42 protein-coding genes and 1 tRNA gene are annotated in these 41,786 nt (G+C 59.1%); 29 read left to right on the top strand and 14 right to left on the bottom strand.

The genetic code is table 11. The features are described from left to right. Nucleotides 1-431: 431 nt before the first annotated feature. Nucleotides 432-1,283, bottom strand: coding sequence for an aldo/keto reductase (locus WKS99_RS09450; protein WP_262670423.1), 852 nt, complete (start codon nt 1,281-1,283; stop codon nt 432-434). 127 nt (nt 1,284-1,410) lie between these two features. On the opposite strand from WKS99_RS09450, the gene WKS99_RS09445 reads away from it, so the two are divergent. From WKS99_RS09445 to WKS99_RS09395, 11 genes are all read left to right on the top strand, one after another. Then, complete coding sequence (locus tag WKS99_RS09445) at nt 1,411-1,812, top strand: MerR family transcriptional regulator (protein ID WP_262670424.1); 402 nt, start codon at nt 1,411-1,413, stop codon at nt 1,810-1,812. A gap of 134 nt (nt 1,813-1,946) precedes the next feature. Next, the gene (locus WKS99_RS09440; RefSeq protein WP_147572009.1) at nt 1,947-3,326 is read left to right on the top strand and encodes an MATE family efflux transporter; all 1,380 of its coding nucleotides are present in this window, start codon (nt 1,947-1,949) and stop codon (nt 3,324-3,326) included. A 381-nt stretch (nt 3,327-3,707) separates the two neighbouring features. After that, nucleotides 3,708-6,074 (top strand): endonuclease MutS2, encoded by a 2,367-nt coding sequence (locus tag WKS99_RS09435; RefSeq protein ID WP_340405802.1) that lies wholly within the window; start codon nt 3,708-3,710, stop codon nt 6,072-6,074. 276 nt (nt 6,075-6,350) lie between these two features. Further along, nucleotides 6,351-6,614 carry an HPr family phosphocarrier protein gene (locus tag WKS99_RS09430; RefSeq protein ID WP_023347782.1) on the top strand — a complete coding sequence of 88 codons (264 nt, stop codon included), beginning with the start codon at nt 6,351-6,353 and terminating at the stop codon, nt 6,612-6,614. A 71-nt stretch (nt 6,615-6,685) separates the two neighbouring features. Next, nucleotides 6,686-8,530 (top strand): excinuclease ABC subunit UvrC, encoded by a 1,845-nt coding sequence (gene uvrC / locus WKS99_RS09425; protein ID WP_340405801.1) that lies wholly within the window; start codon nt 6,686-6,688, stop codon nt 8,528-8,530. After that, nucleotides 8,511-8,960, top strand: a complete 450-nt coding sequence (locus WKS99_RS09420) for a GNAT family N-acetyltransferase (protein ID WP_262670421.1) — start codon at nt 8,511-8,513, stop codon at nt 8,958-8,960. Before uvrC ends, WKS99_RS09420 begins: the two co-directional genes overlap by 20 nt. Nucleotides 8,961-8,978: 18 nt before the next feature. After that, the gene (locus WKS99_RS09415; protein WP_262670420.1) at nt 8,979-9,596 is read left to right on the top strand and encodes an NUDIX hydrolase; all 618 of its coding nucleotides are present in this window, start codon (nt 8,979-8,981) and stop codon (nt 9,594-9,596) included. A 138-nt stretch (nt 9,597-9,734) separates the two neighbouring features. Then, a tRNA-Leu gene (locus WKS99_RS09410) sits at nt 9,735-9,821 on the top strand. A gap of 14 nt (nt 9,822-9,835) precedes the next feature. After that, nucleotides 9,836-10,240: a hypothetical protein gene (locus tag WKS99_RS09405; protein WP_340405800.1), complete on the top strand. Its 405-nt coding sequence runs from the start codon at nt 9,836-9,838 to the stop codon at nt 10,238-10,240. A gap of 93 nt (nt 10,241-10,333) precedes the next feature. After that, nucleotides 10,334-10,663 (top strand): helix-turn-helix domain-containing protein, encoded by a 330-nt coding sequence (locus tag WKS99_RS09400; RefSeq protein WP_147572003.1) that lies wholly within the window; start codon nt 10,334-10,336, stop codon nt 10,661-10,663. 1 nt (nt 10,664) lies between these two features. Further along, entirely contained in the window at nt 10,665-11,033 is a 369-nt protein-coding gene (locus tag WKS99_RS09395) for a sporulation initiation factor Spo0A C-terminal domain-containing protein (RefSeq protein WP_262670419.1), read from the top strand. Between the two features lie 118 nt (nt 11,034-11,151). Here the strand turns inward: WKS99_RS09395 and WKS99_RS09390 are convergent, their stop codons facing one another. Beyond that, nucleotides 11,152-11,319: a hypothetical protein gene (locus WKS99_RS09390; protein WP_186853235.1), complete on the bottom strand. Its 168-nt coding sequence runs from the start codon at nt 11,317-11,319 to the stop codon at nt 11,152-11,154. 176 nt (nt 11,320-11,495) lie between these two features. On the opposite strand from WKS99_RS09390, the gene WKS99_RS09385 reads away from it, so the two are divergent. Beyond that, a complete protein-coding gene (locus WKS99_RS09385) occupies nt 11,496-12,269 on the top strand; it encodes a helix-turn-helix domain-containing protein (RefSeq protein ID WP_147572002.1) in 774 nt (257 codons plus the stop codon). Nucleotides 12,270-12,308: 39 nt separating this feature from the next. Here WKS99_RS09385 and WKS99_RS09380 read toward each other — a convergent pair whose 3' ends face one another. From WKS99_RS09380 to ylxM, 6 genes are all read right to left on the bottom strand, one after another. Beyond that, nucleotides 12,309-13,457, bottom strand: coding sequence for an AI-2E family transporter (locus WKS99_RS09380; RefSeq protein ID WP_340405799.1), 1,149 nt, complete (start codon nt 13,455-13,457; stop codon nt 12,309-12,311). Next, nucleotides 13,457-13,954: a ribosome maturation factor RimM gene (gene rimM, locus WKS99_RS09375; RefSeq protein ID WP_186853237.1), complete on the bottom strand. Its 498-nt coding sequence runs from the start codon at nt 13,952-13,954 to the stop codon at nt 13,457-13,459. Before rimM ends, WKS99_RS09380 begins: the two co-directional genes overlap by 1 nt. Before the next feature lie 101 nt (nt 13,955-14,055). Next, nucleotides 14,056-14,286 (bottom strand): KH domain-containing protein, encoded by a 231-nt coding sequence (locus tag WKS99_RS09370; RefSeq protein WP_186853238.1) that lies wholly within the window; start codon nt 14,284-14,286, stop codon nt 14,056-14,058. A gap of 20 nt (nt 14,287-14,306) precedes the next feature. Then, nucleotides 14,307-14,546: a 30S ribosomal protein S16 gene (gene rpsP, locus WKS99_RS09365; protein WP_147571998.1), complete on the bottom strand. Its 240-nt coding sequence runs from the start codon at nt 14,544-14,546 to the stop codon at nt 14,307-14,309. Between the two features lie 147 nt (nt 14,547-14,693). Next, nucleotides 14,694-16,067, bottom strand: a complete 1,374-nt coding sequence (ffh, locus tag WKS99_RS09360; protein ID WP_340405798.1) for a signal recognition particle protein — start codon at nt 16,065-16,067, stop codon at nt 14,694-14,696. A 3-nt stretch (nt 16,068-16,070) separates the two neighbouring features. Continuing rightward, on the bottom strand, nt 16,071-16,436 hold the full coding sequence (gene ylxM / locus WKS99_RS09355) for a YlxM family DNA-binding protein (protein WP_147571996.1): 366 nt from the start codon (nt 16,434-16,436) through the stop codon (nt 16,071-16,073). 225 nt (nt 16,437-16,661) lie between these two features. Between ylxM and WKS99_RS09350 the strand changes: the two genes are divergently transcribed. The 7 genes from WKS99_RS09350 to WKS99_RS09320 all read left to right on the top strand — a co-directional run bounded on the left by WKS99_RS09350 (nt 16,662) and on the right by WKS99_RS09320 (nt 30,762). Then, complete coding sequence (locus WKS99_RS09350; protein WP_340405797.1) at nt 16,662-23,834, top strand: GH36-type glycosyl hydrolase domain-containing protein; 7,173 nt, start codon at nt 16,662-16,664, stop codon at nt 23,832-23,834. Between the two features lie 187 nt (nt 23,835-24,021). Continuing rightward, nucleotides 24,022-25,305, top strand: a complete 1,284-nt coding sequence (gene yfmF / locus WKS99_RS09345) for an EF-P 5-aminopentanol modification-associated protein YfmF (protein WP_340405796.1) — start codon at nt 24,022-24,024, stop codon at nt 25,303-25,305. A gap of 3 nt (nt 25,306-25,308) precedes the next feature. Next, entirely contained in the window at nt 25,309-26,592 is a 1,284-nt protein-coding gene (yfmH, locus tag WKS99_RS09340) for an EF-P 5-aminopentanol modification-associated protein YfmH (RefSeq protein WP_340405795.1), read from the top strand. Beyond that, the gene (lgt, locus tag WKS99_RS09335) at nt 26,589-27,626 is read left to right on the top strand and encodes a prolipoprotein diacylglyceryl transferase (protein ID WP_186853243.1); all 1,038 of its coding nucleotides are present in this window, start codon (nt 26,589-26,591) and stop codon (nt 27,624-27,626) included. The genes yfmH and lgt overlap by 4 nt, the downstream gene beginning before the upstream one ends. A gap of 3 nt (nt 27,627-27,629) precedes the next feature. Continuing rightward, a complete protein-coding gene (gene folD, locus WKS99_RS09330) occupies nt 27,630-28,472 on the top strand; it encodes a bifunctional methylenetetrahydrofolate dehydrogenase/methenyltetrahydrofolate cyclohydrolase FolD (protein WP_240287501.1) in 843 nt (280 codons plus the stop codon). Between the two features lie 501 nt (nt 28,473-28,973). Then, complete coding sequence (locus WKS99_RS09325) at nt 28,974-29,819, top strand: transketolase (protein ID WP_147571990.1); 846 nt, start codon at nt 28,974-28,976, stop codon at nt 29,817-29,819. A 1-nt stretch (nt 29,820) separates the two neighbouring features. Next, nucleotides 29,821-30,762 (top strand): transketolase family protein, encoded by a 942-nt coding sequence (locus WKS99_RS09320; protein ID WP_340405794.1) that lies wholly within the window; start codon nt 29,821-29,823, stop codon nt 30,760-30,762. 217 nt (nt 30,763-30,979) lie between these two features. On the opposite strand, the gene WKS99_RS09315 is transcribed toward WKS99_RS09320, so the two are convergent. Beyond that, the gene (locus WKS99_RS09315) at nt 30,980-31,192 is read right to left on the bottom strand and encodes a helix-turn-helix transcriptional regulator (protein WP_147571988.1); all 213 of its coding nucleotides are present in this window, start codon (nt 31,190-31,192) and stop codon (nt 30,980-30,982) included. Continuing rightward, on the bottom strand, nt 31,189-31,542 hold the full coding sequence (locus tag WKS99_RS09310) for a DUF3796 domain-containing protein (protein ID WP_147571987.1): 354 nt from the start codon (nt 31,540-31,542) through the stop codon (nt 31,189-31,191). Before WKS99_RS09310 ends, WKS99_RS09315 begins: the two co-directional genes overlap by 4 nt. A 214-nt stretch (nt 31,543-31,756) precedes the next feature. On the opposite strand from WKS99_RS09310, the gene WKS99_RS09305 reads away from it, so the two are divergent. From WKS99_RS09305 to WKS99_RS09265, 9 genes are all read left to right on the top strand, one after another. After that, nucleotides 31,757-32,668, top strand: a complete 912-nt coding sequence (locus WKS99_RS09305) for a stage III sporulation protein AB (RefSeq protein ID WP_147571986.1) — start codon at nt 31,757-31,759, stop codon at nt 32,666-32,668. After that, complete coding sequence (locus WKS99_RS09300) at nt 32,669-33,178, top strand: stage III sporulation protein AB (protein WP_147571985.1); 510 nt, start codon at nt 32,669-32,671, stop codon at nt 33,176-33,178. 25 nt (nt 33,179-33,203) lie between these two features. Further along, nucleotides 33,204-33,398, top strand: a complete 195-nt coding sequence (spoIIIAC, locus tag WKS99_RS09295; RefSeq protein WP_147571984.1) for a stage III sporulation protein AC — start codon at nt 33,204-33,206, stop codon at nt 33,396-33,398. 1 nt (nt 33,399) lies between these two features. Continuing rightward, nucleotides 33,400-33,789: a SpoIIIAC/SpoIIIAD family protein gene (locus WKS99_RS09290; protein ID WP_147571983.1), complete on the top strand. Its 390-nt coding sequence runs from the start codon at nt 33,400-33,402 to the stop codon at nt 33,787-33,789. Next, entirely contained in the window at nt 33,786-34,847 is a 1,062-nt protein-coding gene (locus tag WKS99_RS09285) for a stage III sporulation protein AE (protein WP_340405793.1), read from the top strand. The genes WKS99_RS09290 and WKS99_RS09285 overlap by 4 nt, the downstream gene beginning before the upstream one ends. Next, nucleotides 34,844-35,341, top strand: coding sequence for a stage III sporulation protein AF (locus tag WKS99_RS09280; protein WP_186853247.1), 498 nt, complete (start codon nt 34,844-34,846; stop codon nt 35,339-35,341). The genes WKS99_RS09285 and WKS99_RS09280 overlap by 4 nt, the downstream gene beginning before the upstream one ends. Beyond that, a complete protein-coding gene (locus WKS99_RS09275; RefSeq protein ID WP_147571980.1) occupies nt 35,338-35,850 on the top strand; it encodes a stage III sporulation protein AG in 513 nt (170 codons plus the stop codon). The genes WKS99_RS09280 and WKS99_RS09275 overlap by 4 nt, the downstream gene beginning before the upstream one ends. A 22-nt stretch (nt 35,851-35,872) precedes the next feature. After that, on the top strand, nt 35,873-36,478 hold the full coding sequence (locus WKS99_RS09270) for a SpoIIIAH-like family protein (RefSeq protein WP_147571979.1): 606 nt from the start codon (nt 35,873-35,875) through the stop codon (nt 36,476-36,478). A gap of 135 nt (nt 36,479-36,613) precedes the next feature. Then, entirely contained in the window at nt 36,614-36,988 is a 375-nt protein-coding gene (locus WKS99_RS09265; RefSeq protein WP_147571978.1) for an Asp23/Gls24 family envelope stress response protein, read from the top strand. Nucleotides 36,989-37,106: 118 nt separating this feature from the next. On the opposite strand, the gene tsf is transcribed toward WKS99_RS09265, so the two are convergent. The 4 genes from tsf to WKS99_RS09245 all read right to left on the bottom strand — a co-directional run bounded on the left by tsf (nt 37,107) and on the right by WKS99_RS09245 (nt 41,082). Beyond that, complete coding sequence (gene tsf / locus WKS99_RS09260) at nt 37,107-38,027, bottom strand: translation elongation factor Ts (protein WP_147571977.1); 921 nt, start codon at nt 38,025-38,027, stop codon at nt 37,107-37,109. Nucleotides 38,028-38,144: 117 nt separating this feature from the next. Then, nucleotides 38,145-38,873 (bottom strand): 30S ribosomal protein S2, encoded by a 729-nt coding sequence (rpsB, locus tag WKS99_RS09255; RefSeq protein WP_147571976.1) that lies wholly within the window; start codon nt 38,871-38,873, stop codon nt 38,145-38,147. A 178-nt stretch (nt 38,874-39,051) separates the two neighbouring features. Next, nucleotides 39,052-40,758: an FAD-dependent oxidoreductase gene (locus tag WKS99_RS09250; protein ID WP_340405792.1), complete on the bottom strand. Its 1,707-nt coding sequence runs from the start codon at nt 40,756-40,758 to the stop codon at nt 39,052-39,054. A 15-nt stretch (nt 40,759-40,773) separates the two neighbouring features. After that, the gene (locus WKS99_RS09245) at nt 40,774-41,082 is read right to left on the bottom strand and encodes a rhodanese-like domain-containing protein (protein ID WP_186853250.1); all 309 of its coding nucleotides are present in this window, start codon (nt 41,080-41,082) and stop codon (nt 40,774-40,776) included. Between the two features lie 159 nt (nt 41,083-41,241). On the opposite strand from WKS99_RS09245, the gene WKS99_RS09240 reads away from it, so the two are divergent. After that, a complete protein-coding gene (locus WKS99_RS09240) occupies nt 41,242-41,781 on the top strand; it encodes a hypothetical protein (RefSeq protein ID WP_147571973.1) in 540 nt (179 codons plus the stop codon). Nucleotides 41,782-41,786 lie beyond the last annotated feature (5 nt).

Below are 41,786 nucleotides of genomic sequence, written 5' to 3'. Positions count from 1 at the left end.
ACCATGGCCGCTATTGCTCACCCTGACTTCCGGGAGGAACTATATAAGTATGCTCAGGAAAACTTCTACTGAGGCAAAAGGGGCTCCTGTGAATTACAAACTATTTGAAACGGTCCGGCTGGGGTCATATGACGGTAGACCGTTCCCAGCGCGCCGACGAGGGGCAGGCGGTGTTGGACCGGCAGATCAGCCGTAGCCTATTGTAGCAAAACCGCGGAGAAGGTGATCTGCCCTCCACAGTGCTCCCGTTCATCGATTCCCTACAAACCTGTCTATATCACCTGTCTGCCCGGCCTGGATGATTGATATTTTTTGCTCAAAAGGAGTCGTCTGTCCTGATATCAGAATAGACGACTCCTTTCAATGCATTCCAAATGGTTGTTTCTGTATGAGGTGTCCTTATGTCTGGGATCCTTCTGCGCTTAGAAAGATTAGTCATGGATCTTCCAGCTGTTGAGCCATTTCGCTGTTTCTGGAGAAGAGTGATCTATGATCTCGCTGTGCCCCAGATCCATCTGAGTAATAGCGGCCATGTCCTCATCACCAAGAGCAAAATCCCAGATAGCCAGATTTTCCTCCATACGGTTCCGGTGGACAGATTTAGGAATAATGGACACACCACGCTGTACGTTCCAGCGCAGCACCACTTGGGCCACAGTTTTGTCGTATTTTTTTCCAATGGCAGACAATACCTCGTTTTGGAATATCCCATGGGTCCCTTCAGCCAGGGGACCCCATGCCTGGGGCTGGACTCCTAGCTCCCGCATAGCTTGAAGGGCGCCTGCCTGCTGGAAGAAGGGATGGAGTTCCACCTGGTCAACCGACGGGATCACACTGGCGTTGGCGCACAGGTCGGTCAGCCGGTCCGGATAGAAGTTGCATACGCCGATAGCGCGGATCCTGCCCTCCCGGTACAATTCTTCCATGGCCTTCCAGGAGCCGTAGTAATCTCCAAAGGGCTGATGGATCAGGTAAAGGTCCAAATAGTCTAGGCCTAGTCTATCGAGAGAGAGTTGGAACGCCTGCTTGGACTTTTCATACCCCGCATCCTGGACCCATAGCTTGGTAGTGATAAACAGTTGCTGTCTGGGGATGCTGCTCTTGCGGATGGCAGCGCCCACGGCCTCCTCGTTGCAATAGGCGGCGGCAGTGTCGATGAGCCGGTATCCGCAGGCCAGAGCCTGGGATACGGCCTGCTCACATTGAGCAAGGTCAGGAATCTGAAATACGCCAAAGCCCTCCAAGGGCATGGTCGATCCGTTATTTAGAGTAATATGATTCATAAGAGAGTCCTCCTTTTGAATAGAAGCGCTTTTCACCGGAGAATTTTTGTGCTATACTAAGACTACTGCCTTCGAGTTACTCGAAGTCAAGTGCCTTTTTAAAAGGAGGAGGGAAATTTTGTTTACGGTGAAAGAGGCAGCCAAACAGTTACATCTCTCTGAACATACGATCCGTTTTTATACAGACAGGGGGCTGATTCCTCATGTGTTTCGGGATAAAAACAACAATCGGCTGTTTGACGGAGAGGCTTTGAATTGGCTGACAGGAGTAAAATATCTCAGGGACAGCGGGATGTCACTAGATTCGATCAAAGAATATGTGGAACTATGCCTGGAGGGAGACTCCACCATTCCGAAGCGCTGTGATATTATCAGGACCCAGCGGGAAAAAGTGCGTGCCCAGTTGGAGGAGGCCAAGAGGCGGTTGCAGTATATGGATCACAAAATAGAGTTGTACCAAACAATTATGGAGAAGGGGACTCCCGACACTATGAATCCGGGAAAATGGCCTGCACGTTCTGTGGGGTAAGGGATCCATCTTCCATTTTTAAGAAACTTGTGTTAAACTCGACACTGATATCAGACCTGTCCCGAACCGCCGACAGCGCCGTTGTCGGCGGATTTTGTTTCAGAGACCATGGGCAGAGAGAGGAGGAAGCAAACTTGGCCCAGGTAAAAAACGACTTTTCTCAGGGGAGCATCCCCCGCAATATCCTGTCCCTGGCACTGCCTATGACGGCGGCTCAACTGGTGAATGTACTGTACAGCGTAGTAGACCGCATCTATCTAGGCCGCCTGCCCGGCAGCAGCCACCTGGCGCTCACCGGGCTGGGAGTTACTATCCCCATCGTGTCTATCATCATGGGGCTGGCCAATCTCTGCGGTACCGGAGGCGGTCCGCTGTGTTCCATCTATCGGGGAAAAGGAGATGAGGAAGAAGCGGAGAATGTGATGGGAAATTCCTTTACGCTTCTTCTGCTTCTTGGTGCGGCAGCTACGGCATTTTTCCTGGTGCTGAAGCGGCCCATCCTCTATCTATTTGGTGCCAGCGACGATACATTTCCCTACGCTGACGACTATATGACCATCTACCTTTGCGGCACCCTGTTTGTTATGATCGGTCTGGGAATGAATCCCTTTATCAATGCCCAGGGGTTTGGAAAGACTGGGATGTTTACCGTGGTCATCGGCGCGGTCATCAATATCGTGTTAGACCCCATCTTTATTTTCCTGATGGATATGGGGGTGAAGGGAGCGGCCCTGGCCACCGTGATCGCTCAGGGTGTATCCGCGGTATGGGTGCTCCAATTTCTGACCGGCCGCCGATCTATTCTCAAGCTGCGCCGGCGCTGTCTTCCGTTACAGGGAAAGCGGGTCAGGCGCATCATCGCTCTGGGGCTGTCCGGCTTCTGCATGAATATGACCAACAGCCTGGTCCAGGTGGTGTGCAACGCCACCCTCCAGTTCTACGGCGGCGATCTGTATGTGGGCATCATGACCATTATCAACTCGGTCCGGGAGGTCTTTTTCATGCCGGTCCACGGGCTGACCAACGGCTCCCAGCCAGTGATGGGGTACAATTACGGGGCGGGTAAGTATGGCAGAGTCCGCCAGTCCATCCGCTTTGGCTGCGGACTGACTGTGGCCTATGCCGCCGCCTTTTGGGCACTGGCCATGGCCTTCCCAGGCTTGATGATCCAGATATTTAACGATGAGCCGGAGGTAATTCAGGCCGGTATCCCCGCCCTCCGCATCTATTTTGCCCTCTTTATCCCCATGTCCCTCCAGTCTGCGGGGCAGGCCGTCTTTGTGGCACTGGGCCGCTCCAAGCAGGCTGTATTCTTCTCTCTGCTGCGTAAGGCCATCATCAATGCCCCGCTGACGGTCATCCTGCCCATCTGGATTGGGACAAACGGTGTATTTATCGCCGAGGCGGTGTCCCAGCTCGTTGGCGGTTTGGCCTGCTTTGTCACTATGTATTGCACAGTTTACCGCCCTCTAGGGCGGCTCAAGGACGACACCCCTCTGCCTGCCCGCCGCTGAGATCAGGTGGGTACCCGCCTGGGATGGAAGAAAGCGCCTGGCTGCTGAAAGAAAAGATTTGGGCGTCAGCTTATGCTGGCGCCCAAACCCGTTGGAGGATAGAAATGAAAAGAAGAAAAGATCCATAGTCAGCCTTATGAGAACGGGGAGGACAGGTCCATGCCGCACCGGTCACAGCCCGCTCCCCGGAGCTTTTTGGTTCCTTTCTGATACCATCATATGCGGTAGGTCTGTAAAGTTCCACCGCTGACAGGTCAAATCTGGGTAAAATATAAGAAGAAGGGAAGGCATTTTCCCACAGAGAATCCTCTCTCCCTTGCCAAATGTCCGTCTTTATGAGAAAATAAAGAAAAAGATACATCCGTTGTCAGGAGTTTTGATATGAACGAACTGTTTGAAAAATCCATCCAAACCCTAGAGCTGCCCAGGGTGCTGGAAATGCTGGCCGGTTGCGCCGTCACCGACGAGGGGCGGGAGCGAGCCCTCGCCCTGCGTCCTATGACCGATATAGAGGATGTGCGCCGGGCCCAGGAGGAGACCTCTGCCGCTGTGAAGCTGCTGATCCTCCGGGGCACCCCAGGGTTTGCCGGGATCCGTCCGGTGGCGGCCAGTCTCCAGCGGGCGGATATGGGGGGCAGCCTGAATACACGGGAGCTGTTGGAGGTAGCCGCCGTCCTGCGGGCCGCCCGCACCGCCGGTGAGTATGGAGCTGGGGAGGAGAAGTCCCCCATCTCTCACCTGTTCCACGCCTTGACCCCAAACCGCTTTTTGGAGGATACTATTACCAACTCCATTGTAGGGGAGGATGAACTGGCGGACTCCGCCAGTCCGGAGTTGGCCTCCATCCGCCGGCATATGCGGGCCACGGAGTCCAAGGTCCGGGACATCCTGCAGAAGCTGATCTCCTCCAACCAGTCCAAGTACCTTCAGGAGGCCATCATCACCATACGTTCAGACCGGTATGTGGTGCCGGTGAAGTCGGAGCATAAAAACGCTATCCCAGGCCTGGTCCACGATGTGTCTTCCTCCGGGTCTACCTTTTTCATCGAGCCCATGGGGGTTGTCAAGGCCAATAATGAGCTGCGAGAGTTATTGGCCAAGGAGAAAAAAGAGATCGAGCGCATCCTGGCCGAATTATCCGCCCAGTGCGCCACCCACAAGGAAGACATCCTAGAGGACTACCAGCTGTTGGTGTGGCTGGATGCCATCTTCGCCCGGGCCAAGCTGTCCCTAAAGCTGGAGTGTACTGAACCCAGGCTGTCTGACAAGTATTTGCGCCTGCGGGGAGCAAGGCACCCCCTCCTGGACCAGAAGAAGGCGGTGGCCAACGACCTGGAATTGGGGGAGCGATTTGATACCCTGGTTATCACCGGCCCAAACACCGGAGGAAAGACGGTTACCCTGAAGACCCTAGGCCTGATCACCCTGATGGCCCAGTGCGGCCTCCATATCCCGGCAAAAGATGATTCTACCGTACGGGTCGTCTCCCGTGTGCTGGCCGATATTGGGGATGAGCAGTCCATCGCCCAGTCTCTGTCCACCTTCTCCTCCCACATGGTGAATATCGTGGGCATCTTGGAGGAGGCGGATGACGAGAGCCTGATTCTCTTTGACGAGCTGGGAGCGGGGACCGACCCGGTAGAGGGAGCTGCCCTGGCCGCTGCTATCATCGAGTCCGCCAGGGGACTGGGAGCCCAGGTGGCGGCCACGACCCACTATGCCGAGCTGAAGGTATACGCCATGACTACTCCGGGGGTGGAGAATGCCTCCTGCGAATTTAATGTGGAGACCTTGGCCCCCACCTACCGCCTGGTACTGGGTATTCCCGGAAAGTCCAACGCCTTTGCCATCTCACGCCGGCTGGGCCTGCCCGAGTATATCATCGAAAAGGCAGCCGCCCGCCTGGATGCGGAAAACGTCCGTTTCGAGGATGTGCTCACCCGTCTGGACCAGCAGCGCCAGGAGATGGAGAGAGAACGGACAGAGGCCCGCCGGCTGAAGCTGGAGATGGAGCAGTCGGCCAGTAAGGCCCGGGAGTACCGGGAAAAGCTGGAGGCGGAGCGGGCCAAGGTGGTGGAGAAGGCCCAGGCCGAGGCCCGTGCCATCATTCAGGAGGCCAGGGACGCCAGCGACCTGGCCATATCAGAGCTGAAGGAGCTCCAGAAGCGGAGGGACCTGGACTGGCAGCAGGTCAATGACAGCCGGGCGGAGGCCCGCCGCCTGCTCAACGAGGCGGAGCGGGGCATTGGCGGTCCGGCCCAGGAGGTGGAAACCCCGCCGCCAACCCGTCCTGCCGTGGCTGGGGACACTGTGGAGCTGGTGTCCATGGGGACTAAGGCCACGGTCCTGTCGGTCAATAAAGACGGCTCCCTTCAGCTTCAGGCCGGCATTTTAAAGATCTCCGCGAAGCAGGACGAGGTCCGGGTAGTGGAGGGGGAGAGCCAGTCCCAGAAGGAGGCCCGGCGCATTGTCGCCCGGGCGGAGCATACCCTGCGTACCGCTGCCGTCCCCTCCCAGGTGGATTTGCGCGGTATGATGACCGACGAGGCCATCGCTGTGCTGGAGCGATTCCTGGACACCGCCATGATGGGCAAGCTGGAAACGGTGACCATTATCCATGGCAAAGGAACAGGGGCGGTGCGGAACGCGGTGCGGACCTATTGCAGGCGTAGCCGGTATGTTAAGTCCTTCCGTCCGGGCCGCTACGGCGAGGGCGAGGACGGCGTCACAGTGGTTGAGCTGAAGTAGCGGGGCACCCCTCAAAGGAAGGCTCTTCGCCCAGCGGGATGGGGTAAGAACGGGTGAGACGGACAGCGTTTTGAGTTTGTGGGGGAAGAACAGGCCAATTTTCCGCCAAGAATTTGACGGATCATCCCTCTTGGAAAAGATTTCTAGAAAATCCCGTTGGTTACAGGAATTTTTCCTGTAAGGAAAGAGTTAGATTTGTGAAAAATGTCATTGACGAGAACGGGATAAATCTGGTATGCTTAGACCATATAAAACGACCAGTGCGGAGGTACAGCCATGTATAGTCAGGAAGCAGTCGTGAACAATCAGGTCGGTCTGCACGCCAGACCCGCCACTTTCTTTATCCAGAAGGCCAACGAGTTCAAGAGCTCTATCTGGGTGGAGAAGGAGGAGCGCAAGGTCAATGCCAAGAGCCTGCTGGGCGTTTTGTCCTTGGGCATCGTCAAGGGTACTCCAATTAAACTGATCGCGGACGGGCCCGATGAGAAGGAAGCGGTCGAAGCACTCTACAAGATGATCTCCTCCGATTTTTCTGAGTAAGGCATTTCCCATGAAAAGGCACCGCTTGGCGGTGCCTTTTTTGATATTTCCCCAAAAGGAGGGAGCGCGCCATGACCTTTGAGGAACTGAAAGAAAAAGCCCATAGCCTGCCGCTGAAGCCCGGCGTGTATATCATGCAGGACGCAAAGAATACTGTCATCTATGTAGGTAAGGCGAAGGCGCTGAAAAACCGGGTGAGCCAGTACTTTGCGAATCTGGCCTCCCATACGGAAAAGACTAGGGCCATGGTATCCCAGATCGACCACTTTGACGTCATTGTGGCTGACAGCGAGTTTGAGGCACTGGTCCTGGAGTGCTCTCTCATCAAGCGGCACCAGCCCAGGTACAATATTCTGCTGAAGGACGATAAAGGCTATCCCTATATCCGCCTGTCTAATGAGGCGTATCCCCGCTTTTCCCTGGCGGCCCGACCGGCGGAGGATGGAGCGAGGTACTTTGGGCCCTACGCCAGCCGCCACAGCACCCAAGCGATTATCGACGCCCTGCGTACCGCCCTGCGCCTGCCCTCCTGCCGGAAGAAGTTTCCCAGGGATATCGGCAAGGAGCGGCCCTGCCTCAACTTTCATATGGGCAAGTGTGACGGCTACTGCCGGGGGGATGAGCTGAAGGCCCAGCATGACCAGGCGGTGTCCCAGGCCGTGTCCCTGCTGGAGGGGCGGTTCAAGGAAGTACAGGCAGATCTGGCCACAGAGATGGAGCGGGCGGCAGAAGAACTGCGCTTTGAACAGGCAGCCCAGCTGCGGGACCGACTGAGAGCCATCGAGCTGCTTGGAAAACGGCAGAAGGTAGTGGCCGGCTCCTTGGCGGATACTGATGTGGCCGGTTTTTTCCGAGGGGAGGCCAAGAGCTGTTTCGTGGTCCTCCACTACATGGAGGGGGAGCTGGCCGCCAAAGACTTTGATCTGCTGGAAACCCCGATGGAAGAGGATGAGGAGAGCGTCCTATCCTCTCTGGTCCGGGAATACTATGTGGGCCGTAACCGTCTGCCCCGGCAGATACTGCTCCCTTGTGAACTGGTGGACCAGGTACCATTGACCCGCCTGCTGTCCGAGCAGGTGGAGCGGAAAGTGGAACTTGTCACCCCCCAGCGGGGGGCCAAGATGGACCTGATCCGCTTGGCCAACCAAAATGCCCAGGAGGAGGTGGAACGGGCCACCACACGGGAGGAGCGGCAGAACAAGCTGCTGGAGGCGCTGGGGAAGATGCTGGGGCTGGAACAGCCGCCCCGGCGGATGGAGTCCTACGATATCTCCAATCAGGGAGCCAGCGACATTGTGGCCTCCATGGTGGTATATGCGGACGGCAGACCCCTCAAGCGGGATTACAGGCGCTTCAAGCTGAAGGACATGACCGGGCCGGATGACTACGCCTCCATGGAGCAAGTGCTTACCCGGCGATTCCGCCGCTATCTAGAGGGGGATGAGAAGTTTGCCGACCGTCCCGACCTGCTGCTTATTGACGGCGGTCATGAGCATGTAAAGGTGGCCCAGCGGGTGCTGGAGTCAATGAGGCTGGAGATCCCCGCCTTCGGTATGGTAAAGGACGACCGGCACCGTACCCGTGCCCTGGTCCATCCGGATGGGCGGGAAATCGGCATCCAGTCTATCCCCGCGGTGTTCGCCCTGATCGGCCAGATCCAGGAGGAGACCCACCGTTTCGCCATCGAATACCACCGTCAGCTCCAGTCGGGGCACATGAAGACCTCAGTGCTGGATCAGATCCCCAGTGTGGGCGAGGCGCGCCGCACCCAACTCCTCAAACACTTTAAGACCATCAAAGCGATCAGAGGAGCCTCTCTGGAGCAACTCCGGGAGGTGGTGCCCAGGAACACCGCTCAAGCGGTATATTATTATTTCCATCAGGAGGAACAAGACCATGAAGATCCAGACCATTGAGAACAGGATGCCGGAGCTGATCGGCGTCCTCACCCAAGTGTGGGAGGATTCTGTCCGAGCTACCCACAACTTCCTGATGCCCGGAGACGTGGAGCGCATCAAGGAGTATGTGCCCCAGGCCATTGGCGGGATTGGGAAGCTGGCGGTGGCCTTTAACGAGCAGGACCGTCCCGTGGGCTTTCTGGGCGTGGAGGGAGAGATGATCGAGATGCTTTTCCTGGACCCCGCGGTGCGGGGCAATGGTTTGGGTCGGTCCATGATGGACTACGCCGTCAAGAATTTCGGTGCCAGCAAGGTAAACGTCAACGAGCAGAATAGGGGAGCCAAAGGATTTTATGAGCACATGGGCTTTTCCGTCTGCCGCCGGACGGACACCGACGATCAGGGGAGGCCTTATCCCATCCTGTATATGGAACTGAAAAGGGCATGACTTAGGAGGAGAAGCACCGTGGACAGAAAAAAGCTATGGCTGGACTGGGCGGTGGAGCTCCAGAGCTTGGCGCAGGCCGGGTTGTATTATGGCAAGGACAAATTCGACCGGGAGAGGTATGCCCGTATCCGGGAGATCGCCGCGGAGATACTGGCCTTCCAAGGAGATATGCCGCTGGAAAAGGTAAAGGACCTGTTCTGTTGTGAAACTGGGTATCAGACCCCGAAGCTAGCCACCCGGGCCGCTGTTTTTCAGGGGGAGAGGATTCTCCTCGTTCAGGAGCCGAAGGGGTGGGCTCTGCCCGGAGGCTGGGTGGACATGGATATCTCCGTAGCGGAGAATACCGTGAAAGAGGTGCGGGAGGAGGCAGGACTGGAGGTGAGGGCAGACCGGCTGATTGCCCTTCTGGATGGGGAGCGGCATCACACCACGGTGTATCCCTGGAAGGTGACCATCGCCTTTGTCCTGTGTACTCTGTTGGGCGGAGCATTTCAGGAGAATCTGGAGACGACGGCCAGCGGTTGGTTCCCTCTTGATTCCATGCCTCCGCTGGACTGGGAAAAGACGACTCGGGAACAGTTGGAGCTATGCTTCCGGGCCAGAGCGGCGGTGCACTGGCATACTCTTCTGGAGTGAGCGGGTTCTTCCTGGAAGCCTGATCGTAGAATAAATCGCTTTCCTTTTAAGAGAGGAGAGCAGGGCCGTGGAAGGAGCAAAATTTTCTCTTGCAAATCCTCTGACTTTCATGTATAATATTCCCTGCATCAGATACCAGCCGGTGTGATGGAATTGGTAGACGTAGTGGACTCAAAATCCACCGCTGGCGACAGCGTACCGGTTCGAGTCCGGTCACCGGCACCACGTCGGAGCAAGCTTTGTATCGCTTGCTCCGACTTTTTTTGCAAAAGTCAGAGCGCGCTCACGCCGCTGCTCCTCCTTTCCAAATCGAACCCGCTGCGCTGGATTACGATTTGGTATCGCAGCTTCGCTGCGCTTTTATTGCGTGCATGAAAATATGGATTTTAGTCGCTCTTTGCCTGCCCGCAATCCTTTTGCTTTTTGCGGATTGCGGGCTTTTTATGTTATTTTATCTTCTTCTTGATATGAATTTTTTGAGTTCTTTTCCGCATCTCAGGACTACTTTTGGAGCGGCATTGGGAGTTTATTCCGGCTGCATCAAAACATCGACAAGCTGGCAAAGGGATTATAGACGAATAAAGGTGGAGAAACGGCGTATAAGACAGAAAAAAAGAGGTATCGCTGGCGGTAGATCACTCTGACCGAAAATTGACGAAAAAAACCGAAATCCCGGTCACCCAAACTGCATATTTTCCCTTATTCTTATATTGAGAAATAAAAAGGAGGGGAATTGTGTGGAACGAACCAATCACCTATCAGACAACTTAAAAGCATACAAGGAGGGAATGGGAAAAAGTCTTTCAGATTTTGCCAGGGAACTCAGCATTCCAAAGTCGACAATTCAGGCGGCGATGGCCGACGGAAATACGACATTGGATACCCTGATCCGCATCGCCAATGCACTAGGAGTTTCGCTGGATGAACTGGTATTCGGAACGGTGTCTATAGAGGCGGCAGGAAAAGCGAGATGCCTTCTGCGCCAGGTCGAGTGGTATCATTTTTTGCCAGCGGACAAGCAAGAGGCTTTTCAATATCATTTTGGGGAGATACTAAAGCTGTTGTAATATGAAAAACATGACTTTTGACACATCCGCGGAGATGACTGATATTTATGACCTGTTGCTCCGCTTGGGAGTTACCGCGAACTACATAGGCTTTTTCCATACAGCCTTCGCGGTGCATCTCGCGATCCAGGAGCCGGAGCGGCTTCTGCTGGTAACCAAATGCCTATACCCTGAGGTGGCGGGGCAATACCAGACCAACTGGAGCTGCGTTGAGCGCAACATCCGGATGATAGCAGAAATTGCGTGGAACCGCGGCCGTCCATTCCTAGAAGAGCTGGCCCGCCATCCACTGATGAACAGACCAAAAGCCTCTGAATTTTTGGCGATTTTGGCTGCCTATCTTTTGCCCCGCCAGTATGGTGATACATGAAATTGGGAAAAGGAGGGGGAGGCATCCGTTTTAGCGGATGCCTCCCCCTCCTTTTTTGGCGGGTTTGTCGTCTGCCCTATGAAGGGCTGCGAAGCAGCTGCCCACGGGCGGCAGGGGTTTACATGATGTGCTCCTCGGCGCAGTTGTCCAGGACGCGGAAACCCATATCCTCTCGAGTGGCCACATGGAAGTGGGCGATGCTGGTCGGGTCGAACTTGGGACACAGACGAAGCTCCGGACTCAGACGCAGGTCCTCCACAGAATTTCTAAATTCCTGCTTTTTCACAGAGATCACCCCCGGAAACAGTATTTCCAATCCCAGCCGCCGCTATGAGCAGATGAGCGCAAAATAGCTTCCGCAACCGGCGGTTGTCAAATTGAATACAGCTTTTGGTTGCGCTGTTCACTGAAATTTGCTATGCTGAACACCGACTCAGGAACAAAACAAAAGAGGGGGACAGTATGGAATTTCAAAATCGGCTTTATGACCTGCGCAAGCGGTCTGGGCTTTCTCAGGAGGAACTAGCCAATCTGGTGGGGGTGACCCGCCAGGCGGTGCAGAAGTGGGAGGCAGGCACAAGCCGGCCTGATATGGATAACCTGACCGCCCTGGCCCGGTATTTTAACGTGACGCTGGACTGGCTCATCACTGGTCATGAGATGGAATCATGTGCCGCCGCCCAGAACGGCCCAGTGGTGGTGGAGAACCACTACCATTATAACAGCTGGCACTATGAGTATAAAAGCAAGTGTACCGTCTTTGGGCTGCCGCTGGTCCATATTAACCTGGCACAGCGGGGCTTCTGTGTCGCCAGAGGTGTTGTTGCCATCGGCAATGTTTCGGTGGGTGCGCTATCCATCGGGGTCTTTGCGCTGGGGGGAATCACAGTAGGGGCCTTTGGAATGGGGCTGTTGGCCCTGGCCGGAATGGCCCTCGGCCTGCTCGCGATGGGCGGGATCGCTCTGGGGTATGTGGCGGTAGGAGGCTGTGCCTTCGGCTATCTGGCCATTGGAGGAAGCTCTGTCGGGATATACGCCGCCGGTGGCGCGGCGATGGCCCGGGATGTGGCGGTAGGCAGTGCGGCTACCGCGGACCTTCTGGCCATAGGACAGGATGCCCGTGCGGCGATGACGATGGGGCTGTCTGACACACGGGAAGCCATTTTCCAGGCCATTGGGCAGACCGGAGCGCCCGACTGGATCAGGAGCGTTCTGATGTTTTGTATTGGCCGGTAACAGAAAACGCGGAGGACGCATAACGTCCTCCGCGTTTTGTCATTCCTCTGTTGATTCCTGCGCTGAGGGTGGGGAGGGGGGGGCGTTGCGCCGGGCCACATCTACCCGCAGCATCTGGTAGAGGGCAGCGGCCAAGGGGACAGCCAGCAGCATCCCGCCAATGCCGAGGACGCCGCCGCCAATGGTGACAGCAGCCAGCACCCAGATACCGGGCAGGCCGATGGAGGAGCCCACTACCTTAGGGTAGATTAAATTGCCCTCAAGCTGCTGCAGGATCGCGATAAAAATCAGGAAGAACAGCGATTGGAAGGGTGATACAGTAAAGATCATAAAGGCTCCCACACCGGCGCCGATGTAAGCGCCGGCCACAGGGATCAGGGCAGTAAAGCCAATGAGAGCTCCCACCATGGAGGCGTAAGGGAACCGCAACAGCATCATGCCGCCCATACACAGCAGGCCCAGGATGACGGCTTCTGTACACTGGCCCACCACGAAGCGGCGGAAACAGGAGTGGAGAGTTTCAAGAAAGTAAACCAGATGGCTGTACCAGGCCGGCTTCAGATAGGTCTTCATAACTAGGGAGATCTGGCGGCCCAGCTTCTCCTTGCCCAAGAGTAGATAGATGGAGAAAATGATGCTCACGACGGCGGTAAAGGCGGTGGAAACCGTGGCGGAAACCAGGGACAGTACCGAGCCCATGACACCACCTACGCCCTTGACCAGCCACTGAGTAATGGAGGCGATGACCTCCTTCCAGTTAATGGAGCCATCGGCCAGCGCGGTGCTGGAGATGGAGAAGAACTGGGACAGGTCCAGATTTTCACTCAGCTTCTCCAGCATAGGGACTACCTCCTGGATGAGAACCAGGGTACACTCTAACAGCTCAGGAAGAATCATGCGGATGAGGAGGAAAACGATGGCGATCAGACTGGCAAAAGCCAAAAGCAGGCAGACCGGCCGGCGGCTTTTGATGACAAAGGGACTTTTGGTATCGGGGAAGTACCAGCCCTCATATAGGCTCATGAGGATATTGACCGCGTAAGCGATAACGGCGCCCAGAACCAGGGGGAAGGCGGCCCCCAGCCCCAAGAGGAGCAGGGAGGACAGGGTTCCCCAGTAGTGGATAGCCAGATAAAGGAGAAACAGGACCACACCCAGCCGGGCAGCCCCCATCCATTCCCGTTTCATTACAGACCCTCCATCATATGGATCTTCAGGTAGCCGCCCTCCACATTGGTCTCCTCGATGAACTGGGGGACGGCGGGGATCATCAGCTCCCGCTCCCCGCCCCGGATGACATAGACATTGTTGGCGGGCAAAGTAAGAATGTCCTCTACCTTGCCTAGGACTTGTCCAGACTGGGCGTCACGGGCCTCTAGCCCATAGATATCGGCCAGGAAAAAGGCTCCCTGAGGGAGATGGGCATCCTTACGGTCAATATACAAGATGGCGTTGCGCATGGCCAAGGCAGAAGGAACGTCACAGATCCCCTGAAACTTGATGATAACCATGCTTTTATGGACGCGGGCCCGCTCCACCTGGATAGGCCAATGGGACTGATCTACATAGAGGGTTTTGAACTTGCACAAAAATTCCGGAGAGTCAGCCCAGGGCTGGACCCGCACCTCTCCCATGACGCCGTGGACGTTGGTGATCTTGCCCACTTCCAAATATTGTGCCGGCATGGCATAGCCTCCGTTGCAGAAAATTTTATATCACAGGCGGCGGAAAGCCGCCAGGAAAATGGAAAGAAAACAAAAGCGCAGGAAAAGCCTGCGCCTTTGTTTTAGTCGACGATCTCTACGGAAACACGTTTTCCAGACCGTTGAGCCAGCGAGCGGACCAGGACACGGATCTCCTTGGCGATGCGGCCCTGGCGGCCAATCACCTTACCCATATCCTCGGGAGCCACCCGCAGCTCCAGGACGGTTTCGCCGTCGCCCTCGGCCTCGGTGACGGACACCTGCTCCGGGTGCTCCACCAGGTTTTGGGCGACATAGGTCAGAAGCTCTTTCATTGTGTGCAAAACCTCCAGCCTTACAGAGCACCGGCTTTTTTCAGCAGATCACGGACGGTCTCAGTGGGTTGAGCGCCGGTCTTGATCCAGGCCTGAGCGCGCTCCACATCCACATTCAGCTCGGCGGGGTTGGCGACAGGGTTGTAAATGCCGATCTCCTCGATGAAACGGCCGTCCCGAGGATAGCGGGAGTCAGCCACCACGATACGATAGAAGGGAGCCTTCTTGGCGCCCATGCGGCGCAGTCTGATCTTAACCATTTATATTCACCTCCAAATGAATTGATAGATTTATATGGAAAGCGCGCGCGGCGCTTTACCAACCTCATCAGCGCGGAGTCCGCTCTGCTTCAGATACACTTTGGGCATCTGGCGCTCCGCTCCCTGGGGCCTATACTGGCGGCTGTCTCAGAAAGGGAATCCCCGTCCCATTCCAGGCATCATCCCGCCCTTTTTTCCCATCATCTTACGCAGGCTTCTGGGCATCTTGCCGCCGGAAAACTGCTTTGTCATGGCCTGAAGCATCTCAAACTGCTTGAGTAGTCGATTTATATCCACCACCTGAGTGCCAGATCCGGCGGCGATGCGTTTTTTTCGACTGGAATTGAGAATACTGGGATTTTCCCGCTCATAGGGGGTCATGGAAGTGATGATGGCCTCCATTCGCTGGAGAGCCTTCCCATCCAGCGCGGCCCCTTCCAAATCAGAGGCCTTGACGCCGGGAAGCATACCGGCGATATCAGACAGGGAGCCCATGCCCTTTAGCTGGACCATCTGATCATAGAAGTCGGACAGGGTAAACTTGTTTTTCCGTAACTTCTCCTGAAGCTCTAGAGCCTTCTTCTGATCGAAGTTTTGCTCCGCCTTCTCAATAAGGGAGAGAACGTCGCCCATGCCGAGGATGCGGCTGGCCATCCGGTCGGGGTGAAAGACCTCGATTTGGTCCAGCTTTTCCCCCATGCCCACAAACTTGATGGGTTTTCCAGTCACTGCCCGGATGGAGAGGGCAGCACCGCCCCGGGCGTCGCCGTCCAGCTTGGTGAGCACTACACCGTCGATATCCAAGGCGTCATCAAAGGCTTTGGCGGCGTTGACCGCGTCCTGGCCGATCATGGCGTCCACTACCAACAGGATCTCAGTGGGAGAAACAGCGGCCTTGATCTTGCACAGTTCATCCATCAGTGCTTCATCCACATGGAGCCGTCCGGCAGTGTCCAGGAACACCATGTCATTGCCATGTTTGATTGCGTGCTCCACCGCGGCCTTGGCGATATGCACTGGATCTGTCTGCCCCATCTGAAAGACGGGGATGCCCAACTGCTCGCCCACTACCTCCAGCTGCTTGATGGCGGCGGGGCGGTAGATATCACAGGCGGCCAGCAGGGGCCGCTTGCCGTTCTGCCTCTTCATCAAACCGGCCAGCTTGGCGCCGTTGGTAGTCTTACCGGCGCCCTGAAGGCCAACCATCATGACCACCGTAGGGGGCTTGGAGGCGATGGTCAGCTTGGCGCTGGCCCCGCCCATCAGCTCGGTAAGCTCCTGGTTGACGATCTTAATGATCTGCTGGGCCGGGGACAGGGCCTCCAGCACGTCGGCCCCAACAGCCTTCTCCGTGACCTGGGCCACGAACTGCTTGACCACCTTATAGCTGACATCGGCCTCCAGAAGGGCCAGGCGGATCTCACGCATGGCCTCCTTCACATCGGCTTCGGACAGGCGGCCCTTGCCCCTCAGCTTTTTAAAGGCGGCGGACAGCTTTTCAGAAAGTCCTTCAAATGCCATGGATTACTCCTTTAACAGCTGGTCAGCGGTATCCCGCACCCGGAGGGCCAGCAGCTCCATGTCGGCCTGGTCCCGCTGTGCGGCCAATTCCACCAACTGCTGGGCGTCCTGGCGGAGCTGCTCCAACTGGCTGTGCATGGTGTGGAACCGCTTGATCAGGCCGGTCTTGTCCTCCAACTCGGTGAGGATGGCCTCGGCCCGGACGATAACATCCCGGACTCCCTGGCGGGTGATGCCATAGTTCTCAGCGATCTCGCCCAGGGACAGGTCCTCGTTGTAATAGAGGTCATAAAATTCCTTCTGGCGGTCAGTGAGCACATCGCCATAAAAATCATAGAGCATGGCCATGCGATAAGCCTGACTTTTCATAGGTACTGACCTCCTCAAACAAAAAATGTAAAGGAAATTAACTTTACAAACGGAATCATACCATATTTTTCTCCTGTTGTCAAGTCAAATTCCTTGCGGGCAGAGGGCCCTGCTTTGGTATATTCACCCAGAAGGAGGGGGAAACTGGAGAAATAACGGAGGGAAGGCCCGGAACTGGTCCGGCCGCGCGCCCCACCGACTTACACTGCCAGGAGGTACATCGCCATGTCCCACACCCCCAATGTCCCCATGGACGACGCCCATCTGACCAAATACGCCGTCAATGCCGCCCGGGAGCGGAAGCCACGGGGGAAGGTGCCGGTCCGGCGTCTAGCCCGAAGGCTGAAAAGGGACCTGGCCGCCCTGAACCGGGCCCAGGAGAAGCTGGGGGAGTGGAGCCAGGGGAAGGCGGTCCTGCCCCCCAGTGTGGAGTGGCTGCTGGACAACCACTACCTGGCGGCGCGGGAGGGGGAGGAGGCCCTTCGGGCGCTGAAAAAGGCCGGTCCGCTCCGGGGGGACGGGCAGGGAGGGACCCTGCTCCAGCACTGTGTCAGGGGGGGCGCGTGGGCGGTCCCCCACCTGGAGCGGGAGCGGCTGACCCGGTATTTGAAAGCCTTTCAGACCGTTCAGCCGCTGACGGAGCGGGAGCTGTCCCTGCTGGTCCCGGTGCTGGCGGCGGAACTGCTCCAGGAGCTGGCCCAGGAGGCCGGGAAACTGGAGGACCTGCGGCAGGGGCGGACTGACCCCGGCAGGCTGGAGCATCTCTTTTCCGCCCTGCGCGCCCTGGAGGGGGAGAATTGGGGCCCTCTGCTGGAGGAGATCAGCCGGGTGGAGGAGATCTTGACCCAGGACCCCTCGGGCCACTATCCCCACATGGATGACGACACCAGGCGGCGTTACCGCCAGCAGGTGTGCCGCCTGGCTAAAAAATTCCGCCTGGAGGAGAGCCAGACCGCCCGTAAGGCCCTGGAGCTGGCCCAGCGGGGGACTGGGGCCGGGAGGCATATCGGCTGGTACCTGTACCGGCAGCCTCTGGGGCGGGAGAAACGCCTTCCCTCCGGGCTGGGCTATGGGGGGGCGGTGATTGGGCTGTCCCTGGCCCTGGCGGCGGGCCTGTGGGCGGCCGCCGGGAGCCTGTGGCTCTCCCTGCTCCTGCTGCTCCCCGTGTCCGATATCGTGAAAAACGTCCTGGACTTTGGGCTGGTCCGGCTGGTGCCACCCCGGCCTGTCCCCCGGATGGAGCTGGAGGGGGGCATCCCAAGGGAGGACCGCGCCCTTTGCGTGGTCGTCTCCCTGCTCACCGGGGAGGACAGCGGCCCCAAGCTGGCCGCCCTGCTGGAGCGGTATCGGCTGGCCAACCGGGACAGCGGCCCGGAGCTGCGCTTCGGTATCCTGGCCGATCTGCCGGACGGTGCCGCCCCCATGGGAAAGGAGGGGGCGGCCTGGGTGTCCAGCGCGCACAGAGCCATTCAGGCGCTCAACGAAAAATACGGCGGGGGCTTCTATCTCTTCTTCCGCCGTCCGGTCTTCAGCGCCCGGGACGAGAAGTATATGGGCTGGGAGAGAAAACGGGGGGCCCTCACCGAGCTGGTCCGCCTGCTGAAAGGGAAGCCGACTGGCCTGCGGACAGAGGCGGGGGAGGAGGACTGGCTGCGTGAGGTGGCATATGTCATCACCCTGGACGGCGACACCAGCCTGAACGTAGGCACCGCCCGGGAGATGGTGGGGGCCATGGCCCACCCCCTGAATCAGCCGGTGGTGGACGGACAGCGTCGGATTGTCACCTCCGGACACGCCCTGTTCCAGCCGCGGGTGGCCGTGGAGCTGGAGGCGGCCAACCGGTCCTTCTTCTCCCGGGTCTATGGCGGCCTGGGGGGCGTGGATCCCTACGGCTCCACAGCCAGCGACGTGTACCACGATCTCTTTGACCAGGGTACCTATACGGGAAAGGGGATCTTTCAGGTGGAGGCCTTCTTCACCTGCCTGGACGGCCGCTTCCCGGACAACGCCATCCTGTCCCACGACCTGCTGGAGGGCAGCTACCTCCGGGCGGGGCTGCTGGGGGAGGTGGAGCTGACCGACGGCTGCCCCTATAAGGTATACGGCTACTTCGCCCGGCTCCACCGGTGGGTCCGGGGGGACTGGCAGCTGCTGCCCTGGCTGAAAAACCGGGTCCCTGACGGCCAGGGGGGGACTGAGGACAACCCGCTGTCCCTTCTGGCCCGGTGGAAGATCTTTGACAACCTCCGCCGCTCCCTGTCCCCAGTGGGCACCCTGGCGGCCCTGGCGCTGGGCATCTGCTTTTCAGGACGGGCCTTCGCCTGGGCGGGGGGCGTGGCGGCGCTGGCCGCCGCCTCCAACCTGCTGCTGTCCGGGGCGGAGCTGGCCGCCAGACGGCGGAACGGCAAGCACCGCCGCTACCACTCCACGGTCATCGCCGGGCTGGCGGGGGCCATTTTGCAGACCGCCCTCCAGTTGGTCCTCCTGCCTTATCAGGCCTATACCGCCGCCACCGCCGCCGCAACGGCCCTGTGGCGTATGAAGGTCACCGGGCGGGGCCTGTTGGCCTGGGTCACCGCCGCCCAGGCGGAGAAGGGGCGGGACGGCCTGTGGTTCTATGGGAAAAAATGCTGGTTTTCCCTGGCCATAGGGGCTGTCGTGCTCCTCCTGGCCCGGCTGCGCATCGGGCGGCTGGTGGGGCTGGTATGGCTGCTGGCTCCGGCCCTGGCCTGGGCCATCAGCAGGCCCGGCAAAAAGAGCAAGGGCCTGCCCCCCTCGGACCGGAGCTTTCTCCTCCACCAGGGGGCCCTCATCTGGGGATATTTTGACGCCTTTCTCCGGCAGGAGGACCACTTCCTCCCCCCGGACAACTGGCAGGAGCAGCCCAGCCAGGGGCTGGCCCGGCGGACCTCCCCCACCAACATCGGGATGGCCCTGCTGTCTGTCATGGCGGCGGCGGACCTGGAGCTGATCCCACGGGAGCGGGGGATTGGCCTCATCGCCCGCGTCCTGGACACTGTGGAGGAGCTGGAGAAGTGGCGTGGACACCTGTACAACTGGTACGACACCGGCTCCCTCCGGCCCCTCCAGCCCCGGTATGTGTCCACTGTGGACAGCGGCAACCTCCGGGGCTGCCTCATCGCCCTGCGGGAGGGGCTGTACCAGTGGGGGGAGGACGTACTGGCCCGCCGGGCGGAGCGCCTGTCCGACGCCATGGACTGCGCCCCCCTCTATGACCGGGAGAGGCGGCTGTTCTCCATTGGCTACGAGGTGGAGCGGGACCGCCTGACGCCGGGCTGGTATGACCTGATGGCCAGCGAGGCCCGCCAGACCAGCTTCATCTCCGTGGCCCGGGGGGAGGTGTCCCCCCGGCACTGGAGACGGCTGGGCAGGATGATGCTGGGGGACAACGATTACAGCGGTATGGCCTCCTGGACGGGGACCATGTTTGAATACTTCATGCCCAACCTGCTGCTGCCCTGTGAGCCCAATTCCTTTATGTATGAGTCCCTGTCCTTCTGCGTCTACGCCCAGAAGCGGCGGGGGAGCAAGACCCATACGCCTTGGGGCATCTCGGAATCCGCCTTCTACGCCTTTGATCCCGGTATGAGCTACCAGTACAAGGCCCACGGGGTCCAGGCCCTGGGGCTGAAGCGGGGGCTGGATACCGAGCTGGTGGTGTCCCCCTACTCCTCCTTCCTGGCCCTCCTGCTGGCCCCCCGAAGCGCCCTGCGCAATCTGCGGCGGCTCCGGGACCTGGGGCTGGAGGGGCCCTATGGCCTGTATGAGGCGGTGGACTATACCCCCGCCCGGATGACGGAGGGACAGGACCATGAGGTGGTCCGCTCCTATATGTCCCACCACCTGGGGATGAGCCTGGTCGCCATCGACAACGCCCTCAACGACAATGTGATGCAGCGGCGGTTCATGAAGGACTGTGACATGGCCGCCTACCGGGAGCTGCTCCAGGAGCGGGTCCCGGTGGGGGCCCCCATCATGCGCCAGACGGAGCGGGAGATCCCGGAGAAGCCCAGGCCGGTCCAGGGCCCCGCACTGGCACGGGCCGGGCGGCGGTTCGGGCGGCTGGCGCCGGAGTGCCATCTGGTGTCCAACGGGAGCTGGTCGGTCCTGGCCTGTGACAACGGCCTCACCGCCTCCCGCATGGGGGACTGCCAGATCACCCTGGCCAGGCCCGGGGAGTACTACGCCCCGGCCGGAGTATCCCTGTTTTTCCAGGGGAGGGAGGGGCTCTTCGGCCTGACCCCGGCCCCTCTGTACCAGGAGGGAGAATATGGCTGGGAGTTCCACAGCGCCGGAGCCGCCTGGACCTTTACCCGGGGCGGGCTGTCCGCCCGGACCACCCTGGCTGTCCCCCGGCGGGAGAACGGGGAATCGCGCCGGGTGGAGCTGTCCTGGACCGGGGAGGGGCGGCTGGAGGGCGAGCTGCTGGTCTATCTGGAGCCGGTGCTGTGTCCCCTGGCTGATTTCCAGTCCCACCCCGCCTTCTCCCGCCTGTTTCTGGAGGGGCGGCTGGATGCCCAGGGCGCCCTCTTTCAGCGCCGCCCCAGAGGGGAGGAGAAGGTCCTCTCCCTGGCGGTCCGCTGGGCGGGGGAGGGGGTCACGGCCTGCCTGGACCGGGCCTATGCCCTTGGAAGGGGCGGCCTTAGGGCTCTGGCCGGCCGGAGGGCCGGCCCTCTGGAGCGGGGGGTGGGCACAGACCCCTGCCTGATGGTCCGCTTCCCGGTATTGCTGGAGCCGGGGGAGCGGGGGGTGTTCACTCTGGCGCTGGGGGCTGGAGATACCCCGGAGGCGGCCGCCGGGGGAGCGGGGAGCATCTTGAGAGGGCAGGCGGGTGAGGCCGCCTCTCTGGCTCCGCTGGCGAGAAAGCTGTCCCTGACAGAGCGGCAGGGGATCGAGGCCTTCCGGCTGCTGTCCCGGCTGTCCGCGGCGGAGGAGCCGGGGGAACGGCCGCCAAAGAGCGCCCTGTGGCCCTACGGGATCTCGGGAGACCTGCCCCTGGCGGTGGGCCCGGTGACCGAGGGGGCGGGGCGGGAGCAGGCCGTCCTCTGGTGCCGGTGGCACCAGCTCCTGACCCGTTCAGGATATCCCTTTGACCTGGTCCTGCTGGTGGAGGAGGGGGGCGACTACCGCCGTCCCCTCCGCACCGCCCTCACCGAGGAGCTGAAGGCGCTGGGGGCCGAGTCCTCCCTGGGGGCGAAGGGGGGCATCCATCTGGCGGACAGCGGGGCGGCCCCCGCCGCCCTGGCCTGGGCCAGGGTGATCCTCCCCATGGGACCGGGAGAGGAGAGGGAGGAAAGGATCTCCCCCGCCGCCCCGGTCCGCATCTCTCCGGCCCCGCCGGAATGGAGGGCGGGGGAGGAGGGGACCGTTCTCCTTCAGACGGGGAGCGGGCTCCCTCCGGTGGGCTGGAGCCAGGTGTTATGTAACCCTGAATTTGGATGGCTCACCGATGAGACCGGAAACGGACTGCTCTGGACAGGGGGAAACTCCAGGGAGGGAAAGCTGACTTTGTGGAGCAACGACCCTCTGGCGGTCGGTGGACCGGAAAAAATTATGGTAAACTTGAAGGGGGAGGAGTGGTCCGTCTTTGCCGACGGCGACGGCTGCCCCTGTACCGTCACCTACGGACCGGGCTTTGCCCGGTGGGAAAAGCAGCTTGGGCCCGGCCGGCTGGTGACAGAGGCCTTCGTACCTCTCACCGGGACAAGGCGGGTGCTGACCTTCACCCTGTCCGGGACCAGCGGGGCCCTCTTCTACCGCCTGGGGGAGGGGGAGGCCGCGGCCCACCCCCTCGCCCAGGGGCTGCCCCTGACGCTGGTGACGGAGCCGGGGCACAGGGGGCTGGAGTCCCGGTTCTCCACCAGGCGGTATCTGGACTTGCGGGGCGAGACCCTGGCCTGGTGGAGGGCTCGGGTGTCCCCCCTCACCCTGTCCACCCCGGACCGGGCCCTGGACCACTATCTCAACGGCTGGTGCCTGTACCAGGTGACCGCCTGCCGGCTGATGGCGCGGACCTCCCAGTATCAGAACGGCGGGGCCTTCGGCTTCCGGGACCAGCTTCAGGATGTGGCCGCGCTCCTGTACACCTGGCCCCAGCGGGCCAGAGAGCAGCTTCTGCTGGCCGCCTCCCGCCAGTTTGAGGAGGGGGATGTCCAGCACTGGTGGCACCCGCCGGCGGGAGCCGGTGTACGGACCCGTATCTCGGATGACCTGCTGTGGCTGCCCTGGGTGCTGTGCCGCTACTGCTCTGTCACCGGGGACTGGGACGTTCTGGAGGAGCAGGCCCCCTATCTGACATCCAGGCCCCTGGAGCCCAAAGAGATGGAGCGGTATGAGGTCCCGCAGGTCAGCGCCAGGACAGACACCCTTTACCGCCACGCCCTGTCCGCCATCCAGTGCGTCCTGGACCGGGGAGCCGGGCCCCATGGACTGGCACGGATGGGCGGCGGGGACTGGAACGACGGCATGAACCGGGTTGGGGCCGCCGGAAGGGGTGAGTCGGTGTGGCTTACCTGGTTCCTGACTATGGTGCTTCAGGATTTTGCCCCCCTCTGCCAGCGAAGCGGGGAGGAGGAGTTGGCCCAGGAGCTGCTGGCCCAGGGAGAGAAGTACCTGGCGGCGGCCCAGGCGGCCTGGGACGGGAACTGGTACCGCCGGGGCTACTATGACGATGGGACTCCCCTGGGCAGCCGGGAGAGCGATCAGTGTCAGATCGACTCCATCGCCCAGTCCTTCTCCGTACTGCCCCAGAGAGCGGACCGGGAGAGGGCGGACCGGGCGGTGTCCGCCGCGCTGACCCGGCTCTTTGACCGGGAGCGACAGGTGGTCCGTCTCTTTGATCCTCCTTTCGACGGAAAAGGACGAAAGGACCCCGGCTATATCAAAGGCTACCCGGCCGGTGTGCGGGAAAATGGCGGGCAGTATACCCACGGCGCGGTCTGGCTGGCCATGGCCTGCTTCCGTCTGGGAAGGGCAGGGGAAGGCTGGGAGGTGCTGCGGGCGCTGCTGCCTGCCTGCCACGCGACGGAGGGATACCGGGCGGAGCCCTATGTTTTGGCTGCCGACGTATCCTACGCGACCGGCCGAGAAGGACAGGGAGGCTGGAGCTGGTATACCGGGGCGGCGGGCTGGTACTGGCAGGTGGCGGTCCAGGAGCTGCTTGGACTAAAGGTCAAGGAGGGACGTCTGCGGGTACAGCCCAGGCTGCCATCCGACTGGCCGGGCTATCAGGCGGAGTGGCGGCTGGAGCGTGGTACGCTGCTGATCCGGGTTGAGCGGGGAGAGGCTGATGCGGCCCTGCTGGACGGACAGCCTGTGGACGAGGTGGCGCTGAAGGAACTGGAGGGAGAGCATCACCTGAGGGTGGTCATCCCCTGAGCTTGGAACAGCGGTTCCAGGGCGGGGCCCTCTGGAGGGAGCGTGGGAAAAACAGGCTCGATTAGCCATGGAGAGAGCTCCGAACCTGTTCACAGCTCTTTACTTTCCCTGCCAAATCGTGGTATGATATCCAAGCTGAGAAAAAAGGGTTCGTCCCTTTTTACTATCCGGAGAAAGGAACTGTTTTATGTCTGAAACGACTCGCCGGGAGCTCTTTCCCGGTGTGTGGCTGCGTACGGTCCACACCGACAAATTCAAAAGCTCCTATCTTTCTATCACTCTGCTGGCTCCCCTGGACCGGGACACGGCGGCGGCTAACGCCCTGATCCCCTATGTCCTCCGCCGTGGCACGGCCGCCCACCCGGACATGGAGACCCTGTCCGCGGCTCTGGACGAGCTGTACGGAGGCGCCATTGAGCCGCTGGTCCGCAAAAAAGGAGAGACCCAGTGTGTGGGCTTTGTGGCCAGCTTTCTGGACGACGCCTACGCCCTGGAAGGAGAAAAGATTTTGGAGTCTGCAGCCGCCCTTCTGGGGGAGATGCTGCTCTCTCCCTACACCCAGGACGGCTGCTTCTGCTCCGAGTATACGGACCAGGAGAAGAACAACCTGACCGACCGGATCCGGAGCCAGATCAATGACAAGCGGGCCTATGCCACTTACCGCCTTACTCAGCTTATGTGCGGAGAGGAGGCCTTTGGGGTGGACAAGCTGGGGGATGAGGAGAGCGTAGCGGCCGTCACCCCCGACTCCCTTTGGCGGCGCTATCAGGAGCTGCTGAAGGGGGCGGCCATTGAGGTGTACTACTGCGGCTCCGCCCAGCCCGAGCGGGCGGAGGGGGCCCTGCGTACCGCTCTGGCTGCCCTTCCGATAAGCGGAGAGCGCCTGGACCCGGATTGCGAGGTACGCATCACGGCCGGACCCCAGCCCCAGGTGGTGGAGGAGGCCATGGACGTGAGCCAGGGCAAGCTGGCCCTGGGCTTCCGCACCGGAGGCGTTACCTGCTGGGAGGAGGACTACCCGGCCCTGACCATGTTCAATGCCGTCTTTGGCGGGACTACTCTGTCCAAGCTCTTTATGAACGTCCGGGAGAAGCTGTCCCTGTGCTACTACGCCAGCTCTATGCTGGAGAAGATGAAGGGGCTGGTCCTGGTATCCTCTGGTATCGAGTTTGACAAATACCAGACGGCCAAGGACGAGATCCTGTCCCAACTGGAGGCCATCCGCCGGGGTGAGATCCAGGACTGGGAGCTGGAGGGAGCCAGGCGCACCCTGATCGGCGGCCACTTGGCCACGTTGGACGACCAGGGCCGGCAGGAGGAGTTCTGGCTGGGCCAGGCCGCCGCCGGCCTGGATACCACCATCCCGGAGCTGACCGCCCAGTTTGAGGAGGTCACACGGGAGCAGGTGTCCGCCGTGGCCCGGAAGCTGGAGCTGGACACTGTATATTTCCTGAAGGGCAAGGAGGGTTGAGCCATGGAAAAGCTGGAATTTTCCCGGGTAGGGGAGCGGATGTACCACGAAAAGCTGGCCAACGGACTCAATGTGTTCGTATTCCCAAAGCCGGAATTTCAGAAGGGGTATGCCTTCTTTGCCACCAACTACGGCGGCATGGACATGAAATTCTGTCTGGACGGCCAGTGGCATCAGAGCCCGGCCGGTGTGGCCCACTTCCTTGAGCACAAGATGTTCGATACCAAGGAGGGCAACGCCCTCCAGGACCTGGCGGCCAACGGGGCCTCCCCCAACGCCTTTACCAGCTCCGCCATCACGGGCTACTACTTCGAGTCCACGGAGAAATTTGAGGAGAACCTGCGCATCCTCCTCTCCTTTGTTTCTGTCCCCTGGTTTACTCAGGAGAGCGTAGACAAGGAACAAGGCATCATCGGACAGGAGATCGGCATGATCGAGGACGACCCGGACTGGAAGGTCTTTATGAACCTGATGGCCGCCCTGTACCAGCACCACCCCATCCGGGTGAGCGTGGCGGGCAGTGTGGAGTCCATCTCCCACATCACCGCCGACACCCTGTACGCCTGCCACAAGGCCTTCTACGATCCGGCCAACATGGTGCTGTGCGTGGCGGGCCCTGTGGAGGCGGAGCATATCTGCCAGGTGGCCCGGGAGATCCTGCCCAGGCAGGCGGGCTCAATCGCCGCCAAGGACTATGGGGAGAAGGAGGCCGACCGTGTGGCCAAGTCCCTGGTGGAGGAGCGGATGGAGGTGTCCACCCCCATCTTCCAGCTGGGCTACAAGGGCGACGCCCCCCAGAGGGGCGAGAGTGGTCTGCGTCAGGAGCTGGTGGCCGAGCTGGCCCTGGAGGGCCTATTGGGCAACTCCACTCCGCTGTATTCCAAGCTGTACCAGGAGGGGCTCATCAATCAGAATTTCTCCTACGGGTATGAGTCTTATCCTGGCTGTTCCTTCCTGTGCGCCGGGGGGGAGTCCAAGGACCCGGAGGCGGTCCGAATGGCGGTGGCTGAGGAGGCCGGTCGCATCGGCCGGGAGGGCATTGACGGCAAGCTTTGGGAGCGGTTGAAGAAGGGCGTCTACGGCAACAAGGTCCGGGGCCTCAATTCCTTCGAAAACCTGTGTGTGGGTCAGGCTCGATCCTTCTTCGCCGGGGTGAACTTCCTCCAATTTGCGGACTTGTTCAGCTCCATCACCAAGGAGGAGGCGGAGGACCTGATCGGCCGCTGGGTCACGGAGGAGCGCGCGGCCCTGTCTGTGGTCCGTCCCAGAGAGGGGGGGCAGGCTTGATTAATACGGTGACCTTTCCAGGTCTGGGACTGGAATTTACCCTGAACAGAGTGGCGCTTACGGTACTGGGCCGGCCGATCTACTGGTACGGCATCATCATTGTGTCCGGCCTGATCCTGGCAGTCATCCTGTGCTCCCGGTGGGGAAAGCGATTCGGGATTAACGAGGACCAGATCCTGGATATGATGATCTTCGCTGTCCCGGCTGCCCTGGTAGCCATTCGGGCCTACTATGTGATATTCAACCTGAGTATCTTCCAAAATGCGGACGGCTCTCTGAACTGGGGAAAGATACTCAATTATGGCGATGGCGGGCTGGCCATCTATGGGGCCATCATTTCCTCGGTTATCGTACTGCTAATCTTCTGCCATGTGCGGAAGATCAGCTTCCTGGCTTTTGCCGATTTGGGGGTGCACGGCTTGTTTATCGGCCAGCTGGTAGGCCGCTGGGGCAACTTCATGAACGTGGAGGCATTTGGCGGCGTCACCACCCTGCCCTGGCGGATGTGCGGTCCATCCATTGCCGAGGATATGCTGCGGTGGGGCTATGTGGACCAGGCCGGCTACGAGGCCATCCTCAGCGGAACGCTGGGGGTACATCCTACCTTTTTTTATGAATCTGCCTGGAACTTTGTGGGGCTGATTTTGGTCTATCTGGTAGGCAGAAAGCGGAAGTTCGACGGACAGTGCTTCCTGTTCTATGTGTTCTGGTACGGGCTTGGCCGGGCCTGGATCGAGGGCCTGCGTACCGACAGCCTCTATTTCTTCGGCCTGGAGCTGTTTGGGGTGCCGATCCGTACCTCACAGGCGCTGGCGGCTATCTCGGCTGTGGTGGCGGGAGCGGTCCTGCTGTTCCTGCTGCTGAAAAGGGGCCACAGCCCGGAAAAGCTGTATGTAAACCGTCTGGCGGCTCAACGGGTGGCCGGAGCAGCGGAACAGGAATGTCAGGGCCCAGACACCACCGAAGATGGAGACGAGGACAGCGAAGATACCACCCAGAAAGAGAAAAATGAGGAAGGCAGAGGAGAGGATTAACCGATGGCAGCGATTGTAATGGACGGAAAGGCTCTGGCCGCCAAGGTAAAGGAGCGGGTCCGCCGTCAGGTGGAACAGCTTGACATAAAGCCTGGGCTGGCTGTGGTGTTGGTTGGGGACGACCCCGCCTCCCGGGTCTATGTGAACGGAAAGAAAAAAGACTGCGGAGAGTGCGGAATTTACAGTGAGGAGTACGCCCTGCCGGGGGAGACCACCCAGAAAGAGCTGTTGGAGCTGGTGGCCGCCCTGAATGACAGAGAGGATATTGACGGGATACTGGTGCAGCTGCCTCTGCCCAGCCACCTGAATGAGAAGGAGGTGCTGCTGGCTGTCCGGCCGGATAAGGACGTGGACTGCTTTCACCCCTTCAATGTGGGACAGCTGATGATCGGGGAGGAGGGCTTCAAGCCCTGCACCCCAGCTGGTGTTATGGAACTTCTGCAGGAGTATGGGATCGACCCGGCAGGGAAGCACTGTGTCATTGTGGGCCGGTCCAATATCGTAGGGAAGCCCCAGGCCATGCTGATGGTCCAAAAGAATGCCACTGTCACCATCTGTCACACCCGGACCAGGAATCTAAAAGAGATGTGCCTCCAGGCAGATATTTTGGTAGCTGCCGCCGGACGGGTCGGCCTGATCTCCGCGGATATGGTGAAGGAGGGGGCCGTTGTCATCGACGTGGCCATGAACCGCAATGAACAGGGGAAGCTGTGCGGCGATGTGGACTATGGCTCAATAGTTGACAAGGCGTCTTACATTACACCTGTTCCGGGCGGGGTAGGCCCGATGACCAGGGCTATGCTGATGGAAAATACCCTGTATGCGGCCAGACAGCATGGAAAATAAATAGATAGGTCAATCAATATAGTAAAGAGAGGATTGGGCGCAAATCTATACAAATTTGCGCCCAATCCTTTCGCCTGATTTCTTCTGTTGAGCTTCTCTGAATGATAAAGCGGGTGTTTCAGGCATTGCTCACTGCGTCAAGGGATTGAAGAAGACATATCTTTTGGTGCCAACAGAATGACCATTTGAAAAAGGAATAGTCAGCTAGAGGCTAAGACAGTCTTGCATTTTTGCCTTAAAACAAATATAATAAAACATACTTCCTGGTGCTTTTGGGGAGCCCGTGGGCGTAGGACATACTTATGAGCATCCATGAAAGCAAATTGGGAACAAATACACAAGATAGCAGATCATCGATGAGATTTTTAATGCGCGGTGAGAACCGGAATTTCGCTTCATACGGCAGTTGGATTGGATGAAATATCCGATTCGATTGGCGATTCATTGAGCAACTAAAAAGAGACATGGAAACAACACTGACAGGAGAAAGAAGGAGTAACTATGACAGCCCAGGAAAAAAAGCAGTTAGAGATGATGGCCTGTAAAGTGCGCATGGGCGTGATTGAGGGGACACACAGCGCGAAGGCGGGTCACCCCGGCGGCAGCTTGTCCGCCGCGGACCTGTTCACATTTCTCTATTTTAAAGAGTTGAGGGTAGATCCAAATAGGCCAGGCTGGGAGGATCGGGACCGATTTGTGCTCTCAAAAGGACATACGGCACCGGGGCTGTACGCGGCTTTGGCGAACAGAGGCTTTTTCCCAGTGGAGGATCTTTTGACGCTCCGGCACATTGGCAGCTATCTTCAAGGCCATCCAAATATGAATGAAACTCCAGGTGTAGATATGTCTACTGGCTCTCTGGGGCAGGGAATATCCGCAGCTGCGGGGATGGCTCTGGCAGCGAAATATCAGGGCAAGAGCTGCCGGGTATATGCTCTGCTGGGCGACGGCGAGATCCAAGAAGGGGAAGTCTGGGAGGCTATGATGTTTGCTCATCACTATAAGCTGGACAACCTCTGTGTCATTATCGATAACAACGGATTGCAGATTGACGGAAATGTCGCGGATGTGATGAACCCCTATCCGATTGTTGATAAACTGCGCGCCTTTGGCATAGAGACCATGGAAATAGATGGACATGACTTTGAGCAGATTGAAGCGGCTTTTTATATGGCCAGAGTGACCAAAGGCAGACCTTTTGCCATTGTGATGAAAACGGTCAAAGGGAAAGGTGTCAGTTATATGGAGAATCAGGTCGGCTGGCACGGAAAAGCCCCGAATGATGAGGAATATGAGATTGCCATGAGGGAATTGTCAGCCCATCTGGCGGAAGTGGAGGCGATGTAAAATGGCGGATATCAAAAAAATCGCGACCCGCGACAGTTATGGACGTGCTTTGAAAGAATTAGCTGCCCAACATAAGGACCTGATTGTGTTTGACGCCGATTTGGCAGGGGCGACCAAAACAAATGTCTTTCAAAAAGAATATCCTGACCGTCATTTCGATTGTGGGATCGCAGAGGGAAATATGATGGCGGCCGCGGCAGGGGCTGCGGCTATGGGACTGGTGCCCTTTGCCTCCACTTTTGCCATGTTCGCCGCTGGAAGGGCTTTTGAGCAGATCCGGAACTCAATCGGCTATCCCCATTTAAATGTGAAGATCGGCGCTACCCACGGGGGAATTTCGGTAGGAGAGGACGGGGCGTCGCATCAGTGCTGTGAGGATTTCGCGCTGATGCGCTCCATCCCTGGAATGGTTGTCCTCTGCCCTTCTGACGATGTGGAGGCAAGGGCCGCTGTTAAGGCTGCTTATGAGCATCAAGGGCCGGTTTACCTGCGCTTTGGCAGACTGGCTGTGCCTGTATTCCATGATGAGGATACGTTTACATTCCAGATTGGCAAGGGCGAGATGATTCAGGACGGAACTGATGTAGCGATCCTCTCGACCGGTTTGATGGTCAATGAAGCGGCTGAGGCGGGAAGAATCTTGAAAGAATCAGGGATCAGTGCCCGTGTGATCAATCTCTGTACTATCAAACCACTGGATGAAGAAATCATTCTGGCCGCGGCCAGGGACTGCGGCAAAATAATCACCTGTGAAGAACACAGTGTGATTGGCGGATTGGGTGAGGCCGTATGCGCGCTGCTCAGTGAAAAGCATCCTACTCCAGTAAAGCGCATAGGTGTAAATGACGAATTTGGACACTCTGGCCCCGCCGCTGCTCTGCTGAAGGAGGCTGGCCTGTCCGCGGAGCATATTGTCGAGGTGGCGAAGGAATTTTGTAACTGACGCACGGCTGTCCGTGCGGCGAAAGAAGTATTTAGAATCTTTACAAAAAACTTTATACGAAAAATACCTCTGTCCAGATTTCAGTGTGGGACAGAGGTATTTTTGTTAGAGAACTTCTCTTCCTTTACACTGCTATGGGACTATGCCGGAAAGGAAGCATCCTGATACCCTCACTGTTTCATAGAAAAAGGAGAGAGAATTTTTTTCAGCATCAGTCCTAGGATGCTGATTCGTCAAAGAAGAAAAAAATATCTTCCACGGTAGTATCAAATACCTTGGCGATGTCCATGGCCAACTTTAGGGAGGGGTTATACCTGCCGTTTTCCAGATTGCCTATGGTCTCCCGGCGTACTCCCACCTTCCGGGCCAGATCTTCCTGACTAAGTCTGTCACGGGCCCGCAATTCCCGGATGCGTGTTTTCAGGCTCATTCCAATCCTCCCGCCTCTCTCCACTCCAACCAGCTGTGGTACAGACAGAAGAAGATGACACCGGCGGCCCAACTGATCCCGAGGGCCTGGGGCATGGGATTTGCCTGGGGAGCCAGGAAATGGAATAGAAACAGGCAGGGCCAGATCAGTGCGAACTGGAGCAGGAAGGCGCCAGTGGCCGCTTTACGGACAGAGAGTAAGAACAACTCGTCAGGGTTGACCCACAGGTATCGAAGAAAAACCAAAAAACCGAGAAAACAGAGATAGTCGCGCTCTCCGGTGGGGAAATAGAGCAGGCTGGCTAGCGCGGGAAGGGCGGCCAATGAGAGATAGTTGAATGGATGTTTCATATACTCCTCCTGTACATCAGTGATGTATTGTTATGTGATATATTTTTATCATATGTGCGAAATATATCATATAAAAATAAAAATGTCAAGGAGAAAAATTCAGTTTCCCACTGGTATGCAGCTTGAGAGTCCCTAGGATGAGAGAGGAAAATATTTTACTGGTCATATCCCAGGGCCTGTCCTCATAGGATAAGGCAAAGGTCGGTGGAAAAGAATGGAACAAATGATACGAGAACAGGCATATCGGCAGGTCGTGGGCGTTCTGCCGCCCAGGCTGCGGCAGGAGGCATTCTCCCTCCCGCTCCAAGATCAATGCCGAGCGGAGGAACTGCGGCTCCGGGTGGGACAGCCCATGTCGGCGGTATTTCCAGAGGGAGAGAGGCCGCTAGGCGGGGAACCGGTGCGAGCGGGTGAGCTGGAGCAGCTGGTGGAGATTGCCAGCAGGGCCTCGGTTCATGCCGTACTGGACCAACTCAGACGAGGATACTTGACGGTGGAAGGGGGGCATCGGATCGGCCTGTGTGGCACCGCTGTTCTGCGGGAGGGAGAAATTCACAGCTTGCGGCAGCTTTCCTCGGCGGCCATCCGTGTGGCGCGACAGGTGAGGAATGCCTCTGACCCGGTCTTGGGCAGGCTGTGCCCAGGCGGGAAGCTAGTCAGTACGCTGATTCTGGCTCCGCCGGGGGCCGGAAAGACTACGCTCCTCCGGGACTTAGTCCGCCGGGTGTCGGACGGAGATGGTTGCCAACCGCGGCGCGTATCCTTGATGGACGAGCGTGGGGAAGTGGCAGCCCTTTACAGCGGCTGTCCTCAGCTGGATGTAGGCTCCAGAACTGATGTAATGGAGGGGTGTCCAAAGGCGCGGGGGCTTATGCTTCTGATGCGGGCGATGAATCCCCAGGTGCTGGCTGTAGATGAGATTACGGCGCCGGAGGATGTAGCCGCCCTGAGAACCGCGGCTGGCTGCGGAGTTACGTTGCTGGCCACGGCCCATGGGAACAGCCGGGAAGACCTGGAGCGGCGCCCCCTGTACCGGGCGTTGATGGAAGCAGGTATCTTTCAAAAGCTGCTCCTCATCCGACGGGAGGGCGCTGGAAGGAGCTATCAAATAGAGGAGTTGGGATGAATGATAAGACTTTTAGGTGCCACCCTGCTGGCCGCCGGATGTGCTTGGATTGGGTTTCGCGCCTCCTGGGAGATGCGGGCCAGAGGAAGGGCCATGGGAGAAGTGGCGGAGGGACTGGAACTGCTGGAACGGGAGCTGGAGCTGGGGGGAGCCCCCCTGCCCCATCTGGTGGATGACCTGTCAGGCCGGACAAGGGGACAGGCCAGACTGCTTTTTCAGGATCTCCGGCAGGCGCTGGAGCATCTGGATCAGGAGGGGCTGTCCAGGTCCTGGCCCACTCTGATAGACCGCCGGAGGGAGCTGGGAGAGAGTGGGCGAGCCTGCCTCTATCCCCTGGGCGAGCTGCTTGGGCGCTATGACAGCCAGGCCCAGATACAGGGTATCTCCGCTGCCCGCCGCCATTTGGAGGAAGAACGGGAGAAGGATGCGGAAGAGAGCCGGCGGCAGGGCAGGGTGTGCCAGGCCCTTGGGCTGACGGGTGGAGCATTTTTGGTCATCCTGCTGATCTGATCTTGACACGAAAGAGGGGTTCGCATTGGACGTAGATCTAATTTTTAAGATCGCCGCGATTGGGATTGTGGTGGCGGTACTCAACCAGGTTCTGAGCCGGGCTGGCCGGGACGAACAGGCTATGATGACCACCTTAGCCGCCCTGGTGGTGGTCCTGATGATGGTGGTCCAGGAGATCGCCAGCCTGTTCGACATGGTAAAGACCCTGTTCCGCCTCTGATATGGACCTGATGGTCAAGGTGGCGGCGGGGGCCATCACGGCCGCGGTACTGGGGGTAGTTCTACGGAAAAACACCCCTGAGCTGGCTCTGCTGCTGGCCCTGGCGGCCGGGTTGTGGATGGTCGCCCTGGTTGCGGACGGCTTGGGGGCAGTTGTGGCCCTGATGGAGGAGCTCACCAGTCTGGCCGGCCTGTCGGAGGAGCTGCTGGAGCCAGTGGTCAAGACAGTGGCCCTGTCTATCCTGACACGTCTGACCGCGGAGGTATGCAAGTCAGCCGGTGAGGGAGGGGTGGCCGCCTTTGTGGAGACGGCTGGAACAGTCCTGGCCCTGGTGGTGGCCCTGCCGCTCGTCCGAGCGGTGGTACTGATGATGACGGAGATGCTAAAATGAAAAAGTTGTGTATCCTGCTGCTGGCCCTCCTATTGAGTGCTCCGCTTTGTTTCGCCCAGGAGGCGGAGGTGCCGGGAATGGACGAGCTGTGGGACCAGGCGGAGAGCTACGGCGTGGAGGCGGATGGGGGATTGGACCAGGGCTTGTCCAATCTTTTTTCCGACGCTCTGGACCAAATCGGCTCCTTGCTCCGGGCCAGCATTGCCACAGGGCTGAAGCTGCTGGCGGTGGTCCTGCTGTGCGCCATGGCAGAGGGGGCCGCCCAGGGCAAGAGTGAGGGACTCCAGGCGGTGGAGATCGCCGGGGCGCTAGCTATCACCGCACTTACCATGACAGATATGGCAGTCATGATCGGGATGGGGCGTGACACCATCGGCCGGATGGGAACCTTTTCTGAAACCCTGCTCCCGGTGATGGCTGTACTCACCGCCGCCACCGGAGGGGTGACGGGAGGAGCAGTCAGACAGGGAGCCACAGTCCTGTTTTCCCAGCTTCTCATCACCGCCATGGACCGGCTCCTGATCCCTATGGTATATGCCTACGTGGCGGCTAGCTGTGCCCATGCGGCGGTGGGTAATCCCGGACTGAAAAAACTGGCGGGGCTGCTGAAGGGGGCCGCTTCTTTCCTGTTGACGGCCTTCCTCCTGGCCTTTGTGGGCTATCTGACCGCCAGCGGAGCTATCGCCGGAACGGTAGACGCCTCGGCGGTCAAAGCGGCCAAGCTGGCTATCTCCAGAGCTATTCCAGTGGTGGGGGGAATTCTGGCCGACGCCTCGGAAACTGTGCTGGCCGGGGCGGGTGTGCTGAAAGGGACGGTTGGGGTGGTTGGGATGTTGGTGGTGCTGGCCATCTGTCTGACTCCTTTCCTGCGGCTGGCCCTGCAATACCTGATTTATAAGGCCACGGCGGCCCTGTGCGCCACTGTGGCACAGCCCAGGCTGAGTCAGTTGATCGACGCCATCGGCGGCGCGTTCGGCCTAGTGCTGGGGATGACCGGCGCGGCGGCTCTGGTGCTGCTGGTCAGCTTGGTGTCTGCTATTATGGCGGTGATCCCATGATGGCCGGGGTCGGGAGCTGGCTGCTGTCTATCACGGGGGCCTCTGTCCTCTGCGCCCTGGCTGACGGCCTAATGCCCGCCGGACCAGTGAGGCGGGTGGGACGGCTGGTCTGCGGCCTGATGTTGCTGGCGGTCATCCTCGCCCCTCTGGCCCAACTGGATCTGGAAGGGGGGCAGCGTTGGCTGGAGGAATATCACCTGGGCCTGGAGGATAGAACACAGGAATTGGAGCGGCAGGTGGATGAGCAGATGAAAACGATCATAGAGCAGGAATATGCCGCATATATTGTGGACAAGGCGGCAGAACTTGGACTGACCTGCACCGCCCGGGTATCCTGCCGGGCAGGGGAGGAGGGGCTGTTCCTACCGGAGCGGGCGGAAGTATCCGGCTTTCTGACAGAAGGGGAGCGGGAGCGGCTGTCCCTGGTGATCCAGGAGGACCTGGGCATCCCGGAGGAGGAGCAGGCTTATGTTGAGGAGGGGGAACTGCCGTGAAGCTGGATTGGCCGAAATTGGCTCTGAGGTGGAAGGAGGCGCTGGGAAAATATAAATATGTGCTGCTGGTTATCGGGCTTGGGGTGGTGCTGATGGCCCTGCCCACGACAGGCCAGAGAGACAAAGGCCAGGAGGGGGCCCAGGCTCCTGCTGAGGGCTTTGATCTGGAGGCCTTCGAGGAGAAGATGGAGCGGGCTCTTTCCCAAGTGGAGGGGGCTGGAGAGGTCCGGGTGGTACTGACGCTGGACAGCGACGGCCGCCAGATATTGGCCCAGGACCAGGAGCGGGACCGGGAAGGGGGAGGTTCCTCTACCACAGTTACCGTGGGGCGGGGCTCCGGACAGCAGGAAGTAGTCCCTCTCCAAACACTGGCTCCGGAGTTTCGGGGGGCGCTGGTGGTCTGTCCCGGCGGGGGAGATCCCCGAATCCAGCTGAGGCTGCTGGAGGCAGTGTCCGCTTTGACGGGACTGGGCACGGACCGGATATCCATTTGTCAGGGAAATACTTAATTTATATCAGGGAGGAATCGACATGAGAACGGGTAAGAAGGGGACCGGCTGGTCCCAGCTGTGGAAGCGCAATGCGGTGGTGGCGGCCATTGCCCTATTCGTGTGCGCGGCGGTCTATTTGAACTGGAACTATGAGCAGGAGGCCCAGGCGGGCAAGACGCTGGGCCAGTCCACCATGGTAGGCGGAGAGACAGAGGATCCTCTGCTGTCCAATGGAAGCGGGACCGCCGATGTGGGCGGGACGGCCAGTGATACAGGGACGGCGTCAGCCTCCAGCGACTACTTTGCCACAGCCCGGCTCAACCGGCAGCAGGCCAGGGACAGCGCCCTGTCCCTTCTTCAGGACGCCGCCGCCCGTGAGGATGCCGATGAAACGGTAAAAGAGCAGGTCAACGAGACTATTCAGACCATGGCCGATTACACGGTGACGGAAGCTCAAATTGAAAATCTGGTGGTGGCAAAGGGCTATACAGACTGTGTAGCCTTTATTGGAGAGAACTCTCTGTCGCTGGCTGTTTCCGCGCCGGAGGGCGGATTGGTGGAGGCAGATACCGCCAAGATCGTGGACGTGGTCAACCAGGCAGCCGGTTTTACCGCCGATCAAATCAAGATTATCGAGGTGGAGTGACACGGCGCGGGAAAGTTTTCAGACCGCAGTTGTCAAACGGAGAGAACTGTGTTACAATAAGCACGAAGTAAGGAGGACGCTTGGGGGCGTCCGGCTTCTCTGATGAAAACTGCGATCTAAGGAGCGTGGCAAACCATGAGTGAGAATAAAGAGTACGTTTCCCGCTCGGATGAGCTGGGCAATATCCATATCTCCGAGGAGGTGCTGGCTGCCATCACCGCCGCTGCCGCTCTGGATGTGGAGGGGGTCAGCGGCCTGGCCGCCAATCTGGGCAGTGATATCGCCGAGCTACTGGGCAAAAAGAACCTGGCTAAGGGCGTGCATGTCAGGATGGAGGACGATAAAGTGGAAGTGGAGCTGTCCGTCCTGATGGGCTATGGACACACCATCCCTGAGATTGGAAGGGCCATCCAGGATGGTGTCAAGAGTGCCATTGAATCGATGACCGGCTTAGAGGTTTCAGTGGTCAATGTGTCGGTGGCTGGGATCACATTCCCGCCGAAAGCTTGAATAAAACTGTGAAGCCTCTGGCAATGCCAGAGGCTTTTCCGTATTTATGGCAAACCGGGAAAAGAAGGGGCCCGTGGTAAATACCACGGGCCCCTATCATTTAAAGGTCACAGACTCCTTACTTGACCATGGATGCGACCTCGGCAGCGAAGTCATCCTCGGCCTTTTCGATACCCTCGCCAGTAGCGAAGCGGGTGAAAGCCTTGACAGTGATCTTGCCGCCCAGCTGCTTGGCGATCTCGGCTACATGCTTCTCCACAGAGATCTTGTTCTCCTTGACAAAGGCCTGCTGCAACAGGCAGTTTTCCTCGTAGTACTTGCCCAGCTTGCCCATCACGATGCCTTCCTTCACCTTGTCGGGCTTGGCGGCCATCTTGGGATCGTTGGCCATCAGAGCCAGCTGGATCTCCTTCTCCTTGTCCAGCACCTCCTGGGAAACGTCGGACTTGTCCAGGTAAGAGGGGTTCATAGCGCAAATCTGCATGGCGATGTCCTTGCCCAACTCAGTGACCTGCTGGGGCTCGATGCCCTCAACGGCCAGATTGACCAGCACACCGACCTTTCCGCCCATGTGGATATAGGGGACGTTGACGCCTTCAGCATAGCGGACGAAGCGGCGGATTTGGATGTTCTCGCCAATGGCCAGCACCTTGTCGGCGGTGACATCGGCCACGGTACGCTCAGTGCCGGGATAGCGGCAGGCCTTCAGAGCCTCCACATCGGCGGGAGCCTCCTCGGCTACCACCACGGCCAGGGCCATAACGAAATCCTTAAAGACGTCGTTCTTGGCCACAAAGTCGGTCTGGGAGTTGACCTCGATGATGACGCCTACACCCTTTTCCGTAACAACAGCGTAGGAAACACCCTCGGCGGCCACCTTGCCGGCCTTCTTGGTCTGGGCGGCGAGGCCCTTCTCACGCAGCCACTCGATGGCCTTGTCAAAATCGCCCTCAGACTCAGTCAGGGCCTTCTTGCAGTCCATCATGCCCACGCCGGTCATCTCGCGCAGCTTCTGTACGTCCTTTGCGGAAATAGCCATAATAAATTACCTCCATTTTATCTCAAGCCGGCCCACCGGCCCGGCTGTATGTCAAAATAAGAACAGCGCCCGCCCGCGCGGGCGGGCGCTGTGTGATGCGGATGGGATAGTTTTTGCTTACTCAGCGGTAGGAGCCTCGGCCTCAGCGGCGGGAGCCTGGTCCTGGCCCTGCTTGCCCTCCTGGATGGCGTTGGCCATGACAGAGGAGATCAGCTTGATGGCGCGGATCGCGTCGTCATTGCCGGGGATGACATAGTCAATCTCGTCGGGGTCGCAGTTTGTGTCCACGATGGCGACGATGGGGATGTTCAGCTTGCGGGCCTCGTTGATGGCGTTGCGCTCCTTGCGGGGATCGACCACGAAGAGGGCGCCGGGTAGCTTCTTCATTTCGGTGACGCCGCCCAGGTACTTCTCCAGCTTGGCGATCTCGCCCAGGTGCTTCATAACTTCCTTCTTGGGCAGCATATCGAAGGTGCCGTCCTCCTGCATCTTCTTCAGCTGGTTCAGACGCTCCACGCGGCCGCGCATAGTCTTAAAATTGGTCAGCATACCGCCCAGCCAGCGGGCGTTTACCCAATACATGCCCACACGGCCGGCCTCTTCCTTGATGGCCTCCTGGGCCTGCTTCTTGGTGCCCACGAACAGCAGAGTCTCACCCTTTTCGCCCAGAGAACGGACGAAATTGTAGGCCTCCTCCAGCTTCTTCACAGTCTTCTGCAGGTCGATGATATAGATACCGTTGCGCTCGGTATAGATGTAGGTGGCCATTTTGGGATTCCACCGGCGGGTCTGGTGGCCGAAGTGAACGCCGGCCTCCAGCAGCTGCTTCATAGATACGACTGCCATAGTTTGTTTCCTCCTGTTTTTCAGTTCAATTCTTCTGGGGGCATCATATCCTCCGCCAACCCAACTTCTGGCTGGGCACCGGGCGAAAGATCCGCACTCCCACGCATAATGCCTTGGTAGTATACCATGGTTTTCATGGTTATGCAACAAAAAAATGAAAAAATCTGTAAAAATCAGATTATTCTTCGATTGCTGCTCCGCACGGGTGGGTAGGGGCCGCCTCGTGGGTCCGATTTGTCGTCACATAGGACCAGAACCGCCAGCCGCCAGAGAGGTGGGAGCACTGGAAACCGCGCTGGCCAAGCATACGGCAGGCCAAGTAGCTGCGCAGTCCGCTGTAACAGTTGACGTATACGGGTTTAGAGGGATCCAATTCTCCCATCCGATCCCGCAACTCATCTACGGGAATGTTGACAGCATCCGGACGGATGAGGCCCTGGACGGCCACTTCTTGGGGAGTGCGCACATCCAGCAGAGTGACAGAGCCATCCTTTGGAATGGACTCCACGTCCGACCAGTGGAATTGGGAAATGGCTCCATTCCGGAGGTTCTCAATGACATATCCAGCCATATTGACCGGATCTTTGGCAGAGGAATAGGGCGGGGCATAGGCGAGATCGAGCTCAGTTAGCTCGGCGGCGGTCATCCTGGCCCGGATGGCGGTGGCTAGCACATCGATCCTCTTATCCACACCGCCGAAGCCCACGATTTGGGCCCCCAGGACCCGACCACTGGATGGGTCAAACAGGGTTTTGATGGTCATGTTTTCAGCGCCGGGGTAATAGGTAGCGTGGGAGGCGGAGTAGGTGACCGCCTTATCATAGGGGATGCCAGCGGCCTGGGCGGCCTTTTCGTTCAGACCGGTGGAGGCGGCCGTCATGTGGAACAGCTTGATGATAGAGGAGCCCTGTGCCCCGGCATAGCGGCTCTTCCGGCCACAGATATGGTCGGCGGCGATGCGGCCCTGCCTGTTGGCCGGACCGGCCAGGGCGATCAGGGCCTTGCTGCCGGATACAAAGTGAGTCAGTTCCACAGCGTCACCTACGGCATAGATATCTGGGTCAGAGGTGACCATGTGCTCATTGACCACGATGGCGCCCTTGGCTCCAAGGGTCAGACCAGCCTCTCGTGCCAGGTCGGATTCTGGAGTGACACCGATGGCCAGCAGCACCAGGTCAGAGGGGATAGGGGCGCTGTCCTTTACTAGGGTGTAGAACTGCCCATCCATCTCCTGGAAGCCCTGCACTCCGGCGTTCAGTCTCAGGTCCAGCCCCTGACCGCGGAGGTAGGAGTGGACCTCCTGGGCCATGTCCCAGTCAAGAGGTGGCAGAACCTGGCCGCTCCGCTGGAGTAGAGTAGTGGCAACCCCAGCGTGGAGTAGATTCTCAGCCCCCTCTAGCCCGATGAAACCACCCCCGACCACCACAGCGGAACGGGGACGGTGCGACTCGATGTAAGACCGAATGCGCAGGGTGTCCTCCACTGTGCGCAGAGTGAATACTCGGCAGTCGTCTACGCCCGGCAGATCGGGCTTGACCGCCCGCGCGCCGGGAGAGAGGATAAGCTTGTCATAGCCTTCCACATATTGTGTGCCGCTGGCCAAATCCAGGACTGTGATGGTATGGCTCTCCTGGTGGATGGCCAGAGCCTGGTGGCCCACCCGTACATCGATGTTGAACCGGGCGCGAAAGCTCTCCGGCGTTTGAAGGGTAAGGGCGTCCTGGGCTCGGATGACCCCTCCTACATAATAAGGAAGGCCACAGTTGGCATAGGATACATAGCCTGTGCGCTCCAGGATCACGATTTCCGCAGTCTCGTCCAGCCTGCGGAGCCGGGCGGCAGCGGTGGCCCCGCCGGCCACGCCGCCGATGATTACAACTTTCATAATAAAACTCCTCTCTTATTCCAAGGGGCCGCGGTAACCCGCAAGCCCGCCGAGATTAGATGCCTGGCAGCCCATGGCCCGGAGCGTGGAGCAGGCCTGGGCGCTTCTGGCCCCACTGTGGCAGTAGACAAAGACAGGCCGGCCTTTTGGAAGGGGGACGGCCCCTAACTGGTCTAAGGGCAGATTAATGGCCCCAGGCAGATGGCCGGAACGAAACTCCTCCGGAGTGCGGACGTCCACCAGAAGGGGGTCAGACAACTGGTCTAACTGGGTCAGTTGTTTGGCAAGCCGCCTGCCCGGCAGAAAAAAATCAAAGGGTCCCATGGAAACGCCTCCCTAGAACTTATTGAATATAATTTATCCCGGTGTGGGAAAAAATTCTGTGACAAGGTCACCGTATGGACAAAAATCACTGAAAAACAGGAGAAAGGGAAGAAAATCTTTCCCCTTCCGCATAGACTAAAGGGAGAGGGGGCATCGCAAGTGGAGCAGAGAATGGAAATGGTCGGCGGTGGGACGCTGCTCCTGCGTCAGGAGGGGCCTAGAGTACGGCTGGAGGCGGAGCGCCCATCTGATGGAAGGGGACTATATAAGGTATGGCTCCACGGCGACCGGGGTGGAAAGCTGCTGCTGGGAACCCTGGTTCCTGAGGGAGACCGCCTGCGATTGAGCCGTACCTTGAGCGTTGGAGAACTGGAGCGGGCAGGCTGTTGGCCCGACTTCCGGGTCGAAGCGCCGCTGGCCTTTACCTTTTCTGAGGAGAGGGGAGGGCGGTGGTACTGTGAACAGCATCCGGACCGGCTGGTGTCCGACCCGGTGCTCCGAGGGCAGCTTCGCTCCCCTATGCCATGCCGAAGGGGGCGGGAAGGATTCTGGCTGGCCGCGCCCTTCCGTACAAATGCGCCGGTGCCGATGAACGCCCTGTTTTGTCTGGCCCGCCTGGAGCGGCTGGAGGGCGGGCCTCACCTGGTCTGGGAATTTGATGGGGAGGGAAGACCAAAGAGGCCGCATAATCGGGAATGAACAGG

The sequence above is a fragment of the Flintibacter sp. HCN-6482 genome (assembly GCF_037892565.1).
Lineage (GTDB): Bacteria > Bacillota > Clostridia > Oscillospirales > Oscillospiraceae > Lawsonibacter > Lawsonibacter aceti.
This window is presented reverse-complemented; position numbering and strand designations above follow the sequence as displayed.

Bases quoted from the DNA above. Each gene is read 5' to 3' on its own strand.
- ylxM (WP_147571996.1), bottom strand. From the start codon at position 16,436: ATGAAAAGTCAGGCTTATCGCATGGCCATGCTCTATGATTTTTATGGC.
- WKS99_RS09395 (WP_262670419.1), top strand. From the start codon at position 10,665: ATGAAAAACATGACTTTTGACACATCCGCGGAGATGACTGATATTTAT.
- WKS99_RS09280 (WP_186853247.1), top strand. From the start codon at position 34,844: ATGATGGCCGGGGTCGGGAGCTGGCTGCTGTCTATCACGGGGGCCTCT.
- uvrC (WP_340405801.1), top strand. From the start codon at position 6,686: ATGACCTTTGAGGAACTGAAAGAAAAAGCCCATAGCCTGCCGCTGAAG.
- WKS99_RS09350 (WP_340405797.1), top strand. From the start codon at position 16,662: ATGTCCCACACCCCCAATGTCCCCATGGACGACGCCCATCTGACCAAA.
- WKS99_RS09245 (WP_186853250.1), bottom strand. From the start codon at position 41,082: ATGGGACCCTTTGATTTTTTTCTGCCGGGCAGGCGGCTTGCCAAACAA.
- WKS99_RS09270 (WP_147571979.1), top strand. From the start codon at position 35,873: ATGAGAACGGGTAAGAAGGGGACCGGCTGGTCCCAGCTGTGGAAGCGC.
- WKS99_RS09435 (WP_340405802.1), top strand. From the start codon at position 3,708: ATGAACGAACTGTTTGAAAAATCCATCCAAACCCTAGAGCTGCCCAGG.
- rpsP (WP_147571998.1), bottom strand. From the start codon at position 14,546: ATGGTTAAGATCAGACTGCGCCGCATGGGCGCCAAGAAGGCTCCCTTC.
- WKS99_RS09315 (WP_147571988.1), bottom strand. From the start codon at position 31,192: ATGAGCCTGAAAACACGCATCCGGGAATTGCGGGCCCGTGACAGACTT.
- yfmH (WP_340405795.1), top strand. From the start codon at position 25,309: ATGGAAAAGCTGGAATTTTCCCGGGTAGGGGAGCGGATGTACCACGAA.
- WKS99_RS09325 (WP_147571990.1), top strand. From the start codon at position 28,974: ATGACAGCCCAGGAAAAAAAGCAGTTAGAGATGATGGCCTGTAAAGTG.
- yfmF (WP_340405796.1), top strand. From the start codon at position 24,022: ATGTCTGAAACGACTCGCCGGGAGCTCTTTCCCGGTGTGTGGCTGCGT.
- rimM (WP_186853237.1), bottom strand. From the start codon at position 13,954: ATGCCGGCACAATATTTGGAAGTGGGCAAGATCACCAACGTCCACGGC.
- WKS99_RS09265 (WP_147571978.1), top strand. From the start codon at position 36,614: ATGAGTGAGAATAAAGAGTACGTTTCCCGCTCGGATGAGCTGGGCAAT.
- WKS99_RS09450 (WP_262670423.1), bottom strand. From the start codon at position 1,283: ATGAATCATATTACTCTAAATAACGGATCGACCATGCCCTTGGAGGGC.
- WKS99_RS09250 (WP_340405792.1), bottom strand. From the start codon at position 40,758: ATGAAAGTTGTAATCATCGGCGGCGTGGCCGGCGGGGCCACCGCTGCC.
- WKS99_RS09385 (WP_147572002.1), top strand. From the start codon at position 11,496: ATGGAATTTCAAAATCGGCTTTATGACCTGCGCAAGCGGTCTGGGCTT.
- WKS99_RS09420 (WP_262670421.1), top strand. From the start codon at position 8,511: ATGAAGATCCAGACCATTGAGAACAGGATGCCGGAGCTGATCGGCGTC.
- WKS99_RS09290 (WP_147571983.1), top strand. From the start codon at position 33,400: ATGGACCTGATGGTCAAGGTGGCGGCGGGGGCCATCACGGCCGCGGTA.
- WKS99_RS09285 (WP_340405793.1), top strand. From the start codon at position 33,786: ATGAAAAAGTTGTGTATCCTGCTGCTGGCCCTCCTATTGAGTGCTCCG.
- tsf (WP_147571977.1), bottom strand. From the start codon at position 38,027: ATGGCTATTTCCGCAAAGGACGTACAGAAGCTGCGCGAGATGACCGGC.
- ffh (WP_340405798.1), bottom strand. From the start codon at position 16,067: ATGGCATTTGAAGGACTTTCTGAAAAGCTGTCCGCCGCCTTTAAAAAG.
- WKS99_RS09305 (WP_147571986.1), top strand. From the start codon at position 31,757: ATGGAACAAATGATACGAGAACAGGCATATCGGCAGGTCGTGGGCGTT.
- folD (WP_240287501.1), top strand. From the start codon at position 27,630: ATGGCAGCGATTGTAATGGACGGAAAGGCTCTGGCCGCCAAGGTAAAG.
- WKS99_RS09320 (WP_340405794.1), top strand. From the start codon at position 29,821: ATGGCGGATATCAAAAAAATCGCGACCCGCGACAGTTATGGACGTGCT.
- WKS99_RS09310 (WP_147571987.1), bottom strand. From the start codon at position 31,542: ATGAAACATCCATTCAACTATCTCTCATTGGCCGCCCTTCCCGCGCTA.
- WKS99_RS09380 (WP_340405799.1), bottom strand. From the start codon at position 13,457: ATGAAACGGGAATGGATGGGGGCTGCCCGGCTGGGTGTGGTCCTGTTT.
- WKS99_RS09430 (WP_023347782.1), top strand. From the start codon at position 6,351: ATGTATAGTCAGGAAGCAGTCGTGAACAATCAGGTCGGTCTGCACGCC.
- WKS99_RS09300 (WP_147571985.1), top strand. From the start codon at position 32,669: ATGATAAGACTTTTAGGTGCCACCCTGCTGGCCGCCGGATGTGCTTGG.
- WKS99_RS09370 (WP_186853238.1), bottom strand. From the start codon at position 14,286: ATGAAAGAGCTTCTGACCTATGTCGCCCAAAACCTGGTGGAGCACCCG.
- rpsB (WP_147571976.1), bottom strand. From the start codon at position 38,873: ATGGCAGTCGTATCTATGAAGCAGCTGCTGGAGGCCGGCGTTCACTTC.